The sequence below is a fragment of the Arthrobacter sp. NPDC089319 genome, assembly GCF_040684925.1.
Classification (GTDB): Bacteria; Actinomycetota; Actinomycetes; order Actinomycetales; family Micrococcaceae; genus Crystallibacter.
In genome coordinates, this window is sequence record NZ_JBFBGZ010000017.1 from 1 (window position 1) to 48,596 (window position 48,596).

Below are 48,596 nucleotides of genomic sequence, written 5' to 3' on the forward strand. Positions count from 1 at the left end.
CGCGACCAGCTCAACACCCGCGCCCTGCCGCGGTTCACCGAGCTGCGCCACCACGTGTATGAGCAGATCCAGCTGGCCAAGCAGGGCCACCGCCCCGCCGCCGCCACCCTTTAGACGCTGACCTTTTGTGTTGAGGACCAGACCCTCCTGGACGGCTTGGTTTCTGGTCAGTCACCTGAATGTTCACACATAGAAAACGCTGCCAGTTGTCTTCGTGCCTGCAACCAGCGGACCACTTAGAATGCGCAACTTAGGCTCCACGCGAGCATCCCAGATGCTGAAGGAGAAATAATGAGAGTAGCAGAAGCCATCGGCCGTACCCTCGCCCAACTCGGGATCGGCCATACATTTGGCGTCACGGGCAGTGGCAACTTCCACGTGACCAATGCCCTTATAGCCGGAGGTGTCCCCTTCACTGCGGCGCGGCACGAGGGCGGTGCAGCGTGTATGGCGGATGCCTATGCCCGTTCCAGCGGAGAGGTCTCGGTCTTGAGTGTGCACCAAGGTTGTGGGCTGACAAATGCGATGACCGGCATCGGCGAGGCAGCAAAGAGTCGGACATCAATGCTGGTGCTGGCCGGGGACACACCTCCCACGCAAAAGACGTCCAACTTCTGGATAGACCAAGCCGCCGCAGTTGCGGCCCTTGGAGCAAAGGTAGAGCGCATTCACTCCGCTAGCACCGCTGTGGCAGACACAGTGCGGGCCTTCAGATTGGCCCGAGACGAGCGTCGGACTGTAGTTCTGAACCTGCCCTTGGATGTGCAAGAAGAACAGATTGACTGGTCGCCTGACAAGGTTTCGCAGTTCGCCGTCCCACTGCCAGCTGGCCCATCCCCCGAATCAGTCTCCCGGCTGGCCGACCTCTTGGAAAATGCGAAGCGGCCACTGCTCGTAGGCGGTCGCGGGGCATTTGGCGCCAAAGCGGAAATCCGCGCACTGGGGGCCCGCGTTGGAGCGTTGCTAGCGACTACTGCCGTAGGCCGTGGCCTGTTCAACGATGATCCATGGAATCTGGACGTGATGGGCGGCTTCTCCTCACCAGTGACGGCGGAGCTTATTCAAGGCGCCGATGTCATTATTGCCTTCGGTGCAAGTTTGAATCGCTGGACGTCTCGTAGTGGCACACTGCTAAATGACGCGACGGTGGTCCAAATCGACGATACACAAGAAGCTATAGGGTTCCATCGGCCCGTAGATCTAGGCGTGACCGGAGACTCGGCGTTAGTCGCAGCGGCGGTCGACGCGGAGCTAGGACGTCGCAGCTTCGAACAGCCTGGTTACCGAACCGAGGAGACAGGGACCCGGATCAAAGCTGGCCGGCTTTGGCGGGATGTCCCCTACGATGAGATCGCATCGATTGATACCATCGACCCGCGCACGTTGACAATTGCCCTGGACGACCTACTGCCAAAGGAGCGCGTGGTTGTCCCCGATGGTGGAAACTTCAATGGATACCCGGCAATGTTTTTCCAGATCCCAGATGAACGTGGCTACTGCGTCCCTCTCGCATTTCAGTCTATAGGGCTGGCGTTGCCATCTGCGATTGGTTCGGCGCTGGCCACCCCGGAACGGATGGTAGTTGCTGGGGTCGGCGATGGCGGCTTCATGATGAGCTTGGTCGAACTCGACACTGCAGCGCGGTTAAAGCTTCCGATGGTGGTTGTGGTTTACAACGACAATGCTTATGGAGCGGAAGTCCATCACTTTGTCCATGAGGATGCACCGATGGAGACAGTGATATTTCCCGACACTGACATTGCGGCGATCGCCCGTGGCTTCGGCTGCACGGGCATAACTGTACGTTCCGTCTCGGACCTGACAGGAGTGCAGGACTGGCTCAACGGTGAGCGGACCACTCCGATAGTCATCGACGCAAAGATCAGTTCCTTCCCATCCTGGGTGTTGGAACACGCGTTCGATGAAGAATAGAAGCCCGGGCAATTCTCCTCCACCCTGGGCAGATCAGCCACGGGGGAATGTTTCCTAGACTTCGCTGAACGTCGGGAGAAAAGAGGCACAAAGGATGAGGCGGACACCTTTTTGTATTGCCCCTTGAATGAGAGAAGAGTGCCGGCTGTCCTTCTAATGGAGGGACAGCCGGCACTCTTGGTATGGGAATGTGGCTAGTCGCCGATGTAGAAGAGGCGCTTGTTGACGAATTCGTCCATGCCCAGCGGGCCGAGTTCGCGGCCGAACCCGGAGCGCTTCACTCCGCCGAAGGGCAGGTCCGCGGCCTCGCCGACGCCGTTGACGTTGGCCATGCCGACCTCCAGGCGCTGGGCGATCTTGCGGGCGCGTTCCTCGTCCGTGGAGTAGACCGCACCGCCGAGGCCGTAGTCGGTGTCGTTGGCCAGCTTCAGGGCTTCTTCGTCGCTGGAGACCTTGTAGACCACGGCCACCGGCCCGAAGAGCTCTTCGCGGTAGGCGCGCATCTCAGGGGTGACCCCGGTGAGTACGGCCGGAGCCAGGTAGGCGGCGGGCCCGTCGTGCAGGGTCCCGCCGGCATGCAGGGTGGCGCCCTTGTTTACCGCGTCCTTGAGCTGCTCGTGCAGGCCTTCGGCGGCGGCCCGGGAGGACAGCGGGGCGTAGGTACCCTCGAGTTCCTCGGCCGGGTTGCCGGGCTTGAGGTCCTTGGCCAGGTTGGTCAGCTCGGCCACGAAGTCATCATAGATGTCCTCCATGACGATCATGCGCTTGTTGGAGTTGCAGGCCTGGCCGGTGTTCTCGATGCGGGTGGCCCACGCTGCGGCCGCCGTGGCCTTCACATCGTCGGTGTCAAGCACCACGTAGGGATCGGAGCCGCCCAGTTCCAGGACGGCCTTCTTCAGGTTTTTGCCGGCCAGTTCGCCGATGATCGCGCCGGCCCGCTCGGAGCCGGTCAGCGAAACGCCCTGGATTCGCGGGTCCGCGATGATGTCGGCGATCTGTTCGTGGCTGGCGAAGACATTGATGTACACGCCTTCGGGGACGCCGGCGTCGTCCATGATCTGCTGGATGGCCAGTGCCGAGCGCGGGCAGGTTTCGGCGTGCTTGAGGACGATGGTGTTGCCCAGCACCAGGTTCGGCGCGGCGAAGCGAGCCACTTGGTAGTACGGGTAGTTCCACGGCATGATGCCCAGCAGCGGTCCGACCGGCAGTCGCTGGATCATGGCGCGGCCGCCGCCGATGGCCTTGATCTCCTGCTCCGCGGCTAGCGCGGGGCCCTCCGTTGCGAAGTAGCTGAAGATGTCCGTGCAGAACTCGGCCTCACCCTTGGACTCGGAGAGCGGCTTGCCCATCTCCTCGGTGATGATGGCCGCGAGCTCGTCGGCGCGTTCGGTGAACAGTTCTGCCAGGCGGGCCACTACCTTGGCGCGGTCCGCGATCGGCACCTCGCGCCAGGAGGTGTAGGCGGCCTGGGACTTGGCGATGGCATCCTGGATCTCGGTATCGGTGGCGGTGGGGAACTCCGCTACCACCTCACCGGTGGACGGGTTTTGGACCCGGTAGCCCGGCTGGGTGGACGAAGCGGCGGGGGAAGTGGTGGTCACAGCCCTGGTCTCCTTCAGATAATGACGAATCAAGGGACGGCTGCGTGGCCGTCTCCGACTCCCATCTTGTACCGTCCGGCCGGTTCTGTGAAGTGGGTTACGCTCACGGCATGAGCGTGGCTGGGTGGGGGCCCTGCTAGCGTTCGCCGAGCAGCTTCTCCATGTCCCGCCGGTCCTTCTTGGTGGGTCGGCCGGTGCCGCGGTCGCGCTGCGGGATGCCCAGAGCCGGGGCCACCGGACGCGGCGGCGTGTGGTCGGTGAAGCAATGCGAGGCTGCCTCGGCGCCCACCCGCTTGGCGATTAGCCGGCGCACCTCCAGAATCCGCTCGTAGCCGGGCTGCCGCACCCGCAGGGTGTCGCCCGGCACCACGGACTGCGACGCCTTGACCGGATTGCCGTTCAACCGCACGTGTCCGGCGCGGCAGGCTGCGGTGGCCGCGGAGCGGGTCTTGTAGGCGCGGATGGCCCACAACCATGCGTCGACGCGCACCGAACTCGGAGTAGTGGCTGAAGTGTTCATGCCCTTCCGAGTCTAGCGCCGTCACGATGCCGGCCCCGAGCAGCAGGCGTCCCTCCCCTCGCCCTCGGAAGTGGTTTTTCCTTTCATTGCGTGTTCGCGGCCAGTTGGCCGGCAGGCCCGCAACCGCTGTGAAGCTCGACGGAGGGGGACCGAACGACCACCACCTACGAAGGGCGTCATTCCCATGGCATCTCGCTTGATCAGAACATTGACTTGCTCCGTCGCGGCCGTTGCCGTCGGCGCAACCCTGACCGCCATCCCGGCCAGCGCTCAGAACAGCGCACAGAACAGCGCGCTGAACGAGGCTCAGAACAGCGCACTGAACAAGGCTCAGAACAACGTGCAGAACAAGGTCGGGCAGAACGAAGCGCCGCTGCTGATCGGCCACCGCGGGGCCGCCGGCACGGCGCCGGAGAACACGGTAGCCGCGTTCAAGGACGGCCGTGCCTCCGGTGCCGACTTCTTTGAAATCGACGTCCAGCTCAGTGCCGATGGCGTGCCATTCCTTTTCCACGACGACACTCCCGCCCGCACCACCAACGTGGAGGAGGTCTTCCCGGACCGTGCAGGCGACCCGATCACGTCCTTCACTTGGGACGAACTGCAGCAACTCGACGCCGGATCCTACTTCGGAGCCAAGTTTGCCGGCGAACGCATCCCGCATCTGGACGACGCGGCCAAGGTCGCCACGGTGAAGACCGGGGTGTATATCGAGATCAAGTCGCCGAAGAACTCGCCCGGCATCGAGCAGCTCGTCGCCGATGAGCTGCGCACCGACGCCACGTGGAAGAAGCTCGTGGCAGCGGACAAGATCCAGGTCCTCAGCTTCGACGAGGCCTCCAACCGCACGTTCGCCCAGATCGCCCCGGAGATTGTGCTGCAGCAGCTCTCCAGCACAGTGCCAGGTCCGGCCGTCCTGGAATCCTGGGCCGGCTTCGCCGATTCGGTCGGTACCAACTACCGCACCCTGACGGCGCAGAACGTGGCCGACACCAAGGCCGCCGGTCTGGTCATCGGCGTGTACACCGCCAACTCGCCCGAAGCCGTCCAGCATTCCATCGACCTGGGCGTGGACGCCGTCACCGGCGACTTTCCGATTCAGACCGCCCGCTACCTGGACGGGCGGAAGCCCTTCCCGGCCGGCACCGTGGAGATCGCCGGTGCGGTGAACGATCCGGCCGGCAACGATGTGCAGCCGGAGACCGGCGAGCACGTGGTGCTGCGCAACACCACCGGGCACAACCTGGACGTCAGCGGCTACATCATCCGCGACGCCGCCAACAACGTGCTGGAAATCGGCGACGGCTACGTCCTTGCCCCGGGCTCCGAACTGCGCGTCTACACCGGTCCCGGCACCAACAGCGCGGACGCCTACTACAACCGCGGCACCGCATCCGTGCTGAACAACGGCGGCGACTCGGTGGCACTGTGGAGCCCGCAGGGGCAGCTGCAGGACGTCTTCGCCAACTAACCGAAAACATCTTTTTCACCAACGACGTCGGTGCTTGGGGCAGGTTCCAACCTTCCCCAAGTGCCGATTTCGTTTGGGTGGACCACGGCGTCGGCTTCTGCTGCCCCTGCGATCGTCCCGCCACCGTCGTCGGCGAGAGTCCCGTCGATTCGTCGACTTTCGCGAGAAACATCAAACGTCTAATGTTTAGGGATGACATTGGACCGGACCAAGGCAGAGCTTCCACCGAACGTGAAGGACGACCACCACGACGTCCCGGCGGTGGAGTTTGCTGATGCCCTGGAGCCGGAGCTGCATCTGCCGGAGCCGGCGCAAAAGCCGGCCCAGTCCCAGAATCCAACCGCGCAGCCGGTTCCTACTGCCCACCGCCGCTGGCTGATCGCGGCGGCGGTGGCCGCCGTTGTGCTCATTGGGCTGAACCTGCGGGCCGGTATTGCCAGCGCGGCGGCCCTGTTCCACGACCTGCAGCAGTTGTTGGGCTACGGGCCGCTGGTCGCTTCCCTGCTGCCCACCGTCCCGGTGCTGTGCTTCGCGCTGGCCGGGGCCGCGACCGCCTGGCTAAGCAGCCGGATGGGGCTGGAACGGGCCATTGCGCTGGCGCTGGCGCTGTTGGCCGCCGGCCTAGGGTTGCGCGGCATCGAGTCCGTTGGCTTCCTGCTGGCAGGCACGGTGGTATCCATGTCCGGTTTGGCGGTCTGCAACGTGGCGATGCCGACGTTCATCCGCAAGTACTTCGCGCACCGCCCGTCCACGATGACCGGCGCCTACACCATCTCCATGTCCGTAGGGGCAACCGTGGCCGCGGCCGTCAGCGTGCCGCTGGCCATGCAGTTGGAGTCGCCGCTGCTCGGCCTGGCCGTCTGGGCGCTGCTGGCTGTCGTCGGGCTGGCGGTCTTCCTGCCCATGACGTTTGTGGGCCGGCGCCCACTGGCTCCCGGGGCCCGCGCCCACCTGTCGCCGTGGCCGCTGCTGCGCACGCGGAAGGGCCTGCTGCTGACCGGGCTGTTCACCATCCAGGCCCTGCTGGTCTACACCGTGATGGGCTGGTTCCCATACATCCTGATCTCCCGCGGGATGACTCCGGCGGCGGCCGGGCAGACCTTGGCGCTGGTCCAGGTGGTCTCCATTCCCGCCGTCGTCCTGCTGCTGGCGATGGCGGCCCGGCCGGGCCTGCTGCGGCCGGCCTTCATGCTTACCTGCGCAGCCTCGCTGGCCGGCTATCTCGCCCTGCTGGTGCTGCCCGCGGATCTGGCCGTGGTCCCCGCCGTGCTGATCGGTCTGGGCTTCGGTGTCTTCCCGCTGCTCATGCTGGTGATCAGCCGCGCCGGTTCGGACGCCGCCGAGACCACAGCCCTCTCGACGCTGGCCCAATCGGTGGGCTATCTGTTCGCCGCGCTGGGCCCATTCGGACTGGGCCTGCTGCACGACGCGCTGGGCGACTGGACCGTTCCGCTGGTGCTGCTGGTGGCCGGAGCGGTGCTCCAATTGCTGCTGGCCCACGGCGTCAGCTCCCTGGTGCGGGAGGGCCGGAAATGACCGCGGCCCCGGGGCATGGCCCCTTGCACCGGCCGCCGCTGGCGGAGGAAGTCACCGCGCGGCTGCGCGAGTCCGTCGTGAGCGGGCGCTGGCCGCTGGGCGGACGGATCCCGCCGGAGCCGGAATTGGTGGCCAGTCTGGGGGTCTCGCGCGGCACGCTGCGCGAGGCGGTCAAGGCCCTGGCCCACGCCGGCATGCTGGAGGTCCGCCGCGGCGACGGAACCTACGTGCGCGCCACCAGCGAGATCAGCGGCACCGCCCGCCGTTTCTACCGCGATTACGCCGACGAGGACGTGCTGCAGGTGCGCTTTGCCCTGGACACCCAGGCCGCTCGGCTGGCCGCGCAGGCCATGCAGGAAGCTCCTGCGGCAGGCGACGGCGCGGTGTCGGCGCTGCGCGAGATGCTGGCCCGGCGCCGGCAGGCCTGGGCGGAGCAGGATCTGGAGGGCTGGATCGCAGCCGACTGGGACTTCCACCAGGCGGTGGCTGCGGCCTCCGGGAACCCGCTGCTGCATGAGCTGTATTCCAGTTTCGGCGACGTGTTCCACGGGGCCAAGATGGCCCAGCGTTTGCGCGACGGCTTTGATGGGTGCCTGCGCGCCGGCCATGAGGACCTCGCGGACGCCATTGCGGCGGGCGATGCCGATGCTGCGGCGCAGACGGTGATCGCCAACCTGCAGTACTGCCTGGAGTGGATGCCGCAGCGCACAGCGTAGCCCCGCGTCGGAGGCAGGCAGCCCGGCCGCCCCGCGCACCGTGGCGCACGGACGGGAGCGCATGGGGCAAGCCACAACCGGCCACCGGTGGGGCTTGTGGCACGATCCCGCGCGGCCGGGGTACCTTGAATCACGAACCCCGGAACGCACGGGACGTGAGGAACGAGGAAAAGCCGGCAATGTCCACTTCGACGAAACCGTCCGGAAGCACGCGCAAGACGTGGCTGAAGATCACCGCGGCAGTGGCCGGCGCCGTCGTCGTGCTGTTGCTGTTGGTGTTGCTGGCCAAGTGGCTGCGGACCATGCCCGGCGTGCAGGACTTCCTGGCCGCCTACCCGGGCACCTCCGAACTTCCTGAGTCGGCCCCGGTGGGGCTGCCGGCCTGGCTGGGCTGGCAGCACTTCCTCAATTTCTTCTTCCTGGTGCTGATCATCCGCACCGGGCTGCAGGTGCGCACCGGCACGCGCTCGCCGGCCTACTGGACGCGCAACAACCAGGGCCTGGTCAAGACCAAGAACAAGCCGACCAAGATCACGCTGAATCTCTGGTTCCACCTGACGCTGGATGCGTTGTGGGTGCTCAACGGGATCGTGTTCATGGTGCTGATCTTCGCCACCGGACACTGGATGAGGATTGTGCCCACCAGCTGGGACATTTTCCCGAACGCCCTCTCCGCGGCCCTGCAGTACGCCTCGCTGGACTGGCCGCTGGAAAACGGTTGGGTGAACTACAACGCGCTGCAGCTGTTGACCTACTTCGCCACCGTCTTTATCGCGGCGCCGCTGGCCATCATTTCCGGGCTGCGGACCTCGGCCGCCTGGCCCAAGAAGGCGGCGGTGAACAAGTACTACCCGATCGAGGCCGCCCGGGCCATCCACTTCCCGGTGATGATTTACTTTGTGGTGTTCATTGTGGTGCACGTGACGCTGGTGCTGGCCACCGGCGCCCTGCGCAACCTCAACCACATGTATGCGGCATCGGACGACGGCGGCTGGGCCGGCTTCTGGATCTTCGCCGCCTCGCTCGCGGTGACGGTTGCGGCGTGGTTCCTGGCCCGGCCGATCTTCCTGCGGCCGATCGCCTCGCTGACCGGCAAGGTCACCTCCCGCTGATCAGTAAGATCTCCTCCCGCTGACTGCAACGTCGCCTCCCGCTGACCGGCAACGTCGCCTCCCGCTGACCGGCAACGTCGCCTCCCGCTGACCGCGACACGCTGCAGCCGTCGCCGCGTCGCCGGGCTCCGCGCTCGCGCACGGCTACACTGCCCACGTGATCACTGTTGCGGCCGTTGTCGCCTGCTGCGTACTGGCCCTGCTGGCCGTCTTCCAGATCCTGCTTGCCGCAGGCCTGCCGTTAGGCCGGTTCGCATGGGGAGGCAGCCACCGCGTCCTGCCGGCCAAGTTCCGGATTGGCAGCGCCGTCTCGGTGGTCCTGTATGCCTTCTTTGGGCTCATCATCCTCGACCGGGCGCAGCTTCTGGACGCGCTGCCGCACACCGTGTCCGTGGTGTTGATGTGGGTCCTGACTGTCTACCTGTTTGTGGGCGTCCTGATGAACGCCATCTCGCGCAGCAAGCCCGAGCGGTGGACCATGACGCCGGTGGCCCTGGTGCTGGGCGTGCTCAGCCTGGCGGTTGCCCTCGGCTGACGGGTTGTGTCCCAGCCGTTCCGGGGAGACAAAAATCGGGGCTTGCCCCAAGCGCACTGCTGCCTCACGATTGGTTCACTACGGCCAATCAGGAGGCAGCCATGAAGGTTCGTTTCCGCCGTGCGCTGATTGCCCTTGCGGTGATTGCCGCGGTCCCGGCGGCCCTCGCCGGCGGCGTGGTCTTCTGGCTGCGCTTCAGCCCTCGGCCGCTGGCGGTTTTGCTTCGAGTGCTGGCCGAGCGGGACGGCCGCCGCACCTCCCGCGCCATGGCCCGCCATGTTCCGGACGGTGTGAGCGAAATTCTGGACCAGCAGTACCTGAGCAACCATGGCCACACCTACTTGGACGTGTTCTTCCCGGACGAGGCAGCGCGCGAGTCGCTGCGCCTGCCAACGATCGTCTGGATCCACGGCGGGGCGTGGATCTCCGGCACCAAGAACGACGTCGCCAATTACCTTCGGATCCTGGCCTCCTATGGCTTCACTACCGTGGGTGTGGACTATTCGCTGGCGCACAAGCGCCGCTATCCGGCACCCGTGCGCCAGAGTGCCGCGGCCCTGCGCTACCTTGAGCACAATGCGGAGCGGCTGCACATCGATACCGAGCGGGTGGTGCTCGCGGGGGACTCGGCCGGGGCACAGATCGCGGCGCAACTGGCACTGGTGGTCTCCGACCCGGAGTATGCCCACAAGCTGGGCATCGCCTCGCCGACGGCTCCGGACCGGCTGCGCGCGGTGCTGTTGCACTGCGGCGCCTACGATCTGTCGCTGACCGGGGCGGACCAGGCCGGGAACCAAAACTATCTGCGCACTGTGCTCTGGTCCTACACCGGGGCCAAGGATTACCTGGAGCGGCCGTACATCGCGTTGGCCTCCGTTGCCCGCTACGTGGGCGGCAACTTCCCGCCGGCGTTCATCTCCGCGGGCAACACCGATCCGCTGCTGCCGCACTCGCTGGCGCTGGTCAAGGCGCTGAAGAAGAACGGCACCAAGGTCGAGGAGTTCTTCCCGGAGACGGCTGCCGGGCTGGGGCACCAATTCCAGTTCAACCTGGATTTGGAGGCGGCGTGGCGGGCGCTGGAACGCAGCGTTCATTTTCTCCGCCAGCACACCGGCTGACTTCCCGGGTCGGCTGATTCTCTGGGAGGCCTGCTAACCGCCGGGGAACTCTTCGGTGTCCACGTCCGCCTGGGTAACTGCGTTGTAGCGCGGGCCGTGGACGGTGCCGTGGTTGATCAGCTCCTCCAGCTGGCGCAGCACGTCTGCCGCCAGGGCAACGCCCGTGGCACCTAGGTCCTCGTCCAGGTGGACGATGCTCCTGGTGCCCGGCAGCGCGATCACGTGCTCGCCGCGGGACAGCACCCAGGCGAGGGCCAGCTGGGCAGGTGAGCAGCCGGCGTCGTCCGCGATGGCGCGGAAGCCGTCGAGCAGGGCCAGGTTCTGCGGGTAGTTTTCCGGCCAGAAGCGGGGCATGCCGTGGCGGATGTCCTGCTCCGGCAGCGCCGACGGGTCACCCAGCGTGCCGGTCAGGAATCCGCGGGCGAGCGGGCTGAAGGCGACGAAGGCCGTGCCGAGTTCCGCACAGGCTGCCAGCGTTCCCAGCTCCGGGTTGCGCGTCCAGAGTGAGTATTCGGTCTGCAGGGCCGCAATCGAATGCACCGCATGCGCCTTCCGCAGGGTTGCAGCGGAGACCTCGGACAGGCCGATCGCCCCGATCTTGCCGGCGGCGACCAGCTCGGCCAGCGCGCCGACCGACTCCTCGATGGGGATGGTCTTGTCCCAGCGGTGCAGGTAGTAGAGGTCGATGTGGTCCGTGCGCAGCCGTTGCAGCGCCGCGTCGCAAGTTGCCCTGAGCGTCTCCGGGCGCCCGTCGATGACCCGCCGGCCGGCCACGCTGGTCATGCCGCACTTGCTGGCCAGGAAGAACTCGTCCCGCCGCGGGCCCAGCACCTCGCCGATCAGCTCCTCGTTGGCGGTGGCCCCGTACAGTGCGGCGGTGTCGAAGTGCCGCACCCCCGAATCCAGCGCATGCAGCAGTAGTTTCGCCGCCTCCTCGCGGGCCGGCGGCACCCCGTAGGCGTGGCTGAGGTTCATACAGCCCAGCCCGATGCTGCCGACGTCCAGCGTTCCGATCGTTCGCGTAGTCATGCTTTGACGTTAACAGCCGCCCGGGGAGGCACCGTGCTGCCGGCCTGCCGCCGGCTCACTCCGGCCGGTCCCGGCTGGCCAGTGTGCCCACTTCCTCCGAGAGCGGGATCTCCTTGACGAAGCAGGCAAGCACCAGTGCCGCGAGCACGATCGGCACGGCGTAAAGATAGATCGGCGGCAGCGCCTGGCCGAAGGCATGCGCGATGAATCCCTGGGCCGGGGCCGGCAGTGATTTGAGCACGGCGGGACCGAGCGAGCTGAAGCTTTGGCCGCCGCCGGAACCGATCGTCGTCACCAGGCCGGGCGGCGCCGTCGAGAATTGCTCGGTGAGGCGGCTGATGAAAATGGCGCCGAACAGCGAGATGCCGAAGGTGGCGCCGATCTGCCGGAAGTAATTGGTGGCCGAGGTGGCCGTGCCCAGATCCCGGCGCCGAACGCTGTTCTGCACGATCAGCACCAGGTTTTGCATGATGGACCCCAGCCCCAGCCCCAGCACCAACATGCCGGCGGCGGTGAAGGAGTACGGGGTGGTGTCAGAGATCTGCGAGAGCATCACCAGCCCGGCCGCGATCAGGATGGTGCCGATGATCGGGAAGATCTTGTAGCGGCCGGTGCGGCTCACCAGCTGGCCTGTGGTGGTGGTGGCTCCCACCATCCCCGCCGTCATCGGGATCATCATCAGGCCCGACTCGGTGGCGCTGGCCCCGTTGACCATCTGCAGGAAGGTGGGCAAATAGGCGATCGTGGAGAACATCGCGATGCCCACGCACACGCCCATCAAGGTGGGCAGCGTGAAGTCCCGGTCGCGGAACAGCCGCAGCGGCAGCACCGGTTCCACCGCCCGGCGTTCGACCAGCACGAACAACACCGAGGCGAGCACCGTGACCGCGCCCAGCCCGATGATCACCGGACTGTCCCAGGGGTAGGTGGTCCCGCCCCAGCTGGTGAACAGGATGACCGCCGCACTGGCGACCGCCAGCAGGAAGGTGCCCAGATAGTCCAGCTTGGGCCTGGGCCCGCCCGGCTTATGCAGGTGCAGGGTGGTGGTGATGACAGTCAGCGCGGCGGCACCCAGCGGGAGGTTGATGTAGAAGACCCAGCGCCAGCTCCAGTGGTCGGTAATGAAGCCGCCCAGCAGCGGTCCGCTGACCGAGGCGAGGCCGAAGGCCGCCCCGATCAGGCCCATGTACTTGCCGCGCTCGCGCGGCGAGACCAGATCGCCGATGATCGCCTGCGCGCCGATCATCAACCCGCCGCCGCCCACCCCCTGGATGGCGCGGAAGGCGATCAGCTGCGGCATGCTCTGCGCCATGCCGGAGAGCATCGAGCCGCCCAGGAACACCGCGATCGCAAAGATGAAGATGCTCTTGCGTCCGAACAGGTCGCCGAGCTTGCCGTAGATCGGCAGCCCGATGGTGGCGGCCAGAATGTAGGAGGTGATCACCCAGGAGATGTGCTCCAGCCCGTTCAGGTCCCCGACGATGGTGGGCAGCGCCGTCGCCACGATGGTCTGGTCCAGCGCCGCCAGCAGCACGGTGAGCATCAGCCCCAAGAACACCACCGTGGTCCGGGGCTGCGCAGCGGCCGCGCCGTCCGGGGGGTGGGCCCGGTTCTGGTCCGCGCGCGCGGACTCCCGGGCTGTCGAGGGACCGGACGGCTGGTGAGGGCCCCGGTCCGGGCTGGGAGGAACTGCCATGGTTAACTTCCTGGCGGCGCGGGTGGCGCAGGCGGCCTGATACTGGTTGCCTGGGGACGCTATCCGCCCCGCGAGAGTTACCGTACTGCCGTCCGCGAGGTGGCACAACCCCCGATTTCGGCGCGGCGCTGTCGTACGCTGGAAGCCTGCCCAGCGAAGGGACACACCAATGGACGACGCCGGATCCCGCCTGATCTTCGGCAGCATGGGTTTGGGCGGTGGCTGGGGGAGCGGCCCGCTGGAGGCCGCCGACGTCGCCGCTGCCCACACAGCCGTGGAGGCGGCACTGGACATCGGCATCAGGGTATTCGATCACGCGGACATTTACGCCCACGGCAAGGCGGAGGCTGCGTTCGGCCGGGTGCTGGCCGAGCGGCCGGAACTCCGGGAAGCCTTGCAGTTGCAGAGCAAATGCGGCATCCGGCTGCCGGTTCCCGGACTGGTGGGCCAGTACGACTCATCCCGCGAGGCCATCGTGGCCGGTACCGAGGAAAGCCTGCGCCGCCTGCACACCGACCATCTGGACACGCTGCTGATCCACCGGCCGGATCCGCTGGCCCCGGCGGAGGAGATTGCCGAGGCGTTCAGCCGCCTCCGGCTGGCCGGGAAGGTCCGCCGCCTGGGCGTCTCGAACATGTCCGGCGAGCAGATGCGGTGGCTGCAGGCCGCGCTCGACGAGCCGCTCGCCGTCAACCAATTGGAAATGAGCCTGTACCGGCGGGACTGGCTTGAATCCGGGGTGCTGGTCAACCACCCGGAAGGCGCCGCCGTCGGCTTTCCGCACGGCACTTTGGAGTACTGTGCTGCCCACGCGGTGGAGTTGCAGGCCTGGGGCTCGCTGGCGCGGGGCCGCTACAGCGGCCGGCCGGCGGAACGGGCCGCCGGCACAGCTGACGAAGCTGACGGCGACGGTGGTGCGGCAGCGGATCGCGCGACGGCAGCCTTGGTCTCCGAGTTGGCCCGGGACAAGGGCTGCACGCAGGAAGCCGTAGTGCTGGGCTGGCTGCTGCGCCATCCGGCCCGAATCCGACCGGTCGTCGGTACCAGCAATCCGGAGCGGATCAGGGCCTGCGGCCAGGCTGAGGAGATCGGCGCGGCAATGACCCGGCAGGAATGGTACGCGCTGTGGGTGGCGGCGCGGGGACGCCCGCTGCCCTAGACGAACGCGGGCTGTACCAGCCGGCGGAACGAGGAGTCGTGGAAGACCAGCGGTTCGTGCGCGCCGACGTGCGTGCTCAGCGCGTGTACCTCCAGCAGCACCACCTGGTGGTCACCGGCCGGGAACTCCTGATGCACCGAGCAATCCAGCCACAGCGCTGCCTCGTTGAGGAAAAGCGCGTCCCGGTCGGTGCGGTCCAGGCTCAGCCCGGCGAAGCGGTCGCCGCTCTTGGAAGCAATCTGGCGGCAGACGCCGTCGTGCTCCGTGCTCAGCACCGACACGCCGATCCGGCCGGCGTGGCGGAGCAGCGGCCAGGTCCGCGAGGTGTTCTGGACGGCGAACATCACCAGCGGCGGCTCCAGCGAAACGCCCACGGTGAAGGAGGAGGCGACGATGCCTTGCGGCTCACCGTCGATGACGGCGCAGAGCGCTGCGATTCCGGAGGGAAAGCGCCCGAAGGCGGAGCGCAGGGTGTTCGGGGTCAAGTCGTTGTGCAGGGACATGGCCATCCTTGAAGCTCAGGCGCATCCGCTGCTGCCGGAGGATACGCGTACTTGCCTGCCGACAAACCCGGCGGGCCGAATCATCACCTGGAGCACCCCGCTACGGTAGAGGGTTGCCGGCCAACCAGCCAGGGCTGTGAAGTTGGCGCTCGTGATTCATTTCCAAGGTAAAGCGGGACGTGGCCTCGGTCAAACGCGGGTAACAGTTCGTCAAGAACTCCCCGTGCGCGGCATCGGCAGCAGGGTCCGTTGCCTTAGGCGTCGGCCGGCTGTTCCGCGCCGCGGTTTAACCGGAACGGGTGGGCGGGATAGACGCCCAGAATCCGGATTTCGGTGGTGAAGAATTCCAGTTCCTCGAAGGCATGGACCATTGGCTGGTCCTCCGGATGGCCTTCGACGTCCACCATGAACATGGTGGCCGCGAATTCGCCGCCGACCATGTAGCTCTCCAGCCGGGTCATGTTGATGCCGTTGGTCGCGAACCCGCCGAGGGCCTTGTACAGCGCCGAGGGAACGTTCCGCACCCGGAAAACAAAGCTGGTCACCGCGGGACCGGGCAGCTCCTCGCGGCTGGGGACGGGCCGCCGGTCCGCCAGCACCACAAACCGGGTGGTGTTCGTTGGATCGTCTTCCACTTTCTCGGCGAAGACTTGCAGGCCGTACAGCTCAGCGGCCATCGGCGGCGCGAGCGAGACCTTGGTGGGATCGTTCCACTCGGCAACTTCACGGGCCGACCCGGCGGTATCGCCGGCAATGACGGGCGTCAGCCCCAAACGGCGGATCAGCTTCCGGCACTGTCCCAGGGCATGGATGTGGCTGTGTACTTCACGGGCCTGTTCCACGGTGGCCCCGGGAATGCCGAGCAGGCTGAAGCGGATGGGCAGGAAGAATTCCTCCACGATCTGCAGCGTGGTCCGGGGCAGCAGGGCATGGATGTCCGCCACGCGGCCGGCGATCGAGTTGTCAATGGGGATCATGGCCAGTTCGGCCTCGCCGCTGGTGACGGCGGCGAAGGCGTCTTCAAAGCTGGCGCATGGCACCGCGTCCCAGCCGGGCCGGACCTCAAGGCACGCCATGTGCGAGTTCGAGCCGGGTTCACCTTGGTACGCGATTGCTGGAGCCATGGGCGAAATTATCCCACCGGGAGGGCCCGTGGCCTTATTCGGCGGGCTCCGGCCGGCGTCACAAAGCCGGAGCGAAGCGCCGATAGAGTGGAGGGCGTGGAAGGATCCAATCCCCGTGCCGTTGCCCTCGGGCTCGCTGCTGCCGTCGTCGCCCTCTTCGCCGTCAGCCTGACGGTGATGCCGTCCATCATGGGGCTGGACATCATGCCCCCGCTAATCGTGGTGTCCGTGCTGCTGCTGATCGCCGCCGGCGTGCTGGCCGGAATGGCTATTGCTGCCAAGCGGTCGGGGCGGCGCTAGCGCAGGGCTATTAGGCGGTCAGGCGACGACGCTAAAGCCTCCGGTCCACCGGAGCTTCTCGGCGGCGGCCAGGGAGATCTGCAGGAATCCCAGGGCCTCGAGGGCCCGGGACAGAGCGCCGGCATCGATGGCGTTCAACCCGGCGGCGGTGACCACCTCGGCCAGCTGGGACTTGGCCGCGGCGTCGTCCCCGGCCATAAGCACGGTGGTGGGCAGGCCGCCGACGGTGCCGGAGGACAGCGTGGCAGCGAAGGTGGTGTTGAAGGCCTTGACCACGCGCGAATCCGGCAGCGAGGCGCTGAGCTCGGCTGCCGCCGAACTGTCGGACGGCACGGTGAGCGAGTCGAAGGTTTCAAAGTTCAGCGGGTTGGTGATGTCGACGACGACCTTTCCCGCCAACTGGTCGCCGCAGCTGCGGACGGTGTCGGACAGGCGGGGTAGGGCACCGCGAGGATGACAATGTCGCCGGTTACGGGCCGGGCGTCGTCATGGTCGAACGACTCGAAGCCGGGAGTCAAGGCCCGCGGCGGGCCCGTGCTGGTGGGCCCAGCCGGAGTGGCGGATCCTAGTCGAGGTCGGATTCCTGAGTGATGCCGTAGGGCACGTCGTCGCTCAGTTCCACAGTGAACTGCCCGGGCCCGGTGCGGGTGACCAGAATGCCGCAATCGCCGTCGATGGCCGCGATGGATTGCAGTTCTTCCACCGCAGCATTGAGGAGGTCGTGGGCCTCGGAGGCCGTCTGTGCCGTCAAAGACTTGGTAGCCAAAGTCGTGGCCATGGTTCTGCCTTTCGTGACCGGAGGCCGCCGCAGAGGAGAAAGCGCGGGATGGGTAGCTTCCGGCCGGAACGTGGTGCCATGCGGAACGGTGCATGGAAGTTTACATTCTGCCATTCCAATGGACATCAGATGAATTATCAAGCGGCGTGGCGTGGAACACCTCTCCGGATTCAGAGGTTCTGGCGCGGATTTGGCGGGGTTCGGCGGCGGGGGAGTGTGGCCAAGAATACGTCGTGGAGGCCGACGTTACGCGGGCGGGCTGCCGATAGTGGGAAGCATGAACTACCGCTACATCCCCTCAGCTGCCGGCCTGACCGTTTGGGGCATCGTCCTCTTCGTTGCAGGAGGTGCGGTGAGCGGCTGGATGTCCGCCTTGGCGGTCCGCGAGTCCTTCCGGGACGCCACCAGCGTGTTCTACAGCTCGAACGCGGAGGTCTACACCGGCTTTGCGGTCCTGTTCGCGGTGGTTTCGATCGCCGGCTTCGTGCTGCTGACGGTAGGGATTTCGCGCGCCGTGAAGCGTGCCGACCAGCGGTACGACGGCTGGTTCCGGACGCTGCAGCCCGGGATCGCGGCGGCTCCATACCCTGCGCCGCTGCCGGCGGCTCCGGTTCAGGGCAACGAACGCGCTCAGGCACCCGGGCCGGGAACCCCAAGCACGGGAATCCCGCCGATGCCGATGCGCGGGCCCGCGCAGCCCGGCCGCTAGCGGCAGCCGTCGTGGATTGTCCGGCCTAGAACGGGTTCAGCAGCCGGTGGACGAACTGCCGGGTGCGCTCCTCCTGCGGCTCGCGCAGCACCTGGTCGGGGTGGCCGCGTTCCACCACCACGCCGCCGTCCATGAACACCACTTCGCTGGCCACTTCCCGGGCGAACGCCAGCTCGTGCGTCACCAGCACCATGGTCCAGCCTTCGTCGGCCAGTTCCTTGATCACGTGCAGCACATCGCCCACCAGTTCGGGGTCCAGCGCCGAGGTCGGCTCATCGAAGAGCAGCAGCGAGGGTTTGAGCGCCAGCGCCCGGACAATGCCGACCCGCTGCTGCTGGCCGCCGGAGAGCTGGTGCGGGTACTGGTCTTCCTTGCCGGTCAGCCCCACGCGTTCCAACAGCGACATGGCCTCGCGTACGGCGTCGGCCCGGGGCCGTTTCTGGACCTGGACCGGGCCCTCGATGATGTTCTGCAGCACGGTCATGTGCGGAAACAGGTTGTAGTGCTGGAACACCATGGCACTGCGGTCCCGCAGCTCGGAAATCTGCTTGCGGCCCACAGGCGAGCCGAAATCCACGGCGGGCCCACCCGCAAAGGTAACCCGTCCGCCGTCGGGAATTTCCAAGCCGTTCAGGCAGCGCAGCACGGTGGTCTTGCCGGAACCGGAGGGGCCGATCAGCGCCAGCACGCCTCCGGTCTTCACCGACAGATCGATGGAGGTCAGCACCTGGTTGCCGCCGAAGGACTTGCGCAGGCCCTCGACGGAGAGCACGGGACTGGCGTCGGCGCCCGAAGGCGCGGCGGGCGGAACTTCAGTGGGCGACATAGCGGTCCAGCCTCTTCTCCAGTCGGGTCTGCCCGGCGGACAGGACCAGGCAGAACACCCAGTAGACCGCCGCGGCCTCCATATACAGCAGCAGGAATTCCTGGCTGAAGGCGGCAATTTCCTGGGCCACCCGGAACGCTTCGGTGACCAGGATCAGCGAGGCGAGGGACGTGTCCTTGACCAGAGAAATGAAGGTGTTGGACAGCGGCGGCACGGAGACCCTGGCCGCCTGCGGCAGGACGATGCGCCGGAGCGTGGTGGTGCGGGCCATGCCGATGGTGTGGCCGGCTTCCCACTGGCCCTTCGGCACGGACAGGATCGCGGCCCTGATCACCTCTGCCGCGTAGCCGCCCACGTTCATCGAGAACGCGATGATCGCGCTGGGCCACGGTTCGAGCACCACGCCGATGGTCGGCAGTCCGTAGAAGATCACGAACAGCTGCACCAGCAGCGGAGTGCCGCGAATGACCGAGATGTAGGCCCGGGCGGCCCCCGCCAAGATCCGGTTGCCGCTGATCCGCATCAACGCGAGCAGGAGCGCCAAGACCAAGCCGATGGCGAAACTGGCCAGCGACAGCGGGATGGTGCCGGTCAGTCCGCCCTGGACAATAGGCCAGAACGAACTGCGCAGCAGCTCCCAGTCGATGTTCATACGGCTACGTTAGCGTCTTGCCCCTGCCCGTTTACTTGGTGACGTCTGCGCCGAAGTACTTCTCGGAGATTTTGGCCAGCGTGCCGTCATCGCGCAGCTCGCCGAGCGCCTTGTCGAAGGCTCCCACCAGGTCCTCGCTGCCCTTCCGGAAGGTGAAGGCGCTCTGCGACTCTTCATCGGTTTCCGCGGCCACCTTGATGTCCTTGTTGTCATGGCTGGCCTGGTAATCCAGGTAGGTGAGCTTGTCGTTGATGGTGGCGTCCACCCGGCCCTGCTCCAGCAGCGAAACGGCCTGCGCCCAGCCCTCGACCGACTGGACATTGGCGCCGGCCTCCTCGGCGAGCTTGTACCAGTTGCTGGTAAGCGACTGCGCGCTGGTCTTGCCCTCTAGATCGGCCAGCGAGGCGATGTCGCTGTTGTCGCTCTTCACCACGACGACGCCGGTGCTCACAGTGTAGGGGTCGGAGAAGTCGTACTTGGCCTGGCGCTCTTCGTTGATGGAGACCTGGTTGGCGATCACGTCGAACCGGCCGGCATCCAAGCCGGCGAAGATGGCGTCCCACTGGGTCTCTTCGAACTTCACGTCCACGCCGAGCTTGTCCGCCACGGCTTTGACGATCTCGACGTCGTAACCGGTCAGGTCGCCCTGACCGCCCTCGTGGAAGCTGAACGGGCGGTAGGTGCCCTCGGTCCCCACTGTGATCACGCCGGCGTCCTGGATCTGCTGAAGCGAGCTGGCGGCGGCGGAGGTCGACGGCTGCGACTCCGACGGCGAGGAGGTGCTGCAGCCGGCCAGCACCAGGGCGGCAGCTGCGGCGGCACCGAGTACGGACAAACGACGACGAATCATGGTGGAAATCCCTTGTGTCTAGGACGATAAGCCTGCCGGTGGGGTGGCCGGCGGACGCTGAACGCTAGCACGTACAACAACCGCGACCTCAAGATATGTTCCGAACTGTGTCGATACTGTGAGCAGCCGCACGCCGTCCGGGACGCGGCGGTACGCGGCCGCACCGTCGTCCGGCGGTCGGAACCGCCGTCGTCCTTCGGTCAGTCCGCCGCCACCCGGACCCGCAGCGCGCCCGGATCCACGCGCATCGAGAGCCGGGAACCCAGGCCAATGTGGTCCCCGTCCAGCTGCATCTCCTGCGGCCGGCCGGCGGTGATCTCCACTTCCTTGCCCTGGTAGTAGTCCACCGACGGGTCCACGCTCCGGCCGCGCTTGGCCAGCCCGGCCAGCACACCGAGCCAGCCGAGCCGGCCGCGCGGGGAAATGGTCATGATGTCCAACAGCCCGTCATCGATCTGCGCGCCCGGGAACATCTCAAACCCGCCCTGGATCTTGCCGCAGTTGCCGCCCATCACGCTGCGCATCCGCAGGGTGATGGGTTTGCCGCCGTCGATGGACAGCGTGGCCCGGACCGGTTTGCCCGGGAGGTTGCGCAGCCCGGCTTCCACATAAGCGAGCCAGCCGATTCGGTCCTTGAGTCCGTCGTCCGTGCCGCCAATGACGGCGGCATCGAAGCCGAGTCCGGCCATGACCAGGAAGACCGCGCCGCTGCCCGAGCCGTCCACCTTGGCCAGCACGGCGTCGATGGGCCGGTCGCGGCCGGCCAGGGCGATGCGCACCGCGGTCTCCGGGTCGTCCACCGGCAGGTCCAGGTTGCGTGCCAACAGGTTGCCGGTGCCCAGCGGGATCACGCCCAGCGGCATGTCCGTTCCGGCCAGCTTGCCGGCCACGCGCCGCACGGTGCCGTCGCCGCCGGCCGCAATGACCAGGTCGACGCCGGCGTCCATCGCCTGCTGCGTCTGTCCGGCACCGGGGTCCTCCAGCGTGGTCTCCAGCCACAGCGGCGGCTGCCAGCCGGTTTCGGCGCATGCCTCTTCGACCAGCGCCACTAGATCAAAGCTGAACTTCTTCGATGGATTCCAGACCACCGCGGCACGGCGGGAGCCTGGGGGAGCGAATTCGGTCATGATGTCCTTTACCTGGGTCCTGTCCGGCCGGCCGTGGCCGTTCAACCCGACGAAACCATTCAAGCAGCATTCGCCAACTGGCGTTCGGCTCGACATCGCCGCGGGGCGATTATAAGTTCGAACAGGACAATCCCGGATCCAGGAGAAGTATGCTTCGGCGCGCACTTGCACTCATCATGGCCCTGCTGCTGACGGTGGCGGTGGCTGCTTGTGCCCCCGAGCGGGAATCGCCGGATCCAACCGCCCAGGCCCTGGCCAAGGGGCTGGCCGCCAAAGACGTCTCGACGGTGGCCTTCGCCGATGCCACCGGGGCCCAGGTGCAGGAGCAGCTAGCCGCGCTGACCAAGGGGATGGACGGGTGGCAGCCCGACGTCACCGTGGACAGTGTCGAAGAAGTAGAGTCCAACCTGTTCCGGGCAACCCTTTCCTATGACTGGCCGGCGGCGGACCCGGAGAAGGACACGGAGAAGGACTCGGGGAAGGACTCGGAGCAGGGCTGGAGCTACACCACCACCGCGGACCTGCGCTATGCGGACGACCGCTGGCAGGTGCGGTGGACCCCGCAGGTCCTGGAACCGTCGCTGGCGGAGGGCGAGCGGTTGGTGCTGGCCACGGAAGAGCCGCAGCGCGGCCAGATCCTCGACGCCGACGGCGACGCGATCGTCAAGAACCGCCCGGTCAAGATTGTCGGGATCGACAAGACCGGGCTGGACGAATCAGCCGCCGAGGACTCCGCCCGGGAGCTGGCAGCGTTGGTGGAGATTGACGCGGCCGGCTACGCGAAGAAGGTTGCCGAATACGGGCCGGAGGCCTTCGTGGACGCGATTACCCTTCGCGAGGGCGCCTTCAAGGAGCTGGACCAGGGGAAGCTGGAGGACATCGACGGCTTCCTGGCCGTGGACGACCAGATCCCGCTGGCGCCCAGCCGCACCTTCGCCGGGCCGGTGCTGGGCTCCGTCCGGGAGGCCACGGCAGAGGATATCGAGAAGTCCGAAGGCAAGGTGGTGGCCGGCGAGACCGTCGGCTCTTCCGGTCTGCAGGCCTCCTTCAACCAGGAACTAGCCGGTACCCCGGGAACTACCGTTTCCGCCGTAGGCGAGCCGGCCGAGGAAGGTGCGGACGCGCCGAGCCGCCAGCTGTTCCACCAGGACCCGGCCGACGGCAAGGACGTGAAGACCACGCTGGTGCCGGACCTGCAGTCCGCGGCCGAGGACATCCTGGCCGACACCAAGTCGCCGAGTTCGATTGTCGCGCTGCGGCCGTCCACGGGGGCAGTCCTGGCGGCCGCCAACGGCCCGGACAGCGAAGGCTACAACACCGCGTTCCTGGGCCAGTACGCACCCGGTTCCACCTTCAAGATCGCCACGGCGCTGGGCCTGCTGCGCAACGGCATGACCCCGGATTCCACCGTCACCTGCGATCCGGAGCTGGTGGTGGACGGCCGGACGTTCGAGAACGCGGACAGCTACCCGGCGGCCTTCACCGGCGAGATCACCTTGACCGAGGCCATCGCCCACTCCTGCAATACGGCGTTCATCTCCGAACACCAGGAGCTCTCGCAGGACCAGCTCGCGGATGCCGCCGGTGCCCTGGGCGTAGGCATGACGGCCAGCCCCGGGATCGAGGCCTTCCTCGGCACGGTGCCGCGCGAAGACTCCGAGGGCACCGCGCACGCCGCCTCGATGATCGGCCAGTCCCGCGTGCAAACGTCGCCGCTCTCGCTCGCCACCCTGATGGCGGCCGTGGTGAAAGGCGAATCCGTAGTGCCCACGTTGGTGGACGGACACGATCCCGAGGCCAAGCTCCCGGATGTGCCGAAGCTGACCGAAAAGGAGGCCGAGCAGCTGCGCACCATGATGCGCTCGGCCGTGGTTGACGGCTATTTGGCCAACCTGGCGGACCTGCCCGGCAAGCCCGCGATCGGCAAGACCGGAACCGCAGAGTACGGCTCGGAAAATCCGCCGCAGACCCACTCCTGGGTGATCGCCGGCCATGGCGACCTTGCCATTGCGGTGTTCGTGGAGGACGGCAAGCTCGGCGCCGAGACCGCCGGGCCGCTGGCCGAGGCCTTCCTGGAAGCCGCTGCCGCCGAGTGATGACATATCGACGGCGGTGCTCCCCTCAGGTGCGTTGGGCACCTGGGGGTTGCACCGCCGTCGTTAGCGGCAGGCCGGGTCCGTGCCGGACCGCTGCCTGCGGCTCCGCCTACCAGCGGTGGGCCACATCGACCACCAGCCGGGACATGTTTCCCGGGCCATCCAGGGTGAACACCCTGAACGGCAGCCGGGCGCGCACGCCCAATCCGATGGTGGTGTAGCCTTCGAAACTTCCGCCCCAAGCGAGCTGCCGGAAGGTGGTGTAGCCACGAACGTTGGCCAGTTCCTTCGGGTTGGCGGGACGGTAGGTGGCGCGGCCGCCGGAATTGTAGGCCGGTGCCTTGAGCACCACGGCCAGGTCGGCACCGCCGCGCAGCGGGATCACGCGGCCGGAGCCTTGGGCCCGCACCGTTCCGTAGCGAACGGAGTAGCCGGCCACATCGCCACGGATGTTGATGACCATGCGGTCATAGCAGGTGTGCCGCCCCGTGCGGACATTGGTGATCGGTGCGGTGGTGCTCCCGGGCGCGGATTTTGCCCCCGATCCCCAGGAAATCCCGCAGTAGGGAGCAGCGGCAGCGGGGCCCGGTGCCACCAATCCCAGGCCGAGGACCAGTAGGATCACGGACAGCCATGTGGGGAGCTTCCTCATGGCACACCGCCTCTCATCGGGTGACAGATGCACTCAGGATAGAAGCGTTTTCAGGCGGCGGACCGGGCGGTGTCGAGATGACGCTGAAACCGTTACGGCGCACTGTTCGCGCGGGTGTTTCCTTGATCTTCCGGTGACCGGTCCGTGTCCCGTCCGACGTGAAACCGGACTGTTACGCGGGTACGTAATATAAATCACAAAGCTGTAATTTGGGCAGGACGAGTGGCATACTTTCAGCGTTAGCCGGTTCCGGACCCCCCATCATTACCGGGCTGGCGAATCCCCCAGAGCCAGCCCCGCGTGAACCCCCCGCGGGGCTGGCCGATTTAAACGTCACACCGCCCGCCTGTCGCGGGGAAGTCCGAGCGGGAGCCTGAGTCAGCCCGCCCTGACGTCCATGACCACTGCCGAAGTGATCCGGCGCAGGTCCTCGAAGCCGATCGAGAACATCGCCCGATGATCGCCGGCGCCGGCCCACAGCACGGGATGGCCGGCCAAGGACCGATCCAGCACCGTGCGGATCGGCGCAGGGTGTCCCACCGGTGCCACCCCGCCGATGGCCTGGCCGGTGTGCGTGAGGACGAAGTCCGCGTCGGCCCGCCGGATGCGGTCCATTCCGAGCTCGGCCGCCACCAGCTTCGTGTCAACCCGCGCCGCTCCGCTGGCCAGGATCAGCAGCGGGCTGCCGCCGGAATTGAACACCAGGCTGTTGGCGATGGCCGCCACGTCGCAGTCCAGCATCCTGGCCGCGTCGGCCGCGGTGGGCACCTCGTCGTCGAGCACCGTGACGGTATCCGCAACACCCCGTTCCAGCAAGGCAGTGCGGACGGCGGCTACAGGGTTAGTCATGACCCGATGGTACCCAAGCGGCCTGAGCCTGCCTCAGCCCACATCGAAGCCGCTGAGCCCGCCCCTCGCGGCCGCGTAGGTTTTCTCAACGCGCCTGACCCGGCCCGGCGTGTTGCCGGACTCAAGCTCTGCCACTAGCTGTTCGACTGCATCCTGCGGGCCCTCGGCCACCACGCCGACGGTTCCGTCGGGCTGGTTCACCGCCGATCCGACCAGTCCCAGCTGCTCGGCCTGGTCGCGCGTCCAGTAGCGGAAGCCCACGCCCTGGACCCGGCCGCTCACGGTCGCGCTGAGCCGGACGTTCCCGCCGGTCCCGTGCTGTTCGTCCATGCGTCCCTCCTCACAGATGTGCGTCCAGCGTATGACGGCGGTGCATCGCTTCAGCCGGTGCCTCACCCCTGCCGGTACCTCGCCTCTGCCCCGTGACTCTGCCCCGTGCCTCTGCTTAGACGGTCCCGGAACCATAGGGACGGGTGATTGCCTCCAGAAAATGCCCGGACGGATCGGTGAAGTAGACGCCGCGGCCGCCGTCGTTGTGGTTAATCTGCCCGGGCCTGCTCCTCGCTGGGACGGCCCAGTAGTCGATTCCGGCCGACTGGATGCGTGCGAAGATTCCGTCGAACTCGGCTTCGCTGACCAGGAAGGCATAGTGCTGGGGCTGGACGCTGCCGTCCGCATCGGCGTAGTCCAGCGCCACGCCGCCCTCCAGCATGACGGTCATGAAGTATCCGAACATTGGCCGCGGCGGACCGAGCCCAAAGATTTCCGCGAAGAATTCGGCCGACGCATTCTTGTCCGCGGCATACACAATGGTGTGGTTGAACGAAACGGCCATGAGGCTCTCCGATTGCGGTGGCCGGAATGCTCCCGTCCGGCGGTTCCGGCTCTATTCAACTCCGCGCCAGACTGATGGACAAGCTCCGCCTGAAGCCGTCATGGCGCTTTAACGCAGTAACGGACGAACCGGCACATCAGTGGGTGCCGGCGTCGTCCGCCTGTGGGGGTGGTGCCGCTCTTTACGCCTGCTGGCTGGGTAAACGCCAGACCGTGCAATCCTGGGTGCTGATGGCGCGCCGTGAGCCGTCGGCGTCGTCGCGGATCCAGACCAAGCCGACTCCCGGCGCGGTGCGGTCGACCCGGCCCCGGTACTGGACGGCGTTGTCCATCCGGGCCTCAACCGAATCGCCGCGGCGCAGGTGCCCGAGGTTGCGGATCCGGGTGGGAGTGGAATTGACCAATGGGGACTGACCTGTGGTGGATAGTGTCATGCATGACCTCCTGTGTAGCGGGCGGGAAATGGGGTGCCTCAGTAAGACGGCACAGCTGTGAGGCTGGCCTGCCGAGGCAACATTCGGGGACTGCGGGTTAGGCAAAAAAGGCCGGTTCATACCGGCTGCAGAGGGGCGCTAACAATGGGGGCGGGGGAGCAATGCGGCAGGGCGCGGGAAAGAACTTCTCCGCTGATCTCCTGCTCCAAGCATGCTGATCCCTTGATAGTCCATTCGCAGTTTCACGTAATGGAACGGGCCGCCAGCGGGGTTTATTCCGATGCGGGCAAAATTATTCGGATGTGGTTTCGCGCGGACTTTCTCGGTACAGGCGGAAAGCGCCATGTGAACCGGTGGCCAGGGTTACCTGGTACCCGGATCAGTCCGGGTCAGGGGGTTTCCCGGGGCGGCAGTTGCTGCAACGACCAGGTGTTGCCGTCCGGATCGCTGAAGTACACGAAGTGTCCCCAGGGCTGTTCGTCCACGTCACTGGCTCCGACGCCGCGGCCGATGAGTTCCTGCCGGGCGGCCGCTGCGTCGGCCACCACCATTTGCAGGCCTTGCTGTGAGCCGGGCGCCATCTGGGTGATGCCATCGCCGATGACAATGGAACAGGCGGATCCGGGCGGGGTGAGCTGCACGAACCGCAACTCCGGATTCACCTGGTAGTCGTGGTCTGCATTGAAGCCCACCTGCTCCACGTAGAACTTCTTGGCGCGGTCCACGTCGGTGACCGGCACGGCAACGAGCTCGAGTTTCATATCCATGTCGGACACGCTAGCGCCGGCGCGGAGGTGGGGATAGGGGCAATCCTCCGCTCGCGGTCAGTTCCTGTCCCGAGCCAGGCGGAGCTGGTACCCCTCGGACTTTTCGAACAGGCCGCGCGGGTGTGAGCCGTTGTCGGCGAGCCAGACGATGTCCGCATCCAGGGTTACCGCATCAATCCGCCCGGTCCGCAGCATCATCCCGTCCTTGTGGACTTCCACCAGGGTGCCTGGAACCAAGTCCCAGTTTTCAAGCGGGGTATCAGGCATGTGGTGCTCCTCAAGTTGGGTCGACGCCGATGCATCAACTTCAACAATGCTGGCGGAGCGTGGCGGCCACAAGGGGACCGGCCCGTTGTTTACGACGAATTCACACATTCCGCCGTGCTGGAGTCGGGGCTTTAACTCCTGAAGTGGCTTCGCTCCGACAAGAGCCCGGGCGGGCTGTACAAACACGCTGAACCGCGATCTCCGGCTTTCCAATCGGCTTCGGTGGGGGAGAGCGGCCGGAAGCTATAACCGGGCGCTAGCTTCTCAATGTGCTGTTCGAGAAAATCTGCACAGGCTCCGGTAGCTTCGTCGCCAAGTGCCAGTTCGCCCGGATAGGGCCGGTCTCCATGGGTGACGACGCCGAAGACCTCACCCTCGTGCGGCTCATCGCAGGGCACGGGGAAGAGGGCAGTCTGCGTGGGGCCGGAGGAATATTCCCAGTCGAAGAACACGCAGTCGCCGGGCAGGGCAGCGCTCAAAGTCGACGGCTTGGTTCCTGCCTTCCACTGTTCAGCGAGGAAGCTGCCGATGTGCGCGGTATTCGCCGCCGACTCCTCTTCGCTCAGGGCAACCTCGGGCTCAACGGGGGAACCGGACGGCAGGGGAGTGGCGAAGCGGCCGGACGCAACGGCAGCGTTAGGTGCAGCATCGGACGATCCGTCTCCGGCGGCCGGCACCGCCGTCGGGCGTTCCGTTCCAGCAGGTGCAGCGCCTCCGTCGGATGCCGCGGGCCCGGAACACCCGACGAGCAGCAACCCGCCCATCACCACGAAAGCGGCAGAAAGCTGGATCCGCATGGTCCCCCGATGTCAGCGCAGAGGCCGCATCCGAAGGCAGACGAAACGTCAGCAGCCTAGCAGGGCAGTGCCGTAAGATCGTGGATGTTGAGGCACTGCCGGCGCGATCACCCCGCGGTGGCCGCTGCGGCGTCGGCCGTCTTCTTCCGGTAAATGGCCAGGAAGGAGGAAATCCGGCGCACCGCTTCTTCGATGTCCTCCACCGAAGGCAGGATCACGAAGCGGAAGTGGTCCGGCGTGGGCCAATGGAAGGCGGAGCCGTGCGAGACCAGGATCTTCTGCTCCTCAAGCAGGTCCAGCACAAACTTTTCGTCGTCCTCGAAGGGATAGACGGCGGGGTCGAGCTTGGGGAACAGATACATGGCGCCGGCGGCCGGGACGCAGCTCACGCCGGGGATCTGGTTGAGCAGCCGGCAGGCCAGATCGCGCTGTTCGCGCAGCCGACCTCCGGGCTTCACCAAATCGCCGATGGACTGGTAGCCGCCCAACGAGGTCTGGATGGCGTGCTGCGCCGGCACGTTCGAGCACAGCCGCAGCGAGGCCAGCAGTTCGAGTGATTCCCGGTATGCGGCGGTCTCGGCGCGGGGGCCGCTGATGGCCACCCAGCCGGCCCGGTAGCCGGGCATCCGGTAGGCCTTGGACAGCCCGCTGAAGGTGAGCACCGGCAGGTCCGGGGCCACGGACGCGGTATGGATGTGGACGGCGTCCTCGTAGGTGATCTTTTCGTAGATCTCGTCGGAGAACAGCACCAGGTCGTGCTTGCGGGCCAGCGCCGCGAACTGCTCCAGCACCTCCCGCGGGTAGACGGCACCGGTGGGATTGTTCGGGTTGATCAGCACGATGGCGCGGGTCCGGCCGGTGATCTTGGCTTCGACGTCGGCCATGTCCGGCCACCAGTGGTTGTCTTCGTTGCACAGGTAGTGGACGGCCTTGCCGCCGGAGAGCGTCACGGATGCGGTCCACAGCGGGTAATCGGGTGCGGGAATCAGCACTTCGTCGCCGTTCTCCAGAAACGCCTGCAGCGTCATGGAGATGAGCTCGGAGACCCCGTTGCCGATGAAGATGTCCTCCACGCCGATCTGCATCAGGCCCTTGGTCTGGTAATACTGGGAGATTGCCGTGCGGGCGGAAAAGATGCCCTTGGAATCGCTGTAGCCCTGGGCTCCGCGCAGGTGGTGGATCATATCCACCACAATCGACTCCGGCGCCTCCAGTCCGAACGGCGCGGGATCCCCGAGGTTCATCCGCAGGATGCGGTGGCCCTCGGCTTCCATCTTCTTGGCGGCGTGCAAAATCGGGCCGCGGAGCTCGTATCGAACGTTCTGGAGTTTGCTGGAGTGCTGCATCGGGCGCATGCCCTATGTTTTCATACCCGGCACAGACCGTTCATGTGGTGTTCCGCACGAATGATGTTCACACGCCGGTTTCGACAGGCCGGTTCAACACGGCCCGGCGTGGACGCTCCGGCGGCAGAGGTCTGGTGCCCGACGCCGTAACGGCCTAGCGTGATGAACCTCAACGCGGAGCACCTACGGAGGAACGCCATGAGCCTGAAGCACATCAACCCGGCCGGCATGTTCCGCAGCCCGGCTTTTTCCCAGGGCGTGCTGATCGACGGGCCCGGACGGCTGCTGGTGGTGGGCGGCCAGAACGGGGTCAATGCCGACGGCGAAATGGTCAGCGACGACCTCGCCAGCCAGACCAAGCAGGCAATGCGCAACGTGCTGGCAGTCCTCAAGGAGGCCGGTGCAACGCAGCAGGACGTCGCCAAGCTGAATATCTATCTGGCCGCCGGACAGGACCCGAACGTAGGGTTCGCAGCCGCCGCCGAGGTCTGGGGGCAGGTGCCGACGGCGATCACCGTCCTCCAGGTGGGCTCCGCCCGGCCGGGCGTGCTGGTGGAGATCGACGCCCTCGCACAGGTTCCCGCACCGGCCTGACGCGCCAGTCGCGGTCTTGGGCCGCCCGGGAATAGCTGTTGCGGCGGCAGGGTTGGGGCTCATCGTGAGTAAGCTCTTTGAACCCGCTACCCTGACCACCCCTGACGGCACCGGACTGATGCTGCGCAACCGCACGGTACTGGCACCCATGTGCCAGTACTCGGTGAGCGCACGCGATGGAGTGCCCAACGACTGGCATCTGGTGCACCTCGGAGCCCGGGCCGCCGGCGGCTTCGGGCTCGTGGTCGCCGAGGCAACCGCCGTGGTGCCCGCGGGCCGGATCTCCGACCGGGACGCCGGACTATGGAACGATGCGCAGCGCGACGCTTGGAAGCCCGTGGTGGACTTCGCCCACGCGCAGGGTGCAGCCATCGGTATCCAGTTGGCACACGCGGGCGCCAAGGCCTCCACCTACCCGTGGTTGCCCGCACAGGCCGAGGGTTCCATCCCGCTGGCCGACGGCGGCTGGGAGACGGTGGGCCCCTCGACGACTGACATCTTCGGGTTGGAGCGGCCGCATGCCATGGACCTCCCTGAGGTCCAGGCGTCGGTCCAAGCGTGGGCGGACGCTGCCCGCCGAGCGGACGAGGCCGGGTTCGACGTCGTCCAAATCCACGGTGCGCATGGCTACCTCATCCACCAGTTCCTCTCCCCGCTGACCAACCACCGTGAAGACGCCTACGGGGGCAGCTATGAAAACCGCACCCGGTACGCGCGCGAGGTCATTAAGGCTGTGCGGTCCGTCTGGCCGGACCACAAGCCGCTGGCCATCCGCCTTTCCGGCGACGACTGGGTCGAGGGCGGGTGGCGGCTGGCCGACACGGTCCGCTTTGTCCGCGAGGCGAGGGAACTCGGCGTCACCGCGTTCGACCTCTCCAGCGCGGGCATCGGGGCGTATCACGGACCCTCCGGCCCGGGCTTCCAAGTGCCGCTCGCTGCCGCTGTGCGCGAGGCGCTGGAGGGCACGGATTCCTTTGTCACCGCCGTCGGGCTGCTGACCGACCCGGCACAGGCAGAACACGTGGTGGTCACCGGGCAGGCCGACGGCGTGAGCGTTGGCCGCGCTGCGCTGAAGGACGCGCACTGGCCGGCGAACGCAGCGAAGGTCCTCGGAGTCGCCCGCGACGGGAACCCCCGTGCGGACCAGTACTGGCGCGCCGCCTGGTAGTTGCAAGGCGCCACGACGGCGGGGTGCGGCACCTTCGGTAGGTGCGCCCCCGCCGTCGTCGGTTATTTGTTGGGGCGGACGCGGTGCTTGCTGACGATGGAGACCCGGTTGAACGCGTTCATCGCGACCGTGATCCAGCTGACCGCGGAAAACTCCTCGTCCGTGAGCTGTTCACGGGCGGCAGCGTACTCCCGCTCCTGGCTGTGGTGGGCCGGAAGCTCGGTCAACGCCTCGGCCAGGGCCAGAGCCGCGCGTTCCTTGTCCGTGAATACTTCGGTATCGCGCCATGACGGGAGGACGGACAGCCGCTGCGCCGTTTCGCCTTCGCCTAGCGCAAGCCGGGTGTGCATGTTCAGGCAGTAGGCGCAGCCGTTGATTTGCGAGATGCGCAGGTTGAGCAGCTCGACCAGCTTCCGGTCCATGCCGGCCGCGTCGGCGGCCTCGCCGACCTTGAGCGCCAGGCCGTTGAGGGCGCGGTATGCCGCGGGGGTCTGCTTGTCGATGTAGATGTTGGCGCGACGTTCGTCGGTGCTCACTCAAGCCTCCTGATACTGGGGTGAATTCCCATTCTGGCACCCTGCCCGCCGGGGCCCGGGAAGAGTAGCGTGTGCCCCATGGAATTTGAGAAGCCGTTTGCGGAGCCCACCGGCCGCCGGATCCGGGTCCGGCTGGGCGGAGGGTTGGTGGCGGACAGCAGCCGGGCCAGGCTGCTGGTCCAGTACGGGCGGGGCGGACTGCCCACCTACTACCTGCCGCGGGAGGACGTGGCAGCGGGTGCGCTCGCCAATCCGCGCGCCGGATCGGCCGGGCAGCAGGTCTGGGACGTGGCCGTGGGCAGCAAGCGGGCGGAGGCCGGCGCCTGGGAGCACGCCAACCCCACCGGAGACCTGGCCGAACTGGCCGGGCATGTGACGTTCTCCTGGCGGCAGCTCGAATGGTACGAGGAAGACGAACGCGTGCTGGTGCATGCACGCGATCCCTATAAGCGGGTGGATACGCTGCGCAGTTCGCGCCGGGTCCAGATCTACCTGGAGGGCCAGAAGGTGGCCGACAGTATCCGGCCCTTGCTGCTCTTCGAAACGCATCTGCCCGTTCGCTACTACCTGCCGGCCGAAGACGTACGGACGGACCTGCTGGAGGCCAGCGACACCGTCACCAGCTGCCCGTACAAGGGTATGGCGCGGTACTGGTCCGTCCGGCTAGGCCAAAACCTGGTCCGCGACGTGATGTGGAGCTATCCGGATCCGATCCCGGAAAATCCCAAGATCCGCGACCTATTCTGCTTCTTTAACGAGCGCGTGGACCTGGTGGTCGACGGCCTCCCGCAGGACCGGCCGGACACCCCGTGGTCCTGACTCCGTCCGGGCCCTCAGGCCGCACTCGCCCCGGGGCCGTGGCCGCTCTCGAAGCCGGGCCTACCGTCGGCCTGCTTCTGCGGCTTATACCTTCTTCTCCGCGGAGAAGAAAAGGCTTTTGAGCATTTTCCCACCCCGACCTGTTGCATAATCAGCATGCTTATGATCTCTTGGGGGAAGTGGTTCTGGTCCCGCACTTCCCTGAGTGAGAGTGGTCTGCCGATGCATTGCGACGAGGATGCCTTGCAGGTTTTGTTCCGCAGAGCGAGAAGCGCCAAGGGTTCCTTGCGTGCGGCGTTGGAAGAGGAGTTGCTGCTGGGGCAGCTGGGCATCGCCGAAGGAATTGCCCGCAACTATTTGGGTCCGGGCCGGGAGATCGATGATCTGCAGCAAGTTGCCCGGCTGGGTCTGCTCAAGGCCGTCCGCGGCTTCGATCCGGACCACGGCGCCGACTTTTCCGCCTATGCGGTCCCCACCGTGCACGGCGAACTGAAGCGGTATCTGCGGGACAGTTCGTGGATGGTCCGGCCGCCGCGCCATCTTCAGGACCTGCGCACCGCCGCCATCAAGCTGACGCCGGAACTTGCGCAGCGATTGGGCCGCGAACCTCGGCTCCAGGAATTGGCCGGTGCGCTCGCGGAAAGCCCGGACACGGTGGCCGAAGCGCTGAATTGCCACGGCAGCCTGCGGCCGGAATCGCTGGACGGGACCCCTGAAGGGCAGAACATTGCCGAGTCGCTGGCCGTGACGGACGGCGGGACCGAACGGACCGAGGAACTGCTGATGTTGCGGGGCGCCATCCAGGAGCTCGAACCGCGGGAACGGGAACTGCTCTTTTACCGTTACTTCCAGGAAGAATCTCAGCGCCGCATCGGCGAACGCATTGGCATGACGCAGATGCAGGTGTCCCGCGCGCTCGCCCGGATCCTGGTCAAGCTTCAGCTCCGGGTACTGGGGGAGCAGCCAGCGCCGGCCCGGCAGCCGATGCGGACGGCGTAGCCACCGGGAGCTGCGCCACCGCCGCCAGGACATCCTCGGCGCTGACGGCCAGCAGTGCCGGGTCGGGATCCGCGGCAAACGTGTCGCCCAGCCGCAGGCTTTCATCGGTCAGAACGGTGTGCGGACCCGGTGGCGGCCCCCACACGCCGACCGGTGCGGGACCGAAAATGACCACTGACGGCCTGGCGTAGGCGGAGGCCAGATGGGCCGCGCCGGTGTCGACGGAAATGACGACGGCGGCCTCGGCAATGCTGGCCGCAAATTCCGCCAGCGACAGGGTGCCGGCGACGACGGATTCCGGCCCGAGTCCCGCCAGATCGGCGACGGCCTGTGCGCGCGGCCGTTCGGCCGCGCTCCCGGTGAACAGGATCCGGTGCCCTTGGGATGCCAGTTCGCGGGCGACGGCAGCGAACCGCTCGGCCGGCCAGAGCCGGCTCCCGTAGGCGGCACCGACGTGCAGGACGGCAGCCCCCGGGCAGGGGCTCGGCACCTCCGGCTTGTTGAGCCGGTAATCCAGCGGATCGGCGTCAATCCCGTGCCACTGCAGCAGGCGGGCCCAGCGCTCGCGTTCGTGCACACCCTCCAGCCACTCCGGGCCGTTCCAACCCGGCGCCTGGTGGCCGATGCGGACCGCGGGCTGCAGGACTTCCAGCCGACCGCGGCTCTCCGGGCCGTTGCCGTGCAGGTTCACGGCGATCTCCACCCGGCCGGGCGCCAAGGCAACCGGAACATCCAGCCCGTGCGTGGGCAGCAGGTTGTCCACGGATCCGGTCAGTTCGAGGACGGGCCGCAGCCAAGCCTGGGCGGCGTAGAGAATCCGGTGCTCCGGGTACGCCGCGCGCAGTGCCCGCAGCGCAGGAACCGCCACCAGCAGATCGCCCAGCTTCAGCGCCCGGAGCACCAACAGCTCCGGCCGTCCGTCGCGTTCCAGTTCTTGGGGTTCGGCCACCGTGCACTTCCTTCCAACCCTGTTGTGGCCCATCCTGCCAGATGCCCGCGGCGTCCGCTTCCAGCCCCATTCCTGCCGGCGGGAGGGAAAGCGGATGGCAAAACCAGTAGCGGCAAAGTGTTTAGGTCGCGGCTTTGCTGGGAACAGTGCTGGTATGAGTGCAGCCGCAGTCTCTCCGCCGCGGGCCATCCTGTTCGACCGGGACGGCACGCTGGTCACGGATGTGCCGTACAACCCGGATCCGGCGAAGGTCCAGCCGGTAGCCGGTGCCCGCGCGGCGCTCGAAGCAGTCCGGGCTGCCGGGCTGCCCTGCGGAGTGCTGACCAATCAATCCGGCATCGGACGTGGATTGATGACCCGGGAGCAGGTGGACGCGGTCAACGCTCGGGTCGATCAGCTGTTGGGCCCCTTTGACGTCTGGGAGGTCTGCCCGCACCACCCCGACGACGGCTGCCGCTGCCGCAAACCGCAGCCCGGGATGATCCTGGCGGCTTGCCGCCGGCTGGGGCTGGATCCGTCCGAGGTGGCCTACATCGGGGACATCGGGGCCGACGTCGAGGCTGCCGCCGCGGCCGGCGCAAGCGGCGTGCTGGTGCCGACGCCGGTGACCCGGCGCGAAGAGGTCGAGGCCGCCGGACTGGTGGCAGGGGATCTGGCCGAAGCCATATCCCTTCTGCTGGAGGCCCGCCCGTGAGCCGCGTGCTGGTGGCGCGGCTGGACAGCGCCGGAGACGTGCTGCTGGCCGGCCCGGCGGTGCGGGCAGTGGCGGCCGGCAACGGTGGCGGGCCCACCGACGTCATGATGCTGTGCGGCCCGCAGGGCAAGGCTGCCGCGGAGTTGCTGCCCGGCGTCGCCGAGGTTTTCAGCTGGGCCAGTCCGTGGATCGTGGATCCCGCGCCGCCGGCAACCCAGGACCACGTTGCCGTGCTGGCCGACTGGGTGCGGAAGGCCCGGATCTCCGAGGCCATCATTCTGACCTCCTTCCACCAGTCGCCGCTGCCGCTGGCCCTGCTGCTGCGGCTGGCCGGCGTCGGGCAAATCACCGGGGCTTCGGTGGACTACGCCGGCTCGCTGCTGGACCGGCGGCTCCGGCCGGGCGAGGACTTTCCGGAGGACCAGCCGGAGGCCGAGCGCGCGCTGGGCATCGCTGCAGCCGCCGGCTACCGGCTACCGGCCGGCGACGACGGCCGGCTGCAGCTGCGCGACATCCCGGATACCTCGTGCCTGACCGGCGACGGGCCGTATATCGCGGTCCATCCCGGCGCGGCGGTTCCGGCCCGTGCCTGGCCACCCCTGCACCACGCCGCCGCGGTCGAGCTGCTGATCGGAGCCGGATACCGGGTGGTGGTCACCGGCGGCCCGCAGGAACAGGAACTGACAGCCACCGTGGCCGTCCCCGGTGCCCTGGACCTGGGTGGGCGGACCGACCTGCGGAGTCTGGCCGGGGTGCTCTCCGGAGCCTCCGCGGTCGTCACCGGGAACACCGGACCGGCGCATCTGGCCGCCGCCGTGGGCACCCCGGTGGTGTCCCTGTTCGCGCCGGTGGTGCCGGCCATCCGCTGGGCGCCCTACAAAGTCCCGCTGGAGCTGCTCGGTGAGCAACATGCGCCGTGCCGGCTCAGCCGCGCCCGCATGTGCCCGGTCCCCGGGCATCCCTGCCTCTCCAATGTGGCCCCAGAAGAAGTGCTCGAGGCCGTGCAGCGGCTGACCCGCGGCGTGACGTATCTGTCCGCCCGGAGGAAGACGAGGAACGCGTGAAGATTTTGCTCTGGCATGTCCACGGCGGCTGGACCGATGCTTTTGTGCGCGGCCGCCACGAGTACCTGCTTCCTGCCACGGCCGAGGGGGGTGCGTGGGGTTTGGGCCGCGCCGGCCGCGACTGGCCGCCGTCGGTGCGGGATGTGGAGCCGGGCCAGCTGCGCGACGAGGAACCCGACCTGGTGGTGCTGCAGCGGCCCGAGGAGATCGAGGAATGCGGGCGGCTGCTCGGCCGCCGGCCCGGGCGGGACCTTCCCGCGGTGTTCCTGGAACACAACACACCCAAGGGCGATGTGCCCAACTCGCTGCACCCGCTGGCCGACCAGCAGGACATGACGATTGTGCATGTCACCCACTTCAACCAGTTGTTCTGGGACTGCGGCACGGCCCGGACCACGGTGATCGAACACGGCATCGTGGACCCTGGCAGGCTCTACACCGGAGAGCTGGAACGGCAGGGCGTGGTGGTCAACGAACCGGTACGCCGCTGGCGCGTCACCGGGACCGACCTGCTGGCGGCCTTTGCGCAGGCGGGGCCGCTGGACGTGTTCGGCATGGGAACCGACCAGCTGGCCGCTGCCACCGAGCTGGGCCCCGACCAGTTGCGCGTCCGCGGCGACCTGCCGAGCCACCAGCTGCACGCCGAGCTGGCCCGCTGCCGCCTCTACCTGCACCCGCTGCGCTGGACGTCGCTGGGCCTGGCGCTGCTGGAAGCCATGCACCTGGGCATGCCGGTAGTGGCGCTGGCCAGCACTGAGGCGGCCCGCGCGGTTCCGCCGGAAGCAGGGGCCATCTCCACGGACGTGGACCAACTGCGCCGCCACGCGGCCCGCCTGCTCAAGGACCCGGAGGAGGCGGCGGCCCGCGGAGCGATCGCACGCGAGGCGGCGCTGCAGAACTACGGGCTGCAGGCTTTCCTGGACAACTGGGACAGCCTGTTGGCCGAGACCACAACCAATAACGGACGGGCCATCGCCGCCAACGAGAGGAGAGAGCCATGAGAATATCGATGGTTTCCGAACATGCCAGCCCGCTGGCCGCGCTGGGTGGGGTGGACGCCGGCGGCCAGAACGTGCACGTCGCGGCCCTCTCCGCAGCCTTGGCCCGGCGCGGGCACAGCGTGAGCGTCTACACCCGCCGCGATGACCCGCTGCTGCCCGCCCGCGTCACCATGCGGCCCGGGGTGGAAGTGGTGCACGTCACCGCCGGCCCGCCGGAACCGGTGGCCAAGGACGAACTGCTACCGTTCATGGGCCAGCTGGCCGACGGCATCAGCACCGACTGGGCGGAAAACCCGCCTGACGTGGTGCATGCGCACTTCTGGATGTCCGGCGTCGCTGCCCTCGACGCCGCCCGCCGCCCGGGCAGCTGCTCGGTGCCGGTGCTGCAGACCTTCCATGCGCTCGGCACCGTGAAGCGGCGGCACCAGGGCGCCCAGGACACCAGCCCCGCACAGCGCGCCTGGCTGGAACCCTCGGTGGGCCGCGATGTGGACCGGATCATCGCCACCTGCTCGGACGAGGTGTTCGAGTTGGCGGCCATGGGCATCCCGCGCGGCAACGTGTCCATCGCTCCCTGCGGCGTGGATTTAGGACTGTTCACCGCCGACGGCGAGGCCGAACCGCGCGGCCGGACCCACCGGATTGTCACGCTCGGCCGGCTGGTTCCTCGCAAGGGCGTCGACCTGGCGGTACGGGCCGTGCGGTTGCTGAAGGACCAGGGCATCGACGACGTCGAACTGCTGGTGGTCGGCGGGGCGGCCGGAGCAGCGGGGCTGGCGGCAGATCCGGAAGCCCAGCGGCTGCGCGGCCTGGCCCGGGAGCTCGGCGTGGAAGACCAACTGGTGCTGCGAGGGCAGCTCTCGCAGGAGCACATTCCGCCGGTGCTGCGCAGTGCCGACGTGGTCATCTGCGCGCCGTGGTACGAACCGTTCGGGATTGTGCCGCTGGAAGCGATGGCCTGCGGTGTTCCGGTGGTCGCGGCCTCGGTCGGCGGCCTGATTGACACCGTCGTGGACCGGAAGACCGGTCTGCACGTGCCGCCGCGCGACCCGCAGGCGGTGGCTGAGGCCGTGGCCGAACTGCTGGCGAATCCGCAGCTGCGCCGGGAGCTTGGCCAGGCCGGGCACCAACGCGTCGCCACCCGCTACTCCTGGGACCGGGTGGCGGCCGACACCGAAAAGGCCTACCACCTGGCGATCAGTCAGGGGTCCGGTGCAGTCACCGCCGGAGCCAGGCAACTGGAAGGAGAGGCACTGTGAAACGCGCAGTTTCGGGCGGCAGCCCGACAACCGCCAGCACTGGCGCGCTGACCGCTGCCGCGCCCCTCGCGGCCACCCCCTCGGCCCGGACCGAAGCCTATCTGCGGCCGACGGGACCCGCGCTCGTCCCGGTGCCGTCCGGTCCCGGCCGGCACACCGGAACCGAGGCGGTGGACGCCGTGCTGGCACACCTGCGGGCAGTGGAGCCCGCGGTGGAGTCCTTGCGAGCCCAGGCCGGCCAGCTGGCGGGTTGGGGGACCGAGCTGGCGCGGCGACTGCTGGCCGGCGGGCGGCTGCTGGCGGCCGGCAACGGCGGCTCCGCGGCGGAAGCCCAGCACCTGACCGCGGAACTGGTGGGCCGGTTCGACGGCGAACGGCAGGCCTTCTCCGCCATCTCACTGCACGCGGACACCTCGGCGGTCACGGCGATTTCCAACGACTACGGCTACGACCATCTCTTCGCCCGGCAGGTGCTGGGCCACGGGCGGGCCGGCGATGTGCTGCTTCTGCTGACTACCAGCGGCAAGAGCGAGAACCTGCTGCGTGCGGCCGAGGCAGCTCACGGCATCGGCGTCACCAGCTGGGCGCTGACCGGCAGCGCACCGAATCCGTTGACCAGGCTCTGCGACGACTACGTGGCCGTGGACGCGCTGCCCGCCAATGTGCAGGAGGGCCATCTGATGGCGCTGCACGCCCTCTGCCGGGCGTTCGACGCCGAGGTGGCGCGGCACGGGAACACCGCCGCCGGAGCGGAACCCGGGCCTCACGATGGGGCGGCCCGGTCATGAGGATTGTGGTGGTGGGCGACGTCCTGCTTGATGCCGATGTGGAAGGCGCGGCTACCCGGCTGAGCCCGGACGGACCGGTGCCGGTGGTGGACGCTGCCGAAACCACCTACCGTGCCGGGGGAGCAGGGCTGGTGGCCCGCATGCTGGCCCGCGATGGCCGGGACGTCCTCTTGGTGGCGGCAATGTCCGACGACGAGGCCTCCACGCGGCTGCGCGAGGCCTTGGCCGGCATCCGCGTGGTCGCCGGCCCGTCCGGTGCGCCGACGCCGGTGAAGACCCGCATCCGCGCCGGCGGCCAGTCGGTGGTCCGGGTGGACGAAGGCTGTGCCCCGGCCCCGTTGCCGGTCCCGACACCGGACATGCTTGAGGCGCTCGGGACCGCCGATGCCATCATCGTGGCGGACTACGGGCGTGGTCTGGCGGCCGCACCCGCGCTGCGCGCTGCGCTCGCGCCGCTGGTACACCGGATCCCGGTGGTCTGGGATCCGCACCCGGCCGGCCCGGATCCGGTCGAGGGCGTGGCCGCCGCGACGCCGAACCTGCCGGAGGCGCTGCGGATGGCCGGACTGACAACGGGGCTCGCGAAGGGCGGAGCCGGTGAAGCAGCGCTCGCCGCCGCCGAGCTGCGCTCCCGCTGGAACAGCCGCGCCGTCGTCGTCACACTCGGCGAGGAAGGGGCGATGGTCCAGCGGGAGGGGGAACTGCCTCAGGCAATTCCCACCCCCGCGACGGGCGCGGCCGATACCTGCGGGGCGGGCGACCGGTTCGCCGCCTCTCTGGCCGTGGCGTTGGCCTCCGGGCGCTCGCTGACCGCCTCGGTGCAGGACGCGGTAGGGCAGGCGGCTGCCTTCCTCGCGGCCGGCGGCGTGGCATCCCTGCGCCAGGACGCGGCGCCGGTTCCGCTGCGCGGCCCCGGCATGGACGCCATGCGCTTTGCCGCCCAGACGCGCGACGCCGGCGGAACGGTGGTGGCCACCGGGGGCTGCTTCGATCTGCTGCATGCCGGCCACGCCAGGACCCTGGCTGCGGCACGCAAGCTGGGCGACTGCCTGATCGTCTGCCTCAACTCGGACGATTCGGTCCGCCGTCTGAAGGGTGAGGAGCGTCCGATCATGAACCAGGAGGACCGGGCCGAGCTGCTGCTGGCCCTGGAGTGCGTGGATGCCGTGCTGGTGTTCGATGAATCCACGCCGGAGTCGGCGCTGGAACGGTTGCGTCCGGACATCTGGGTCAAGGGCGGCGACTATACCGCCGACCAGTTGCCCGAAGCCCGACTGCTGCAGTCGTGGGGCGGGCAGACCGTCACCGTGCCCTACTACCCGGCCCGTTCCACCACCGGCCTGGCCGCCGCGCTGGCGAAGGTTGGCTAACCCTGGTGAGAACCCTCATCCCTGAATCCGAGGAGGAAAACATGAGTAGTGCAGCAACCAACCCCGGCCGTGTGCTGGTCACCGGCGGCGGATCCGGGCTCGGAGCCGCCGTCGTGAATGCGGTGCTGGCCGCCGGCGGCACCCCGGTGGTGCTGGACCGCGACGTCAGCCGAATCAGCCAGGCCAAGAGTGTGGAGGTCGACGTCGCCGACCGCACCGCCGTCGAGGCCGCCGTGCAGCAGGCCGCGGACACGCTCGGCGGGCTGGACGCCGTGGTGACGGCCGCAGGCATTGACCGCTGCGGCCGCCTGGAGGACGTTCCGGCCGAGGAGTGGGAGAAGGTCATTGGGGTCAATCTGATGGGCACGGTCTCGGTGGTGCGGGCGGCCCTGCCGTACCTGATGTCCGCGCACGGACGGGTGGTTACGGTGGCCTCGTCGCTGGGGATCAAGGCCGTCTCCGACGCCACCGCCTACTGCGCCTCCAAGTTCGGCGTGGTGGGTTTCAGCCGCGCGCTGGCGGCCGAGACCCGCGGGCAGATCGGCGTGACCACCATGATCCCGGCCGGCATGAAAACCAGGTTCTTCGACGACCGCACCGAGCAGTACAAGCCGCAGGACGACTCCCGGCTCAACGACCCGGAACGCGTGGCCGACGCCATCATCTTCGCGCTCTCACAGCCGAAGGGCTGCGAAGTGCGGGAGATGGTCATTTGCCACGAAGAAGAAGACTCGTGGCCCTAAGCTGGCGCAGATTCGCGTAGACATCCTCTGCGCGGATCTCCTGCGTCAAGGAGAACTCGTGCGGGCAACGCTCCGCCGTCCAACCCACCTGGGTCAAGTCCGCCGAGCAGGCCGGACAGCGCGTCATCCAGGACATATGGACCCGGTGCATGGTCCGGCCCAGCGGCCCGGCCATGATCAGGTTGCCCACCCAGTAAATGCCCACCGTCGGGGTCCCGACGGCCTGGGCCAGATGCCGGGGCCCGCTGTCATTGCCCAGCATCACGTCGCTGGCCCGCAGCACCGCGGACAGCTCCTCCAAACCTAGGCGGCCTGCCACGGATTTAATGCTGCCCCCGTTACCGGATCCGGCTCTCTCGCGGCCGCGATCCACCACTTCGTCGGCCAGCTCTGCGTCGGACGGGTCGCCCACCACCAGGACCTGGCACCCCTCATCGGCCGCCCAGGCTGCCACCTGGCCAAAGTACGACGCCGGCCACCGCCGCCGTTGATCAGTGGCACCCGGGTGGAGGGTCACCAGCGACGGCCGGCCGTCGTCGAGCAGCCCGGCCAGCAACGCTTCCTCATCGGCCAGCGGCTCCAGCTCCGGTTGGAGCGCGGCCGGGGCCGCGCCGGCCAGTCCCACCACCTCCAGCGCACGCAACACCTCGTGCTGGTAGTAGAGGTACGGGATGGACCGCTCAAGCGCCGCCGCGTCTTCGGTCCGGGTACCCACCGTGTGCCGTGCGCCCAGTTCCAGCAGGAACGGGTTCGAAAACCGCCCGCCGCCGTGCAGTTGCACCGCCAGGTCGAACTGCTCGCCGCGCATCCGCTGCCGGAACAGCGCCACGGCCTGCGGGTCCTCCGGTCCGGGCCGGACGCCGTGCGCGAACGGCAGCGGCTCCACCCGGTGCACCGGGCCGGGCCGACCGCGGAACAAAGCTGCGTGGGCCTCTGTGCCCAGCAGGGTCACGGTCGCCTCCGGATAGGCAGCGGCCAATGATTCCAGCGCAGGAACCGAAAACAGCACGTCGCCCAGGCCTCCGCCGCGGAGCACCGCAATCTTGCGTACGTCCTCGAAGGGCTGCAGCACCGGTCCGATGCCGAGGCCGTGCCTGGCCTCGGCACTCAGCCGCTGGTCGCCGAAAGCGGCCCCGCCTGTAGGGGAATCTGTCATCTCCACCTCCTGGATCCACGCCCTCCGCAGCCGGTGTAGTCCGTCTCCGGGGATTCAGCTCTGCGGCGGTCCGTGGCTTCCTGTCTCCCTGAAGCCGGGGTCAGCCCGGCCCGGTTAGGCCGGCCCGGTAAGTCCTGCACCAGAGGTCCCACCCCGCGAAGGTCCTGCCCGGTTAGTCCAGCCGCAGAGGTCCCGCGTGTACGTCCCCGCCCGCGGGAGCCCTCGTGCACTTCACCCTAAAGCGCATCACGGCCGCTGGCCAGAGCCCGCAACCACCCCGGAGACGTCCCGAAGGCGCCCCGCAACCGCCCCGCAACCGCCCCGGAAGCACCCACCGGCCTCGCCGGAAACCTGTTTTGCCTCGGAGGAGACTCAGGCCAGGCCGGAGGAATCCGGCTTCGGTTGGGCGTCTGAAAGCGCCCGGCGAGGGGTAGGAGACCAGTACCACGCGATGTGGCAGGCGTTGCTGTCGGTGGGAATTGCCCGCGGTGGGCAGCGCCCACTTTGCGTGAACGTGAACGTGGACCCAGACCAGAGACCAGCGGGGCTTTGGACCCGCCGTGGACGGGAGGAGCGATATGACCACCGATTCCGATATTGCCCAAGACCTTGCTTCGCTGGAGGTGTACGACCCGAGGAACGGCAGCTTGGTGGGAGCGCTGGAGGAGGCAACTCCCGAGGAAGTGGGCGCCGCCGTCGCCGCCGCCAAGGCGGCCCAACCGCATTGGGCCGCCACCGATGCTGCCGCCCGCGGAGAACTGCTGGAAGCCGCTGCCTCGGCCCTGCAAGAGCATGCCGGTGAGTTGGCAGAGATGAACGCCCGCGAAACCGGCCGGCCCGAACACGAAGCCCGGGAGGGCGTCATGGCCGGGGCGGGAACGTTGCGGCAGTACGCGCAGCTGGGCCCGGTGCACCGCGGACGCAGCCTGCGCGGCGGTCAGCTGGCCGTGGACTACACCGTCAACGAACCGCGCGGCGTGGCAGTGGTGCTGACGCCATGGAACGATCCGGTGGCGGTGGCGGCCGGACTGCTCGGCGCGGCGCTGGCGACCGGCAACACCGTGCTTCACAAACCCAGCGAACGCTGCCCGCACTTGGGCGAGTTGCTGGGAAGGATCCTCTCCGACGTGCTGCCACCCCGGGTCATGAACACCCTGACCGGCGGACCGGCAGTGGGTGCCGCGCTCGCCTGCCATCAGGACGTGGACGTCATTGCGCACGTGGGCTCCAGCCTCACCGGCGCCCGGATTGCCCAGGCGGCGGCGCTCACCGGGGCACATGTCATCCGGGAGAACGGCGGCAACGATCCCCTGATCGTGGACAACGGCGTCGATCCCGCGTGGGCGGCCGAACAGGCTGCCATCGGCGCGTTCACCAACAGCGGGCAGATCTGCACCTCGGTGGAACGTATCTATGTGCACCGGGCCGTCGCCGGGCTGTTCGGTGAGGCGCTCGCAGCCGAGGCCCGCAGGCGCAACAAGGGCGGAGGGATTGCCCCGCTGGTTGACCGAAGGCTGAGGGACAACGTCCACGCGCAGGTATCCGAGGCGCTTTCCCTCGGTGCGGCAGCGGCAGAGGGCGGCGCGGTGCCCGAAGGCCCCGGGGCGCACTACCCGGCCACGGTCTTGATGGACTGTCACGGCCAGATGGCAGTGATGCAGGAGGAGACCTTCGGCCCGGTGGCTCCGGTCCAGCTGGTGGACAGCTTCGACGACGGGCTGCGGCTCGCGTCGGAAGGGCGCTACGGACTGGCGGCCACTGTCCTGACGGCGGACATGGACCATGCCCACCGCGCCGTGGCCGCGCTCCAAGTCGGCACAGTCAAGGTCAACGCGGTATTCGGCGGCGCGCCCGGCGGTTCAGCCCAGCCCCGCCGGGACAGCGGCGCAGGCTTCGGCTACGGGCCCGAACTGCTGGACGAATTCACCACGGTCAAGGTGGTCCATATGGGCCTGCCCGGCGGAGCGCGGCTATGAGCACCCCGTTGTCGGATGTCTCCGGGCTCGCCGATTGGCTGCCGTCCCGGCTGGCCGAGACCGCACCGCTGGTCACCGTGGTGGGAGACGTGATGCTGGATGGCTGGTTCAGCGGACGGATCGAACGGTTCTGCCGGGAAGCGCCGGCACCGGTGGTGGATATGACCAAACGGGAGTACGCCCCGGGCGGGGCCGCAAACACGGCCCTGAACCTTGCCGCGCTCGGTGCGCGGGTGCGTATGGTCGGCTTGATTGGACCGGACGACGCCGGACGGCGGCTCCGCGCCCTCCTTCAGAATGCAGCGGTAGACACCTCGGGGCTGGTGGAACACGGAGACGTCCTGACCACCACGAAGTACCGCATCATCGGTGGCGACCAGATCATGCTGCGCCTGGACGAGACCATGGACCGGGTGCCCGAAGCCGCCCAGGAACGGCTGGCCGCGGCTGTGCCCACTGCCTTGGCCGGCAGCGACGCAGTGGTGGTCTGCGACTACGGCACCGGCGGCTTGGGTGATGCGGTGCGCAGCGTGCTGGCACGGCACCGCGGCGGCCGGCTGCTGGTGGTCGACGCCCACGACCCGCGGCTTTGGTCCGGGATTGCGCCGGACCTCGTCACCCCGAACGCCGCCGAGGCGGCAGCCGTGCTGGGTGTGACACTGGACCCGGACACGGACCGCGCTTCCGCAGTGGCCAGCCAGGCAGGCAAGCTGCTTGAGGCAACCGGGGCGGGCGCCGCCGTCGTCACGCTCGACAAGGACGGTTCCCTCCTGATGATGCACGACGGCGGGACCCACCGCACGTGGGCAACCCCGGTCACCGAGAAGCAGGCATCGGGCGCCGGCGACACGTACGTGGCGTGCCTGACCCTGGCCCGGGCCGCGGGCCTTCCGCTGAGCACTAGCTTGGACTTGGCCCAAGCAGCCGCCGATGTGGTAGTGCACCGGCGCGGCACCTCTGTCTGCAGCACCACGGACTTGGCCGCGCACCTAGGCACTTTTTCCGACGCAGCGCTGGGCGCGGAGGAGCTCGGACAGGCGGTGGCAGCCGAGCGGGCGTCCGGCCGGCGGATTGTGCTGACGAACGGATGCTTCGACGTGCTGCACCGCGGACACACCCGCTACCTGACCCAGGCCAAGCAGTTGGGCGATGTGCTGGTGGTGGCGCTGAACAGCGATGCGTCCGCACGGCGCCTGAAGGGGCCCGACCGGCCGATCAACTCCGCCGCGGACCGGGCCGGCATCATTGCAGCGCTCAGCTGCGTGGACTATGTGACCGTGTTCGACACGGACACACCCATCCCACTGATCGAAGCGATCCGGCCGGACATTTATGCCAAGGGCGGCGACTATTCGCCGGAGATGCTCGAGGAGACCGCGGTGGTTGAGGCTTGCGGCGGCGAAGTCTGCATCCTGGATTACGTCGCCGACCATTCCACGTCCGCCGTGGTCCGCCGCATCCGTGGCTCGGCACCGGCAGGCAGCGCAAACCCGGCGCCTACGGACGGTACGACCCGGGCACCCAAGGTCGGTACCCACCCGGCGCCCACCACGAGTTCCGCCCCGGCGCCTACCACGAGTTCCGCCCCGGCGCCTACGGCCGGCACAAACCCGACGCCAGCGGCCCGGGCCGATCCGGCATGAGCCGCAGGAGCGCGGGCAGCTGGGCCGTGCCACCTCCGGAACCAGGTCCGGAGCTGGATGTGCTGGTGCCCAGCTACGGCCGCGAAGCCGAGCTGGCGGTGACGCTCTCCGGCCTGGCGTCCCAGGACGGCCCGGCGTTCTCCGTGGTGATCAGCGATCAGTCCGACGGAGCGCCCGCCTGGGAACACCCCGCAGTCGCCGCGATGACGCGGGTGCTGGAGGCCCAAGGCCGGCCGGTCCGGCTGGAACGGCATCTGCCCCGGCGCGGCTTGGCCGAGCAGCGCGACTTCTTGCTGGGTCTTGCCACCGCCGAACTCGTGCTGTTCCTGGACAATGATGTGTGGCTGGAGCCGGGCATGCTGGCACGAATGACTGCGGCCATCCGGCAGGAAGGCTGCGGGTTTATCGGTGCCGCCGTGCAAGGAATGTCGTTTCTGGACGATGTCCGACCGGGGGAGCAGGAACCCTTCGAACTGTGGGATGGCCCGGTGTCCCCGGAGCGCATCCGGCGCTCTGACGAACGGTTCGCCCGGTGGCAGCTGCACAACGCGGCCAACCTGACCCACATCGCCGCTGAGTTGGGGATTGCCGACGGCGGCTGGCGGCTATACAAGATTGCCTGGGCCGGCGGCTGCGTGCTGTACCGGAGGGACGCCTTGCTGGACTGCGGCGGCTTCGAGTTCTGGCGGGACCTGCCGCCCGATCACGCGGGCGAGGATGTGGTGGCGCAATTGAAAGTCATGGAGCGCTATGGCGGCGCCGGCATCCTGCCCTCCGGCGCCGTGCATCTGGAATCTCCCACCACTGTCACCGACCGGTCCACCGAAGCTTCGGACGTGGTCCTGCGCGAATAAGCCGTCCCGGCCCGACCGGAGATGTTCGCCTTCCTAGAAGGGCCTCGGGTCCTGCTGTTGGTTTGGTGACGATGGGTCCTGCCAGCTGGCCGTCGGCGGTCGGTTTTGTTGTTCGGTCCCTGAACGGTTTTTGCGGGCGGGGTGCCAGGACGGCAGCCAGTCGTCGTCGGCCTGCCCACCGGCGCCTGTGCCGTGGAGCGGGCGTGCGGTAAGTGGCCGGATTCGTGGCCGGTGGTCTTTGGGGAGCGCGTTGGCGACGGCGGGCGGGTAGGCCGGTTGGCCGGGCGGGTCGTTGTCTTCGCCGGGCCGGTCGGTGTAGGTCCGGCCGGCCGGGGTGGTCACTTCGAACACTCCGGGCGCGGGCTGGGCCATGTTCCAGCCGGCACGGGTTTTCAGCCCGTGGTGGGTCTCGCACGGCGGGCCCAGGTTCCCGGCATCGGTTTCGCCCGTGGCGCCGTCGGCGCGGAAGGCCTGGGTGTGGTCGATCTGGCAGGCCTTGCCGTGTTTGCGGCAGCCGGCGAACGGGCACACCTCGTCCCGTTTCCGCACCGTCCGGGCCAGGTCAGCCGGCGGCCGGTACCGGGTGCGGCCGTAGGAGAGCCGGGCCCCGGTCTCCGGGTGGGTCAGGATCCGGTAGAACGACTTCGCATCCGCACACAGCTGCCGGGCCGTGTCCGCCGGGATCGGCCCGAACCCGTCCAGCGTGGCCGGTTCCTCGCTCAACCCCAGCAGCGAGAGCACCGGGACGGTGACCGCCGGTTCGGCGTGGATCCCGGCCGCCGGCCCGGTCTCCAGGCCCGCGTGCACGAGCAGGTCCGTGAACACGTCGGCCCGCAACTGCCCCCTGGACCGGGTCTCGCCGGCCGCACCGCGCAGGTGGTGGGCGGTGCGGGTGAGCCGGTCATCGATCGCGGCGGCCTGCTCGGCCGGCAGGTACGCGTTCAGCCACGCCATCCCGTCCGGCGCCGGTTCCACCCCCACGTTCCGCCGTTCCTCCGCGGTGCGGCGGCGCCTGGTGATGGTTTCCGGGTGCGTGCGCTCGCGCAGCCGCCGGGCCATGTCCCGCAGCGACCGCAGCGACCTGCCCTTCACCCGGCCCAACAGGGTCTGTTCGAACCCGGCCGCCGCGTCCTCGGGCAGGGACCGGCCCTGGCTGACAATAATGGCGGCCTGTTCCCGGTCCAGGTCCCCGGCGGCCATCGCCGCCAGCGTGGCGGGGAACAACCGGTGCAGGTCAGCTGCCTGGTCCATTCTGGCGCGGGCCTGGTGGTCGGGCAGGCCGAGGAGGCAGCCCAGTTCCTCGGCCGCGGACGTCGCGGCCAGGAGCTGCCGCTGCCGGAACGTGGTGCACCCCGGCCCCGGCGGCGGCAACTGCTTCAGCGCCCTGCGGCCCAACTGCGCCTCCAGCGCCACTTCCCGGGCATCGAGCCAGCACCTGACCCGGTGCACCGCGGCCAGATGCTCCACCGCCTCCTGATACCCCAGCCCGCCGGTTTCCGACCCGGTCAGCGTGGCCAGCAACACCGCCGGCTCCGCCCCCGCCACCAGTGTCTCGAGACGTTCGGTGTAATAGTCGGCGTTCGCTGCCGACTCAAACAACCCCGCCGGCAGCCAGCACCCCTCGGGTAGATTCGGCAGCTCCGCGAA

General features: G+C 68.0%; 50 protein-coding genes, 1 pseudogene and 1 riboswitch. Of the genes and pseudogenes, 26 read left to right on the forward strand and 25 right to left on the reverse strand.

The genetic code is table 11. The features are described from left to right. Both AB0N75_RS17655 and AB0N75_RS17660 read left to right on the forward strand, forming a co-directional pair. Nucleotides 1-114, forward strand: a pseudogene (locus AB0N75_RS17655) (ABC transporter ATP-binding protein); the annotation flags it as partial. 177 nt (nt 115-291) lie between these two features. Continuing rightward, nucleotides 292-1,932, forward strand: coding sequence for a thiamine pyrophosphate-binding protein (locus AB0N75_RS17660; protein WP_364652251.1), 1,641 nt, complete (start codon nt 292-294; stop codon nt 1,930-1,932). A 194-nt stretch (nt 1,933-2,126) separates the two neighbouring features. Here the strand turns inward: AB0N75_RS17660 and AB0N75_RS17665 are convergent, their stop codons facing one another. Beyond that, complete coding sequence (locus AB0N75_RS17665; RefSeq protein ID WP_364652252.1) at nt 2,127-3,533, reverse strand: NAD-dependent succinate-semialdehyde dehydrogenase; 1,407 nt, start codon at nt 3,531-3,533, stop codon at nt 2,127-2,129. A gap of 136 nt (nt 3,534-3,669) precedes the next feature. Then, complete coding sequence (locus AB0N75_RS17670; RefSeq protein WP_241914417.1) at nt 3,670-4,053, reverse strand: RNA-binding S4 domain-containing protein; 384 nt, start codon at nt 4,051-4,053, stop codon at nt 3,670-3,672. A gap of 196 nt (nt 4,054-4,249) precedes the next feature. Between AB0N75_RS17670 and AB0N75_RS17675 the strand changes: the two genes are divergently transcribed. From AB0N75_RS17675 to AB0N75_RS17700, 6 genes are all read left to right on the forward strand, one after another. Continuing rightward, the gene (locus AB0N75_RS17675; RefSeq protein WP_364652253.1) at nt 4,250-5,524 is read left to right on the forward strand and encodes a glycerophosphodiester phosphodiesterase family protein; all 1,275 of its coding nucleotides are present in this window, start codon (nt 4,250-4,252) and stop codon (nt 5,522-5,524) included. Between the two features lie 192 nt (nt 5,525-5,716). Beyond that, nucleotides 5,717-7,060, forward strand: coding sequence for an MFS transporter (locus AB0N75_RS17680; protein WP_364652254.1), 1,344 nt, complete (start codon nt 5,717-5,719; stop codon nt 7,058-7,060). Next, nucleotides 7,057-7,776 (forward strand): FCD domain-containing protein, encoded by a 720-nt coding sequence (locus AB0N75_RS17685; RefSeq protein WP_364652255.1) that lies wholly within the window; start codon nt 7,057-7,059, stop codon nt 7,774-7,776. The genes AB0N75_RS17680 and AB0N75_RS17685 overlap by 4 nt, the downstream gene beginning before the upstream one ends. A 179-nt stretch (nt 7,777-7,955) precedes the next feature. Further along, nucleotides 7,956-8,888, forward strand: a complete 933-nt coding sequence (locus AB0N75_RS17690; protein WP_364652256.1) for a hypothetical protein — start codon at nt 7,956-7,958, stop codon at nt 8,886-8,888. A 157-nt stretch (nt 8,889-9,045) separates the two neighbouring features. Then, complete coding sequence (locus AB0N75_RS17695; protein WP_364652257.1) at nt 9,046-9,423, forward strand: hypothetical protein; 378 nt, start codon at nt 9,046-9,048, stop codon at nt 9,421-9,423. Between the two features lie 101 nt (nt 9,424-9,524). Beyond that, nucleotides 9,525-10,541 carry an alpha/beta hydrolase gene (locus AB0N75_RS17700; RefSeq protein WP_364652258.1) on the forward strand — a complete coding sequence of 339 codons (1,017 nt, stop codon included), beginning with the start codon at nt 9,525-9,527 and terminating at the stop codon, nt 10,539-10,541. A gap of 33 nt (nt 10,542-10,574) precedes the next feature. Here AB0N75_RS17700 and AB0N75_RS17705 read toward each other — a convergent pair whose 3' ends face one another. Then, nucleotides 10,575-11,570, reverse strand: a complete 996-nt coding sequence (locus AB0N75_RS17705; RefSeq protein WP_364652259.1) for an aldo/keto reductase — start codon at nt 11,568-11,570, stop codon at nt 10,575-10,577. Between the two features lie 55 nt (nt 11,571-11,625). Further along, nucleotides 11,626-13,266: a DHA2 family efflux MFS transporter permease subunit gene (locus AB0N75_RS17710; RefSeq protein WP_364652260.1), complete on the reverse strand. Its 1,641-nt coding sequence runs from the start codon at nt 13,264-13,266 to the stop codon at nt 11,626-11,628. 169 nt (nt 13,267-13,435) lie between these two features. Between AB0N75_RS17710 and AB0N75_RS17715 the strand changes: the two genes are divergently transcribed. Next, nucleotides 13,436-14,425 (forward strand): aldo/keto reductase, encoded by a 990-nt coding sequence (locus AB0N75_RS17715; RefSeq protein WP_364652261.1) that lies wholly within the window; start codon nt 13,436-13,438, stop codon nt 14,423-14,425. Here the strand turns inward: AB0N75_RS17715 and AB0N75_RS17720 are convergent. Next, nucleotides 14,422-14,928 (reverse strand): flavin reductase family protein, encoded by a 507-nt coding sequence (locus AB0N75_RS17720; RefSeq protein WP_364652262.1) that lies wholly within the window; start codon nt 14,926-14,928, stop codon nt 14,422-14,424. The two genes, AB0N75_RS17715 and AB0N75_RS17720, sit on opposite strands and share 4 nt — an antisense overlap. Nucleotides 14,929-14,970: 42 nt before the next feature. Further along, nucleotides 14,971-15,085: riboswitch (SAM riboswitch) on the reverse strand. Between the two features lie 97 nt (nt 15,086-15,182). Further along, entirely contained in the window at nt 15,183-16,052 is an 870-nt protein-coding gene (locus AB0N75_RS17725; RefSeq protein ID WP_364652263.1) for a prephenate dehydratase, read from the reverse strand. Nucleotides 16,053-16,148: 96 nt separating this feature from the next. Here AB0N75_RS17725 and AB0N75_RS17730 point away from each other — a divergent pair, with 96 nt between their 5' ends. Further along, nucleotides 16,149-16,352: a hypothetical protein gene (locus AB0N75_RS17730; RefSeq protein ID WP_364652264.1), complete on the forward strand. Its 204-nt coding sequence runs from the start codon at nt 16,149-16,151 to the stop codon at nt 16,350-16,352. 18 nt (nt 16,353-16,370) lie between these two features. On the opposite strand, the gene AB0N75_RS17735 is transcribed toward AB0N75_RS17730, so the two are convergent. Next, nucleotides 16,371-16,751 (reverse strand): hypothetical protein, encoded by a 381-nt coding sequence (locus AB0N75_RS17735; protein ID WP_364652265.1) that lies wholly within the window; start codon nt 16,749-16,751, stop codon nt 16,371-16,373. Nucleotides 16,752-16,917: 166 nt separating this feature from the next. Further along, nucleotides 16,918-17,130, reverse strand: a complete 213-nt coding sequence (locus tag AB0N75_RS17740) for a hypothetical protein (RefSeq protein ID WP_127512440.1) — start codon at nt 17,128-17,130, stop codon at nt 16,918-16,920. Between the two features lie 277 nt (nt 17,131-17,407). Between AB0N75_RS17740 and AB0N75_RS17745 the strand changes: the two genes are divergently transcribed. Next, the gene (locus AB0N75_RS17745) at nt 17,408-17,839 is read left to right on the forward strand and encodes a hypothetical protein (RefSeq protein WP_364652266.1); all 432 of its coding nucleotides are present in this window, start codon (nt 17,408-17,410) and stop codon (nt 17,837-17,839) included. A gap of 25 nt (nt 17,840-17,864) precedes the next feature. Here AB0N75_RS17745 and AB0N75_RS17750 read toward each other — a convergent pair whose 3' ends face one another. The 4 genes from AB0N75_RS17750 to AB0N75_RS17765 form a co-directional block, all read right to left on the reverse strand. Beyond that, nucleotides 17,865-18,665: an amino acid ABC transporter ATP-binding protein gene (locus tag AB0N75_RS17750; RefSeq protein ID WP_364652267.1), complete on the reverse strand. Its 801-nt coding sequence runs from the start codon at nt 18,663-18,665 to the stop codon at nt 17,865-17,867. Then, a complete protein-coding gene (locus AB0N75_RS17755) occupies nt 18,652-19,311 on the reverse strand; it encodes an amino acid ABC transporter permease (RefSeq protein ID WP_364652297.1) in 660 nt (219 codons plus the stop codon). Before AB0N75_RS17755 ends, AB0N75_RS17750 begins: the two co-directional genes overlap by 14 nt. Nucleotides 19,312-19,348: 37 nt before the next feature. After that, entirely contained in the window at nt 19,349-20,167 is an 819-nt protein-coding gene (locus AB0N75_RS17760) for an amino acid ABC transporter substrate-binding protein (RefSeq protein ID WP_364652268.1), read from the reverse strand. A 200-nt stretch (nt 20,168-20,367) separates the two neighbouring features. Continuing rightward, nucleotides 20,368-21,294 (reverse strand): diacylglycerol kinase family protein, encoded by a 927-nt coding sequence (locus AB0N75_RS17765; RefSeq protein WP_364652269.1) that lies wholly within the window; start codon nt 21,292-21,294, stop codon nt 20,368-20,370. A gap of 149 nt (nt 21,295-21,443) precedes the next feature. Here AB0N75_RS17765 and AB0N75_RS17770 point away from each other — a divergent pair, with 149 nt between their 5' ends. Next, complete coding sequence (locus AB0N75_RS17770; RefSeq protein ID WP_364652270.1) at nt 21,444-23,390, forward strand: penicillin-binding transpeptidase domain-containing protein; 1,947 nt, start codon at nt 21,444-21,446, stop codon at nt 23,388-23,390. A 109-nt stretch (nt 23,391-23,499) separates the two neighbouring features. Here AB0N75_RS17770 and AB0N75_RS17775 read toward each other — a convergent pair whose 3' ends face one another. From AB0N75_RS17775 to AB0N75_RS17815, 9 genes are all read right to left on the reverse strand, one after another. Next, entirely contained in the window at nt 23,500-24,042 is a 543-nt protein-coding gene (locus AB0N75_RS17775; RefSeq protein WP_364652271.1) for a hypothetical protein, read from the reverse strand. A gap of 378 nt (nt 24,043-24,420) precedes the next feature. Next, complete coding sequence (locus AB0N75_RS17780; RefSeq protein WP_364652272.1) at nt 24,421-24,891, reverse strand: YbaK/EbsC family protein; 471 nt, start codon at nt 24,889-24,891, stop codon at nt 24,421-24,423. Nucleotides 24,892-24,924: 33 nt separating this feature from the next. Beyond that, nucleotides 24,925-25,221, reverse strand: coding sequence for an acylphosphatase (locus AB0N75_RS17785; RefSeq protein WP_364652273.1), 297 nt, complete (start codon nt 25,219-25,221; stop codon nt 24,925-24,927). A gap of 115 nt (nt 25,222-25,336) precedes the next feature. Beyond that, a complete protein-coding gene (locus AB0N75_RS17790) occupies nt 25,337-25,726 on the reverse strand; it encodes a VOC family protein (protein WP_364652274.1) in 390 nt (129 codons plus the stop codon). Nucleotides 25,727-25,907: 181 nt separating this feature from the next. Then, nucleotides 25,908-26,159 carry a hypothetical protein gene (locus tag AB0N75_RS17795; RefSeq protein WP_364652275.1) on the reverse strand — a complete coding sequence of 84 codons (252 nt, stop codon included), beginning with the start codon at nt 26,157-26,159 and terminating at the stop codon, nt 25,908-25,910. A gap of 389 nt (nt 26,160-26,548) precedes the next feature. Then, entirely contained in the window at nt 26,549-26,926 is a 378-nt protein-coding gene (locus AB0N75_RS17800) for a glyoxalase superfamily protein (protein WP_364652276.1), read from the reverse strand. A 57-nt stretch (nt 26,927-26,983) separates the two neighbouring features. Continuing rightward, on the reverse strand, nt 26,984-27,193 hold the full coding sequence (locus AB0N75_RS17805; RefSeq protein ID WP_364652277.1) for a hypothetical protein: 210 nt from the start codon (nt 27,191-27,193) through the stop codon (nt 26,984-26,986). A 131-nt stretch (nt 27,194-27,324) separates the two neighbouring features. Further along, nucleotides 27,325-27,990 carry a septum formation family protein gene (locus AB0N75_RS17810; RefSeq protein ID WP_364652278.1) on the reverse strand — a complete coding sequence of 222 codons (666 nt, stop codon included), beginning with the start codon at nt 27,988-27,990 and terminating at the stop codon, nt 27,325-27,327. A gap of 107 nt (nt 27,991-28,097) precedes the next feature. Next, entirely contained in the window at nt 28,098-29,345 is a 1,248-nt protein-coding gene (locus AB0N75_RS17815) for a pyridoxal phosphate-dependent aminotransferase (protein WP_364652279.1), read from the reverse strand. Between the two features lie 189 nt (nt 29,346-29,534). On the opposite strand from AB0N75_RS17815, the gene AB0N75_RS17820 reads away from it, so the two are divergent. Then, nucleotides 29,535-29,930: a RidA family protein gene (locus tag AB0N75_RS17820; protein WP_364652280.1), complete on the forward strand. Its 396-nt coding sequence runs from the start codon at nt 29,535-29,537 to the stop codon at nt 29,928-29,930. Nucleotides 29,931-29,994: 64 nt separating this feature from the next. Beyond that, the gene (locus tag AB0N75_RS17825; protein ID WP_364652281.1) at nt 29,995-31,098 is read left to right on the forward strand and encodes an NADH:flavin oxidoreductase/NADH oxidase; all 1,104 of its coding nucleotides are present in this window, start codon (nt 29,995-29,997) and stop codon (nt 31,096-31,098) included. A gap of 62 nt (nt 31,099-31,160) precedes the next feature. On the opposite strand, the gene AB0N75_RS17830 is transcribed toward AB0N75_RS17825, so the two are convergent. Continuing rightward, on the reverse strand, nt 31,161-31,634 hold the full coding sequence (locus tag AB0N75_RS17830; protein ID WP_364652282.1) for a carboxymuconolactone decarboxylase family protein: 474 nt from the start codon (nt 31,632-31,634) through the stop codon (nt 31,161-31,163). A 78-nt stretch (nt 31,635-31,712) separates the two neighbouring features. Here AB0N75_RS17830 and AB0N75_RS17835 point away from each other — a divergent pair, with 78 nt between their 5' ends. Beyond that, nucleotides 31,713-32,453 (forward strand): DUF427 domain-containing protein, encoded by a 741-nt coding sequence (locus AB0N75_RS17835; protein ID WP_364652283.1) that lies wholly within the window; start codon nt 31,713-31,715, stop codon nt 32,451-32,453. Nucleotides 32,454-32,750: 297 nt separating this feature from the next. Further along, nucleotides 32,751-33,452: a sigma-70 family RNA polymerase sigma factor gene (locus AB0N75_RS17840; RefSeq protein WP_364652284.1), complete on the forward strand. Its 702-nt coding sequence runs from the start codon at nt 32,751-32,753 to the stop codon at nt 33,450-33,452. On the opposite strand, the gene AB0N75_RS17845 is transcribed toward AB0N75_RS17840, so the two are convergent. Then, complete coding sequence (locus AB0N75_RS17845) at nt 33,385-34,401, reverse strand: glycosyltransferase family 9 protein (RefSeq protein WP_364652285.1); 1,017 nt, start codon at nt 34,399-34,401, stop codon at nt 33,385-33,387. The two genes, AB0N75_RS17840 and AB0N75_RS17845, sit on opposite strands and share 68 nt — an antisense overlap. Nucleotides 34,402-34,555: 154 nt before the next feature. Between AB0N75_RS17845 and AB0N75_RS17850 the strand changes: the two genes are divergently transcribed. The 7 genes from AB0N75_RS17850 (at nt 34,556) to AB0N75_RS17880 (ending at nt 41,320) form a co-directional block, all read left to right on the forward strand. Beyond that, complete coding sequence (locus tag AB0N75_RS17850) at nt 34,556-35,095, forward strand: HAD family hydrolase (protein ID WP_364652286.1); 540 nt, start codon at nt 34,556-34,558, stop codon at nt 35,093-35,095. After that, a complete protein-coding gene (locus AB0N75_RS17855) occupies nt 35,092-36,159 on the forward strand; it encodes a glycosyltransferase family 9 protein (protein ID WP_364652287.1) in 1,068 nt (355 codons plus the stop codon). The genes AB0N75_RS17850 and AB0N75_RS17855 overlap by 4 nt, the downstream gene beginning before the upstream one ends. Then, a complete protein-coding gene (locus AB0N75_RS17860) occupies nt 36,156-37,160 on the forward strand; it encodes a glycosyltransferase family 4 protein (protein ID WP_364652288.1) in 1,005 nt (334 codons plus the stop codon). Before AB0N75_RS17855 ends, AB0N75_RS17860 begins: the two co-directional genes overlap by 4 nt. After that, complete coding sequence (locus AB0N75_RS17865) at nt 37,157-38,419, forward strand: glycosyltransferase (RefSeq protein ID WP_364652289.1); 1,263 nt, start codon at nt 37,157-37,159, stop codon at nt 38,417-38,419. Before AB0N75_RS17860 ends, AB0N75_RS17865 begins: the two co-directional genes overlap by 4 nt. 170 nt (nt 38,420-38,589) lie before the next feature. Continuing rightward, nucleotides 38,590-39,207 (forward strand): SIS domain-containing protein, encoded by a 618-nt coding sequence (locus AB0N75_RS17870; protein WP_364652298.1) that lies wholly within the window; start codon nt 38,590-38,592, stop codon nt 39,205-39,207. Further along, on the forward strand, nt 39,204-40,577 hold the full coding sequence (gene rfaE2 / locus AB0N75_RS17875; RefSeq protein ID WP_364652290.1) for a D-glycero-beta-D-manno-heptose 1-phosphate adenylyltransferase: 1,374 nt from the start codon (nt 39,204-39,206) through the stop codon (nt 40,575-40,577). Before AB0N75_RS17870 ends, rfaE2 (AB0N75_RS17875) begins: the two co-directional genes overlap by 4 nt. A 41-nt stretch (nt 40,578-40,618) precedes the next feature. Continuing rightward, nucleotides 40,619-41,320 carry an SDR family oxidoreductase gene (locus tag AB0N75_RS17880; protein ID WP_364652291.1) on the forward strand — a complete coding sequence of 234 codons (702 nt, stop codon included), beginning with the start codon at nt 40,619-40,621 and terminating at the stop codon, nt 41,318-41,320. On the opposite strand, the gene AB0N75_RS17885 is transcribed toward AB0N75_RS17880, so the two are convergent. Further along, the gene (locus AB0N75_RS17885) at nt 41,286-42,476 is read right to left on the reverse strand and encodes a glycosyltransferase family 9 protein (protein WP_364652292.1); all 1,191 of its coding nucleotides are present in this window, start codon (nt 42,474-42,476) and stop codon (nt 41,286-41,288) included. The two genes, AB0N75_RS17880 and AB0N75_RS17885, sit on opposite strands and share 35 nt — an antisense overlap. Nucleotides 42,477-43,054: 578 nt before the next feature. On the opposite strand from AB0N75_RS17885, the gene AB0N75_RS17890 reads away from it, so the two are divergent. Genes AB0N75_RS17890 through AB0N75_RS17900 form a run of 3 tightly spaced genes read left to right on the forward strand, consistent with a single transcriptional unit; the run spans nt 43,055 to nt 46,949 of the window. After that, complete coding sequence (locus AB0N75_RS17890) at nt 43,055-44,452, forward strand: aldehyde dehydrogenase family protein (protein ID WP_364652293.1); 1,398 nt, start codon at nt 43,055-43,057, stop codon at nt 44,450-44,452. Continuing rightward, the gene (gene rfaE2 / locus AB0N75_RS17895) at nt 44,449-46,095 is read left to right on the forward strand and encodes a D-glycero-beta-D-manno-heptose 1-phosphate adenylyltransferase (RefSeq protein WP_364652294.1); all 1,647 of its coding nucleotides are present in this window, start codon (nt 44,449-44,451) and stop codon (nt 46,093-46,095) included. Before AB0N75_RS17890 ends, rfaE2 (AB0N75_RS17895) begins: the two co-directional genes overlap by 4 nt. A 26-nt stretch (nt 46,096-46,121) precedes the next feature. Further along, complete coding sequence (locus AB0N75_RS17900; protein ID WP_364652295.1) at nt 46,122-46,949, forward strand: glycosyltransferase; 828 nt, start codon at nt 46,122-46,124, stop codon at nt 46,947-46,949. A gap of 33 nt (nt 46,950-46,982) precedes the next feature. Here the strand turns inward: AB0N75_RS17900 and AB0N75_RS17905 are convergent. After that, a partial coding sequence (locus AB0N75_RS17905) for a DUF222 domain-containing protein (RefSeq protein WP_364652296.1) occupies nt 46,983-48,596 on the reverse strand: 1,614 nt, incomplete at its 5' end.

Bases quoted from the DNA above. Each gene is read 5' to 3' on its own strand.
- AB0N75_RS17660 (WP_364652251.1), top strand. From the start codon at position 292: ATGAGAGTAGCAGAAGCCATCGGCCGTACCCTCGCCCAACTCGGGATC.
- AB0N75_RS17670 (WP_241914417.1), bottom strand. From the start codon at position 4,053: ATGAACACTTCAGCCACTACTCCGAGTTCGGTGCGCGTCGACGCATGG.
- AB0N75_RS17680 (WP_364652254.1), top strand. From the start codon at position 5,717: ATGACATTGGACCGGACCAAGGCAGAGCTTCCACCGAACGTGAAGGAC.
- AB0N75_RS17685 (WP_364652255.1), top strand. From the start codon at position 7,057: ATGACCGCGGCCCCGGGGCATGGCCCCTTGCACCGGCCGCCGCTGGCG.
- AB0N75_RS17690 (WP_364652256.1), top strand. From the start codon at position 7,956: ATGTCCACTTCGACGAAACCGTCCGGAAGCACGCGCAAGACGTGGCTG.
- AB0N75_RS17700 (WP_364652258.1), top strand. From the start codon at position 9,525: ATGAAGGTTCGTTTCCGCCGTGCGCTGATTGCCCTTGCGGTGATTGCC.
- AB0N75_RS17705 (WP_364652259.1), bottom strand. From the start codon at position 11,570: ATGACTACGCGAACGATCGGAACGCTGGACGTCGGCAGCATCGGGCTG.
- AB0N75_RS17710 (WP_364652260.1), bottom strand. From the start codon at position 13,266: ATGGCAGTTCCTCCCAGCCCGGACCGGGGCCCTCACCAGCCGTCCGGT.
- AB0N75_RS17715 (WP_364652261.1), top strand. From the start codon at position 13,436: ATGGACGACGCCGGATCCCGCCTGATCTTCGGCAGCATGGGTTTGGGC.
- AB0N75_RS17720 (WP_364652262.1), bottom strand. From the start codon at position 14,928: ATGTCCCTGCACAACGACTTGACCCCGAACACCCTGCGCTCCGCCTTC.
- AB0N75_RS17725 (WP_364652263.1), bottom strand. From the start codon at position 16,052: ATGGCTCCAGCAATCGCGTACCAAGGTGAACCCGGCTCGAACTCGCAC.
- AB0N75_RS17740 (WP_127512440.1), bottom strand. From the start codon at position 17,130: ATGGCCACGACTTTGGCTACCAAGTCTTTGACGGCACAGACGGCCTCC.
- AB0N75_RS17745 (WP_364652266.1), top strand. From the start codon at position 17,408: ATGAACTACCGCTACATCCCCTCAGCTGCCGGCCTGACCGTTTGGGGC.
- AB0N75_RS17750 (WP_364652267.1), bottom strand. From the start codon at position 18,665: ATGTCGCCCACTGAAGTTCCGCCCGCCGCGCCTTCGGGCGCCGACGCC.
- AB0N75_RS17760 (WP_364652268.1), bottom strand. From the start codon at position 20,167: ATGATTCGTCGTCGTTTGTCCGTACTCGGTGCCGCCGCAGCTGCCGCC.
- AB0N75_RS17765 (WP_364652269.1), bottom strand. From the start codon at position 21,294: ATGACCGAATTCGCTCCCCCAGGCTCCCGCCGTGCCGCGGTGGTCTGG.
- AB0N75_RS17770 (WP_364652270.1), top strand. From the start codon at position 21,444: ATGCTTCGGCGCGCACTTGCACTCATCATGGCCCTGCTGCTGACGGTG.
- AB0N75_RS17775 (WP_364652271.1), bottom strand. From the start codon at position 24,042: ATGAGGAAGCTCCCCACATGGCTGTCCGTGATCCTACTGGTCCTCGGC.
- AB0N75_RS17780 (WP_364652272.1), bottom strand. From the start codon at position 24,891: ATGACTAACCCTGTAGCCGCCGTCCGCACTGCCTTGCTGGAACGGGGT.
- AB0N75_RS17785 (WP_364652273.1), bottom strand. From the start codon at position 25,221: ATGGACGAACAGCACGGGACCGGCGGGAACGTCCGGCTCAGCGCGACC.
- AB0N75_RS17790 (WP_364652274.1), bottom strand. From the start codon at position 25,726: ATGGCCGTTTCGTTCAACCACACCATTGTGTATGCCGCGGACAAGAAT.
- AB0N75_RS17795 (WP_364652275.1), bottom strand. From the start codon at position 26,159: ATGACACTATCCACCACAGGTCAGTCCCCATTGGTCAATTCCACTCCC.
- AB0N75_RS17800 (WP_364652276.1), bottom strand. From the start codon at position 26,926: ATGGATATGAAACTCGAGCTCGTTGCCGTGCCGGTCACCGACGTGGAC.
- AB0N75_RS17805 (WP_364652277.1), bottom strand. From the start codon at position 27,193: ATGCCTGATACCCCGCTTGAAAACTGGGACTTGGTTCCAGGCACCCTG.
- AB0N75_RS17810 (WP_364652278.1), bottom strand. From the start codon at position 27,990: ATGCGGATCCAGCTTTCTGCCGCTTTCGTGGTGATGGGCGGGTTGCTG.
- AB0N75_RS17815 (WP_364652279.1), bottom strand. From the start codon at position 29,345: ATGCGCCCGATGCAGCACTCCAGCAAACTCCAGAACGTTCGATACGAG.
- AB0N75_RS17820 (WP_364652280.1), top strand. From the start codon at position 29,535: ATGAGCCTGAAGCACATCAACCCGGCCGGCATGTTCCGCAGCCCGGCT.
- AB0N75_RS17835 (WP_364652283.1), top strand. From the start codon at position 31,713: ATGGAATTTGAGAAGCCGTTTGCGGAGCCCACCGGCCGCCGGATCCGG.
- AB0N75_RS17850 (WP_364652286.1), top strand. From the start codon at position 34,556: ATGAGTGCAGCCGCAGTCTCTCCGCCGCGGGCCATCCTGTTCGACCGG.
- AB0N75_RS17865 (WP_364652289.1), top strand. From the start codon at position 37,157: ATGAGAATATCGATGGTTTCCGAACATGCCAGCCCGCTGGCCGCGCTG.
- rfaE2 (WP_364652290.1), top strand. From the start codon at position 39,204: ATGAGGATTGTGGTGGTGGGCGACGTCCTGCTTGATGCCGATGTGGAA.
- AB0N75_RS17880 (WP_364652291.1), top strand. From the start codon at position 40,619: ATGAGTAGTGCAGCAACCAACCCCGGCCGTGTGCTGGTCACCGGCGGC.
- AB0N75_RS17885 (WP_364652292.1), bottom strand. From the start codon at position 42,476: ATGACAGATTCCCCTACAGGCGGGGCCGCTTTCGGCGACCAGCGGCTG.
- AB0N75_RS17890 (WP_364652293.1), top strand. From the start codon at position 43,055: ATGACCACCGATTCCGATATTGCCCAAGACCTTGCTTCGCTGGAGGTG.
- rfaE2 (WP_364652294.1), top strand. From the start codon at position 44,449: ATGAGCACCCCGTTGTCGGATGTCTCCGGGCTCGCCGATTGGCTGCCG.